Consider the following 56,457-nt stretch of genomic DNA (forward strand, 5'->3'; position numbering starts at 1 on the left):
CGCGGCGACCTTCATCGTCGAGACCACCGAGGAGGCGTATCTCGCCCACGGCCTCGACAAGATGGAGCAGGGCGACTCCATCGCGTTCTGCGAGAACGTGTTCGCGGAAATCCTCGAGGGGCATCATCTGGTCTCCAACGCGCGGCATCTGCGCGGCTCGGCCTGGCTGTCGTTCCCGCGGCTGATCTGCGGCAAGTGGACCGCGTTCAATGGGAACAGCCACGTCGTGCTGATGGGCGATGCCGCCCACACCGCGCATTTCGCGATCGGCTCGGGAACCAAGCTCGCGCTGGAAGACGCGATCGAGCTCACCAATCAGTTCAAGAACCACGGCGCTGTCAGGGACAGGATTCCGGCGGTGCTGCATGCGTATGAAGAGCTGCGCCGGGTCGACGTGGCGCGGATCCAGAACGCCGCGCGCAACGCGATGGAATGGTTCGAGGTGGTCGGCTCGCGCTATGCCGATACGCTGGAGCCGGAGCAGTTCATGTATTCGCTGCTGACCCGCTCGCAGCGCATCAGCCACGAGAACTTAAGGCTGCGCGACAAAGCGTGGCTAGAAGGCTATGAGCGCTGGTTCGCGGAGCGGAGCGGCGTGCCTGCCACCAACGAGCGCGTCACGCCGCCGATGCTGACGCCGTTCCAGATTCGCGGGCTTTCGCTTACCAACCGGATCATCGTCTCGCCGATGGCGATGTATTCGGCCGAGGAGGGCGTCCCGAACGATTTTCATCTGGTGCATTTCGGCTCCCGCGCGCTCGGCGGCGCCGGCCTGCTGTTCACCGAGATGACCTGCGTCTCGCCCGAGGCGCGGATCACGCCCGGCTGCTGCGGCCTGTGGAATGACGAACAGGCAGCGGCCTACAAGCGTATCGTCGATTTCGTGCATCGCAATTCGGGGGCCAAGATCGGCATCCAGCTCGGCCATGCCGGCCGCAAGGGCTCGACCCGGGTTGCCTGGGAGGGCATGGACGAGCCGCTGCCTGACCACAATTGGCCGCTGGTGTCGGCCTCGTCGGTACCTTATCTGCCCGACGGGCAGGTGCCGGAGCCGATGAGCCGCGCCGAGATGGACGAGGTGCGCGAGCAGTTCATCGCAGCGGCCAGGCGCGCCGCGAGCGCGGGCTTCGATATTCTGGAGCTGCACTGCGCCCACGGCTATCTGCTGTCGAGCTTCCTCTCGCCGCTGACCAACCGCCGCACCGACGGCTACGGCGGATCGATCGAGAACCGCGCGCGTTATCCGCTGGAGCTGTTCCGCGCCATCCGCGCGGTGTGGCCGGAGGACAAGCCGATGTCGGTCCGCCTGTCCTGTCACGACTGGGCCGAGGGCGGCAACACGCCCGAGGATGCGCTCGAATTCGCAAAACTGTTCAAGGAAGCGGGCGCGGATCTGATCGATTGTTCGTCGGGCCAGGTCTGGGCCGACGACCATCCTATCTATGGCCGGCTCTACCAGACGCCGTTCGCCGACAAGATCCGCAACGAGGTCGGCATCGCCACCATCGCGGTCGGTGCGATCTCGGAAGCGGACCATGCCAATTCGATCATCGCCGCCGGCCGCGCCGATCTCTGCGCCATTGCGCGGCCGCATCTCGCCGATCCGGCCTGGACGCTGCACGAGGCCGCGAAGATCGGCGTCAAGCAGATCGCCTGGCCGAAGCAGTATCAGTCGGGCAAGTCGCAATACGAAGCCAATCTCGAACGCGCAGCCGCAGGAGGGAAGCCATGACACGGTTCTGGCCCAATGCGCATGCGCTAGTCACCGGTGCCGGTTCCGGCATCGGCGCCGCAACAGCGGTCGCGCTCGCAACAGCCGGCGTGCGCGTCAGCATCGCCGGACGCCGGATCGACGCGCTGAAGGCGACGGCGGCGTTGCTCGGCAAGAACACCGGCGCTGTTGTTGCGATCGACGTGACCGATGAAGCGGCGGTGACCAAGGGTGTCGCGCAGATCGAAGCCGCGGCCGGCCCGATCGATATCCTCGTCAACAATGCCGGCAAGGCCGCCAGCGCGCCGTTCGACAAGACCAACGCGGCGCTGTGGGCCGAGATGCTGGCGAGCAATCTCTCCAGCGTGTTCCTGGTGACACAGGCGGTGCTGCCGGGGATGGCGCAGCGCTGCCGCGGGCGGGTGATCAACGTGGCCTCGACCGCAGGTCTTACCGGCTACGCCTATGTCTCGGCCTACGTCGCGGCCAAGCACGGCGTCGTCGGCCTGACGCGCTCGCTGGCGCTGGAATATGCCCGGCGCGGCGTCACCGTGAATGCGGTCTGCCCCGGCTATACCGACACGCCGCTGGTGGCGGATGCCGCCGCCAACATCGTCGCCAAGACCGGCCGCAGCGAGCAGGAGGCGCGCGCTGCGCTGGCCAAAGTCAATCCGATGCAGCGGCTGGTCACGCCGGAGGAGGTCGCCGACACCATCCTCTGGCTGGCATCCGAGGCTGCATCGTCAATCAACGGACAAGCCGTGGCGGTCGCCGGCGGCGAAGTCCTTACCGGGTGAAGGAACACATCATGTCCGAGATGAAAGCAAAGCTCCGGCCGTTCAAGGATTATCCCGCGAAGCACTTCCGCTGGTCCACCGATGCGAGCGGCCGTGTCGCCACCATCACGCTGAACCGGCCGGACAAGAAGAACCCGCTGACCTTCGAGTCCTACGAGGAGCTGCGCGATCTCTTCACCAATCTCAAATATGCCTCCGATGTCCGGACCATCGTGCTGACCGGCGCCGAGGGCAATTTCTGCTCCGGCGGCGACGTGTTCGAGATCATCGAGCCGTTGACGCGGATGGCGATGCCGGATCTGCTCGCCTTCACCCGGATGACCGGCGAGGTGGTGCGGGCGATGCGCAAATGCCCGCAGATCATCGTCGCCGCGATCGACGGCATCTGCGCCGGCGCCGGCGCGATGCTGGCGCTGGCGTCCGACCTGCGGCTGGCGACGCCGCAGGCCAAGACCGCATTCCTGTTCACCCGCGTCGGCCTGGCCGGCGCCGACATGGGCGCCTGCGGGCTGTTGCCGCGGGTGATCGGGCAGGGCCATGCTGCCGATCTGCTCTACACCGGCCGGGCGATGAGCGCCGAGGAGGGGTTTGCGTGGGGCTTTCACAACCGCCTGGTGCCACCGGCCGAACTCGCTGCCGCCGCGCAGGAGCTGGCGCGCTCGCTCGCCGATGGACCGTGGTTCGCGCATGGCGTGACGAAGACGATGTTCAACCAGGAATGGGCGATGGGCGTCGACGAGATGATCGAGTCGGAGGCGCAGGCGCAGGCGATCTGCATGGTGACCGGCGATTTCCGCCGCGCCTTCGAGGCCTTCGCCGCCAAGCAGAAACCCGCCTTCGAGGGCAATTGAGATGATCGAGATCCTGCAACCGGACGGATGGGCGAAGCCGATCGGCTACGCCAACGGCATGGCCGCGCGCGGCAAGCAGATATTCATTGCGGGCCAGATCGGCTGGAACGGGCAATGCGTGTTCGAGACCGACGATCTGGTGGCGCAGATCGCGCAGACCCTGCGCAACATCGTCGCGGTCGCCGCCGCCGGCGGGGCCGGGCCCGAGCACATCGTGTCGATGACCTGGTACCTCGTCGACCGCAAGGAATATTCCGCGCGGCTGAAGGAGATCGGCGTGGTCTATCGCGATGTGATCGGTCGGAGCTTTCCGGCGATGACCGCCGTCCAGGTTGCCGGCCTGATCGAGGATCGCGCCAAAGTGGAGATCCAGGCGATAGCGGTGCTGCCGGATTGAGGGGAATGGGCCTCAGAGTAATCCGTCATCCTGAGGAGCGGCCTCTTGGCCGCGTCTCGAAGGATGCACGGCCCCGCTGGTGGCCGTCGACCCTTCGAGGCTCGCTGTGCTCGCACCTCAGGGTGACGGGAATAGATTGGAGTACGCTGAAGCAATGTTAAGCCTAAGCCCAATCATCGCGGGCCAGCCCGAGTTCGGGGCGGCAAACCTGCTTGCGGCCAGCCAAGCGGCCGTGCGACCCTAGGCGCAAGCGTAAAAACGTCCTGTTGTGAGTGGAGTAAAGGACGATGAAGGCGATTATCGTCGGAGGTGGAATCGGAGGCCTCACCACTGCGTTGATGCTGCGCTCGCGCGGCATCAGTTGCGAGCTGTATGAGCAGTCGGAGACGATCCGCGAGCTCGGCGTCGGCATCAACACGCTGCCGCATGCGATCCGCGAACTGGCGGGGCTTGGCTTGCTCGACAAGCTCGACGACGTCGCGATCCGCACCTTTGAGCTGTTCTATCTGACGCGGCATGGGCAGCAGGTCTGGCATGAGAAGCGCGGGCTCGATGCCGGCCACGACGTGCCGCAATTCTCTGTTCATCGCGGCCGCCTGCAGGGCGTCATCCATCAGGCCGTGATCGACCGTCTTGGCGCGGACGCGATCCGCACCGGCTGCCGGCTCGGCTCGTTCACGCAGGACGAGGGCGGCGTCTCGGCCCATTTCTTCGACCGCGCCGGCAGCCATGTGCACACCGCGCGCGGCGACATTCTGATCGGCGCCGACGGCATCCACTCCAAGGTGCGCGAGATGCTGTTTCCGGATGAAGGCGGGCCGTGCTGGAACGGACTGATGCTGTGGCGCGGCGCCACCGATTGGCCGGCCTTCCTGACCGGACGCTCGATGATCATCGCCGGCGGGCTGAACGCCAAGGCCGTGATCTATCCGATCGCGCCGGGCTCGAGCCCGGCAAGCCGCCTCACCAACTGGGCGGTGCTGGTGCGGATCGGCGACGGCTCCTCGCCGCCGCCGCGCCGCGAGGGCTGGTCCAATCTCGGCCGGCGCGACGAGATGATGCCCTATGTCACTGGTTTCACGATCCCGCAGGTCGACTTCGCCGGCCTGATCAACGCCACGCCGGAGTTCTGGGAGTATCCGTGCTGCGACCGCGATCCGCTACCGTACTGGTCGAGCGGCCGCGTCACGCTGCTCGGCGACGCCGCGCATCCGATGTATCCGGTCGGCTCGAACGGCGCCTCGCAGGCCATTCTCGATGCGCGCTGCCTCGCCGATATGCTGGCGCGGGCCGAACATCCGCGCCAGGCGCTGGCGGCCTACGAGCGGCAGCGGCTGCCGATGACCGCCGACATCGTCGCCTCCAACCGCCGCGGCGGGCCCGAGGGCGTGATCGACGCCGTCGAGCAACTCGCGCCGCAGGGATTTACCGACGTTGACACCATCCTCAATTACGAGGCGCGCGAGGCGATCGTCCGCGGCTATGCGGCGAAGGCCGGCTTCGCCGCGCGCGTGGTGGCGCGGCAGTAGGTCGAGGCGAGACGATTGCTCCTCATGGTGAGGCGGCAACTTCCAATCCGTCACCCCCGCGCAACGGCTTCGCCGTTGTCGCTGGAGGAGGCCGCAACGCGGCCGTCTCGAAGGGTCGACGGCCACCAGCCGGGCCGTGCATCCTTCGAGACGCCGCTTCGCGGCTCCTCAGGATGACGGAGAGAGGCCGGCTTCGCCGCGCGCGTGGTGGCGTGGCAGTAGCCAAGGGAGGCGATGCTACGCCGGAGGCGGCGGCAGGAAGTGGATGTTGTGTTCGGCGGCGAGCCGGACCACGTCATCCGGGTTCTGTTCTTTCATGTTGTGGATCGCCCAGAACAGGTCGTAGAGCCTCCGCGTCGGCGACACCAAGAACAGCGTCTTGGCCGGCTGCTGCGACTTGTTGAAGATGCCGTGCGGCTTGCCCATGGGCAGGCGCACCAGATCACCAGGGGTGGCGGATTCGTCGGCGCCGTCGAGCATGAAGTCGAGCTTGCCCTCGAGGATATAGAGGTACTCGTCCTGGTCGGGATGGATATGCGGAGGCACGAAGGTGCCCGGCGGAAAAGTGGCGTGCCAGGAGAACGAATGCTCGGTGCGGCTCTTCGGCACGTAGGTCTGGCCAAGGATGCTCCAGGAAATGCCCTGGATGCCCTCATTGGCGCGGGTGATGCCGGCGATCTCGTCTTTCATCGTCATGTTTCCCTCGCTTTGTTTGGCGCGTTTTCTTCACGCGAACCGGTGTCCACTTCGCTTAAAAACGCTTTGAGTGATTTACTTGGCGGCGCAGTCCTTGGCGTAGCGATCGCCATAGTTCGAGAACACGTTTTCGACGATCTCGGTCTGGAATTTGCCGTCCGGCCGCTTCGCGACCTTGGTGAGGTAGAAATCCTGGATCGGATAGCCGTTGGTGTTGAACTTGAAGTTACCGCGCAACGAGGTGAAGTCGGCCTTCTTCAGCGCGGCCGCAACCGCGTCCTTGTTGGAGAGATCGCCCTTCACCGCCTTGACCGCGCTGTCGATCAACAGCGCCGCGTCATAGGCCTGCATCGCATAGGTGCCGGGCACGCCGTTGTAGGCCGCCTCATAGGCCGCGACGAACTTCTTGCTCTGAGGATTGTCGAGGTTGGGCGCCCAGTTCGCGCCGCCGAACATGCCGACCGCGGCGTCCTGCTGCGCAGGGAGAGTGGATTCGTCGACGGTGAAGGCCGAGAGCACCGGCACCGTCGCGCCGGCCTGCTTGTACTGCTTCACGAGGTTCACGCCCATGCCGCCCGGCATGAAGGTGAACAGCGCGTCCGGCTTCAGCGAGGCGATCTTGGAGAGCTCGGGCTGGAAATCCAGCGTGTTGAGCGGCGTGTAGGATTCCTCGACGATCTCGCCCTTGTAGTCGAGCTTGAAGCCGGCGACGGAGTCGCGGCCGGCCTGATAGTTCGGCACCAGCAAATAGACCCGCTTGTAGCCGCGGTCCTGCGCCACCTTGCCGAGGATCTCGTGCACCTGATCGTTCTGGTACGACGTCACATAGAAGAACGGGTTGCACTCCTTGCCGGCGTAGCTGGAAGGGCCGGCATTCGGGCTGATCAGGAAGGTCTTGCTGTCGGTGACCGGTCGGTGGATCGCCTGCAGGATATTGGAGAAAATCGGGCCGACCACGAAATCAACCTTGTCGCGCTCGAGCAGGCCGCGCACCTTGACCACGGCGCCGTCGGGCTTGAGCTCGTCGTCGGCGTTGACGATCTCGACATCGCGGCCGGCCATCTTGCCGCCGAGGTCCTTGATCGCGAGCGCAAAGCCGTCGCGGACTTGCTGGCCCAGCGCGGCGGCCGGCCCCGAAGTCGTCACCAGCACGCCGATCTTGATCTTCTCCTGCGCGGCCGCCGGGGTGACTGCGATACCCAGCAGCGCCGCCAATCCCGCGAGCCTCGTCAATTGCTTCATCTCACTCCCCCAACCACTGGCTTGGTGCCGTTGCCTCAGCTCAATTGGCCTCAATTTATCTGGCCTCAGCTTAGTCCGACGCGCGCGACCGCTGCAAGCGATGTGGCATCGCGTCAGGGCGATCGTCGCGCAGCGTGCACGCGCCGCACATGCAAGCGCCGCGCCAATTGCTTGAAGTTTAAAGAAATTGCAAGATCGGCCTGATGTAGCAGGCAAGATTCGCATTTGTCCTTGCGGGGCGAGGCGAATTGCTTGAAGCTCAAAGCAATCGGTCCGACCGGAACCCGCTGTAGAGGCGCGATCGCCGCATGATCCTTGATTCCGAAACCAAAGCCGTCGAACTGCCCGACGATCACGGCACCGAGCTCAGGCTGTGGCTGCGGCTGCTGACCTGCACCACGCTGATCGAAGGCGAGGTGCGCAGCCGGCTGCGCGAGAAGTTCGACGTCACGCTGCCGCGCTTCGACCTGATGGCCCAGCTCGACAAGGTATCCGACGGCATGACGCTGTCGGACCTGTCGAAGCGGATGATGGTGTCGAACGGCAACGTCACCGGACTGGTCGAGCGCCTGGTCGAATCGGGCCATCTCGATCGCCGCACCTCGGAGACGGACCGCCGCGTCCAGTTCATCCGGCTGACCAAGCTCGGCCGCGCCGAATTCCGCAAGATGGCAGCCGAGCACGAGAAATGGATCGCCGACATCTTCGGCGACCTCTCGCCGAAGGACATCCGCGAACTGATGCGGCTGCTCGCCAAGGCCAAGGGCTCGGCGCAGCGCGCCGCCAAGGCAAGGACGGCGTAGCGCCGTGACCGACATCGATTACGAGGTCGAGTACAACAATCGGGCGCGGGTGCCGGAAAATCCGGCGCTGATGGCCGGCTGGGCGAGGGACTCCGCGGCCTATCGCGAGCATCACCCGCCGCGGCGGCTGAGCTATGGTCCGGGCAGCCGCAACGTCATCGACTTGTTCGAAGCCGATCGTGACGGGCCACTCGTCGTCTTCATCCATGGCGGCTACTGGCAGGCGCTCGACGGTTCGTCATCGAGCCACTGCGCGCGCGGCCTCAATGGCCACGGCATCAGCGTCGCGGTGCCGAGCTACGATCTCTGCCCCAACGTCTCGGTCGGCGATATCATCGAGGAGATGCGCGCGGCGTCACGCGAACTGGCGAAGCTCGGCCGGCCGCTGATCGTGTCGGGGCATTCGGCGGGCGGACATCTTGCCGCATGCATGCTCGCGACCGATTGGCCGGCCTACGACGCGACGCTGCCGAAGAACCTGGTCAGGGCTGCTTACGCGATCTCCGGCTTGTTCGAGCTCGAGCCGCTGGTCGGCACCTCCGTCAACAAGGCGCTCGGCCTCGACCGCGCCGCGGCAAGGGCGGCGAGCCCGCTGTTCTGGAAAGCGCCCGCGGGCGCGACGCTCGATGCCGTCGTCGGCGGCAATGAGAGCAGTGAATATCATCGGCAGAGCCGGACCATTGTCGATGCCTGGAGCAAGGCGGACGTGGCAACGCAGTTCGGCGTCGTGCCCGATGCCAATCATTTCACCGCGATCGCACCGCTTGCCGACCCGGGATCGGCGATGGTCGCGCGGCTGAAGCAGCTCACGCAGATCTGAGGTTCGGGAGGTGCGGCCATTTCCACGCAATTTCCACCCTTGCGCCAAATTATTTTAAGTATAAAATGATTGGCGATTGGAACGCTGCCGGGCGTCCTCGATCTTCTCGATATTGGTCTTGGTGGACAAGATCTTGGCCTTTCTGGATGGAAAGCGAGGGGCAATCGAATGTCAGGTGAATTTCCCGGGCTCGGCCCATCCGGGCATATTGACGATTTCGCGCGGCGCAACCTGCCGCCAATCCAGCAATGGCCGCAGCTGCTGCTCGACCGGCCTGAATTCCAGTATCCCGTCTATCTCAACGCCGCGGTCGAACTGACCGACCGCATCGTCGAGCAGGGCATGGGCGATCGCATCGCGCTGATCGGCAACGGACGCCAGCGCACCTACAAGGAATTGACAGATTGGTCGAACCGCCTGGCGCATGCGCTGGTGGAAAATTACGGCGTCAAGCCGGGCAATCGCGTCCTGATCCGCTCGGGCAACAACCCGGCGCTGGTTGCGGCCTGGCTCGCAGCGACCAAGGCGGGCGCGGTCGTCGTCAACACGATGCCGATGTTACGCGCCGGCGAATTGGCCAAGATCGTCGACAAGGCCGAGATCGCGCTGGCGCTGACCGACAGCCGCATCGCGGATGAGCTGGTGGCCTGCGCCAAGACCAGCAAATTCCTCAAGCAGGTCGTCAATTTCGACGGCACCCAGAACCACGATGCCGAACTCGACCGGATCGCGCTGAACAAGCCGGTGAAGTTCGATGCGGTGAAGACCGGCCGCGACGATGTCGCACTGCTCGGCTTCACGTCGGGCACCACGGGTGAACCCAAGGCGACCATGCATTTCCACCGCGATCTCCTGATCGTGGCGGACGGTTATGCCAGGGAAGTGCTCAAGGTGACGCCGGATGATGTGTTTGTCGGATCGCCGCCGCTCGCTTTTACCTTCGGCCTCGGCGGACTCGCGATTTTCCCGCTGCGCTTTGGCGCCACCGCGACACTGCTGGAGAACGCGGCGCCGAGCGAGATGGTCAGGATCATCGAAACCTACAAGGCGACGATCTGCTTCACCGCGCCGACCGCCTATCGGGCGATGATGGCCGCGATGGACAAGGGCGCCGATTTGTCGTCGCTGCGACTCGCGGTCTCGGCCGGCGAAACGCTGCCGGCGCCGGTGTTCGAGAGCTGGACGAGCAAGACCGGCAAGCCGATCCTCGACGGCATCGGCAGCACCGAGCTGCTGCACATCTTCATCACCAACCGTGCAGGCAGCGCGGTCGGCGGCACCACGGGCACGCCCGTTACGGGCTACCAGGCCAGGATTGTCGACGAAGACATGAACGAGCTGCCGCCGGGCCAGGTCGGCAAACTGGCGGTTCGCGGCCCGACCGGTTGCCGCTATCTCGCGGACTCCAGGCAAACCAAATATGTCCGCGACGGCTGGAACATCACCGGCGACGCCTTCGTCAGCGACGAGAACGGCCGGCTGTCGTTCGTGGCGCGTGCCGACGACATGATCATCTCGGCGGGCTACAACATCGCCGGCCCCGAGGTCGAGGCCGCGCTGCTCGGGCATCCCGATGTCGCGGAGTGTGCCGTGGTCGGCGCGCCCGACGAGGAGCGGGGACAGATCGTCTCAGCGTTCGTGGTGCTGAAGCAGGGTGCGCGCAACGACGATGTCGAGGTCAAGCTGTTGCAGGATCACGTCAAGGCGACGATCGCGCCATACAAATATCCCCGCGCGATCGCCTTCGTCGAGGCGCTGCCGAAGACCCAGACCGGAAAGATCCAGCGCTTCAAGCTGCGCGAGGCAAGCTGAGCGAAGGGCGGCGGCCCGCGGCCGCCGCCCTCGAGAGTTCAATGCGCGCCGGCGCCGCCCGCCGCGCTCTTCGGCTTGCCGGTCAGCACGATCGCGATTGCGGCAAGCACCAGCACGACGCCGATCACCGCAAACGCATCGCTGAAGCCGAGCACCAGCGCCTGGCGCTTCACGATATTGCCGATCGCCACGATCGCCTGGCTGTGTGCGGTGGCGGGGTCCGAGATGCCGTGGCTGAGGAAGTAGTTGGTGACCTCGGCGATTCGGGTGCGCACCTCCTCGCGGCCGAGATGGACGGACTGGCCGATGATGTTGGAGTGGAACTGCTCGCGCTTGGTGACGATGGTCGCGAGCAGCGCGGTGCCGATCGCGCCGCCGAGGTTGCGCATCATGTTGGAGATGCCGGAGGCCGCCGGCGCATCCTGCGGCGCGACGCTGCCGAGGCTGATCGCGGACAACGGGGCCAGCGTAATCGCCTGGCCGATCGCGCGGACGATGTTCGGATAGAAGAACTGGTCGCCGGAATAGTCGAGCGACATCTGGATGTTCATGAAGGAGGAGACCGCGAACAGCGCCATGCCGGTGAACGCGATCAGGCGGGGATCGAAGCGCTGCATCAGCTTCGGCACCAGCGGAATCAGGATCAGCTGCGGCAGGCCGGTCCAGGCCAGCACCTGGCCGATCTGCTCGGCATTGTAGCGCTGCACCTGGCCGAGATAGGCGGGCAGCAAATAGACCGAGCCGAACAGCGCGAAGCCGACGAACACTGACGAGATTGTGCCAAAGCCGAAGCTGCGCTGGGTCAGGAGCCGCAGCCGGAGCAGCGGCTTCTCGACCACAAGCTCGATCCAGACGAACAAGGTCAGGCTGACGGCTGCGATCACCGCGAGCTTGACGATGAAGGGCGAGCCGAACCAGTCGTCCTTGTTGCCTTCCTCGAGCACGGCCTGCAGCGACGACAGGCCGATCGCCATCGTGATGATGCCGAGCCAGTCGCCCTCGCGGAGCAGATGCAGCTGCATCGGCTGGCGTTCGAGCGTGAAATAGAGCGTGATGACCATCACCGCGGTCGGGATCACGTTGACGAAGAAGATGGTCTGCCAGCCATAGTTCTCGGTGAGGTAGCCGCCGATGGTCGGGCCGATCGCCGGGGCAAAGGTCACGGCGAGCGCGAACATCGCCAGCCCAATCGGCTGCTGCGGCTTCGGCAGCTTGGTGAACACCAGCGTGAACGCCATCGGGATCAGCACGCCGCCGAAGTAGCCCTGCAGGCCGCGCATCGCGATCATCGACGGCAGGTCGTGGGTGAAGGCACAGGCGACCGAGAAGATCGCGAACAGCGTGGCGTGTACGATCATGATCTTGCGGAACGAGAACACGCGGCTGAGATAGTCGGTCAGTGGGATCACCACGATCTCGCCGATCAGATAGGACGTCGAGATCCAGGAGCCGTTGTCGACGCCGGTGCCGATGCCGCCCTCGATGTTGAGCAGCGAGGCATTGGTGATCTGGATGTTCAGGATTGCCATGAACGCGCCAATCATGGCGGCGACGATGGAGACCCAGACGGCGAGGCTGGCGCGGTTGGGACCGGCTGCGGTGGCCGCGGCACGAGGGGGCGCGGCGGCCGGGGAGGAGAGCGTGAGGTCGGACATGACATCACCTATTTGAACGAGGCGACAGCGAGTTTCGGGGTGGCCTTGGCGTGCGGGGCGTCCTCGGCAGGATGTGAAAGCGTCGCGATGGACGGGATCACGGACATGCCCGGCCGCAGCTCGACGGAAGTTGCGTCAAGCACGATCTTCACCGGGATGCGCTGCACCACCTTGGTGAAGTTGCCGGTGGCGTTGTCAGGCGGCAGCAGCGCGAATTCCTGACCGCTCGCCGGCGCGAGGCTGTCGACATGGCCGCGTACGACCTGACCGGGGAACATGTCGACCTCGATCTCGACCGGCTGTCCCTTGCGAACATTGGTGAGCTGGGTCTCCTTGTAGTTCGCGATCACATAGGCGCCGCTGGCCGGCACCAGCGACATCAACTGCGTGCCGGCCTGGACGTACTGGCCGGTGCGCAGCGTGCGGTTGCCGACGACGCCGTCGATCGGGGCAGTGATGGTGGTGTAGCTGAGATTGAGCTCGGCCTGGCGCTGCAGGGCAGTGGCCCGTCCCAACGCCGCGACCGCCTGGGCGATCTCAGCCTTGAGCAGCTCCACCTGGCGCTGGGCGGAGGCGAGGTTCGCGGTGTCGCGGGCGATCGCAGCCTGCGCGCTGGCGTAGCGCGACTGCGCCTGCTGCGCGTTCTGCACGCTGCCGTAGCCGGTGCCGGCGAGGTCGGTGTAGCGCTTGTTCTCCTGCTCAGCGAAAGTCTGCGTTGCGGTGTCGACATCGAGCGTCGCACGGGCAGCTTCGATCACGGAATGCTGCACGTCGAGCTGCGCGCGCTTGCTTGTGATCGCGGCTTCGGCGGCGGCGACGTCGGCTTTCGATTGATCCAGCGCGACCCTGAAATCGCGGTCGTCGATCCGCGCCAGGACCTGGCCGGCGCGTATATGCTCGTTGTCGCCGACCAGCACCGCGCTGAGATAGCCGGAGACCTTGGGTGCGATGGTCGTGTTGTCGGCCTTCACATAGGCGTCGTCGGTCGAGACCTGAAAGCGGCCGACCGTCCAGTAATCCCAGCCGTACCAGGCGCCACCGGAGAGGAGGGCGAGAGCTGCGCCAGTCAGCAGCAGGCGGCGAAGCTTGCCCTTGGCGGCGGGCGCCCTTGAGGCCTCCGGAGCGGCGATCAATTGCTTGGCGGTCTCGGCCGGAACCTGGCTCTCGGCCTTGAATGATGTCTCATGCTGGCTCATGGCGGCGCTCCTGATCCGTTCTATCCCGTTGTAAAATCTTGCCTATTCCGGTGTCGGCTGGCGGGATTAATTAGGAAACTTGATGTTTTCCAAAATAGAGTCCAAATTGGGACTGTCAATAGAATGACAGGCATCATCCAAAAGCATGGCTCGGATCGACCGATGAACGGAAAGGGCAAAGGTCAGGCAGGACAAAGCGCGCCGGCACCGGAGCGGCGCGGCCGCGGGCGGCCGCAGCTGCGCTCCGACGACGAGACGCGCGCGCTGATCTATGAGGCCGCGCGGCGTGAGTTCTCGGAACGCGGCTTCGCTGCGGCCAACATCGCCGACGTGGCCTGCCGCGCCGGCGTCTCCACCAAGACACTCTACCGGCTGATCCCGACCAAGCTCGCGCTGTTCGAAGGCATGGTGACGGACCGGGTGGACCGGTTCGTGTCCATCGTGAATCTCGGCGCCTGCGACGGCCGCAATATTGCGGCGGCGCTGGAGGCCGCCTTGCTGAGCTGCGCCGAGCTCATCCTCGATGGCGAGGTGATCGCGCTGCAACGGATCATCCTGGCCGAGAGCGACAAATTCCCCGACATTGCCGAGACCTTCTATGAAAAGGCCATGCAGCGCACCATCGCCGCGCTGGCGAATTGGCTCGGCGTGCAGCAGAGGCGGGGGCGGATCGTGCTCGACGATGCGGAGACTGCCGCAGGCATGCTGCTCGGCATGCTCGTGTTCAAGCCGCAACGCGACGTCATGTTCGGGCACAAGCCGCCGCCGGCACGCAGCGAGATCGAGGCACGCGCAAAGGCCTGCGCGGCCCTCTTCCTGTCCGGATGCGCGGTGCCGGCCGGCCAGACCAGCAAGCAGAGTGGAGACGCGTGATGCCTGAGCCGGGGCCGACCTACACCGTCGAGGCGCAGATTTCGCGCGACGACCAAGCCAAATGCCAGGACGTTCTGACGCGCTGGATGGCGGCGCTCAATCGTTATGACGCCGCGGCGATGGATGCGCTGATGCACTTCCCGCATGTGCGGATCGCGGGCGGCGCAGTTACCGTCTATCAGCAGAGCGGCAACAATCCGATGGACCTGTTCGAGCGGCTGCGCAAGCAGGACGGCTGGCACCGCAGCGCCTGGAACGAGACGACGCTCGTGCAGTCATCGCCGGCGAAAGCGCATTACGCCGTTCGCTACACGCGCTATCGCGAGGACGGATCGATCATCGGGATCTACGATTCGCTTTACGTGCTGAGCCTGCTCGACGGCGCCTGGAAGATCCAGAGCCGCTCGAGTTTCGGACCCTAAGCGTGCCCTGCTACTTGGCTGCCACCGCTGATGCCGGCGGTTGGGCCAGCACCTGGCGGATCATCCGTGCCAGATCGGATTTGCGATAGGGCTTCGGCAATAGCGTCACATCGGGGTCGAGACGGCCGTGGTGGATGATCGCGTCCTCGGTATAGCCTGAGGTGAAGAGCACGCGCACCGACGGCAGCTTCGCGATCACCGCATCGGCCACCTGCCGGCCGTTCATGCCGCCGGACATGATGACATCGGTGAACAGCACGTCGCAGACGAACCCGTTTTCGACGGCAGCCAATGCCTCGGGGCCGTTGGCGGTGACCATCGTGTGGTAGCCAAGCTGCTCGAGCTGGGCGCTGACATAGTTGCGGACCAGCGGATCGTCCTCGACGACCAGGATGGACTCATTGCCGCCACGCGTGTCGACCAGAGGAGGCGGCTCGACGTCGACCATGTCGCCGCTGCTGCGCGGCAAATAGAGCTTGATCGAGGTGCCGTGGCCCTCTTCGGAATAGATCTTGAGGTGGCCGTCGGACTGCTTGATGAAGCCGTAGACCATGCTGAGCCCAAGGCCGGTGCCCTTGCCGGTGTCCTTGGTGGTGAAGAACGGTTCGAACACCTTTTCGCGGATCCCCTCCGGAATGCCGGCGCCGGTGTCGCTGACTGCGACCATCACATATTCGCCCGCCCGCGCATCGAGATTGGCGGCGGCATAAACCTCGTCGAGGATGACGTTGCTGGTCTCCAGCATCAGCTTGCCGCCATCGGGCATCGCATCGCGGGCATTGAGGGCGAGATTGAGCAGCGCGGTCGACATGTGGTTGGGGTCGATGAAGGCCGGCCAGGCGTCGGGCTCGAGCGCGGTATCGATTTCGATCTGCTCGCCGAGCGAGGGGCGCAGCAGCCGCGCGGTGTCCTGCACCAGCGTGTTGAGGTCTGCTTCACGCGGTTGCAGCGGCTGTTGCCGCGAGAAGGCCAGCAAATGCTTGGTCACCTCGGCGCCGCGAAATGCCGCGTCGCTGATCATTTTCGTCACTGATGACAGCGCGGCATCGTGCTCCACGGCCTCGGCGAGGATGTCGATCAGGCCAGTGATGACGGTCAGGATGTTGTTGAAGTCGTGCGCGATGCCGCCGGTGAGGTGACCGACAGCCTCCATCTTCTGCACCTGGCGCAGCTTCTGCTCGGCTTCGAGCTGTTCGCGGGCGGCTTCGACCTCGCGGGCGCGCATGAAGATTTCGGCTTCCATCTGCTCGGTGCGCTCGCGCAGCAGGTCCGTCAGCTTGTCCTGCTCGGCGCCGCGCTGCTTCAGTTGGATGAAGCTGGTGACGTCTTCGACCCGATGGATGATGTAGGTGAACTGGCCGCTCGGCCCGAGTACCGGCGAATTGCGCGGGCTCCAGTAACGTTCCTCGAAGCCGCCGCCCTCCGAGTCGGGCTTGCGGATATCGTACTTCTGCACCGACATGGTGTCGGGACGGCGGAACTGGACCACCCGCTCGAGCGAGGCGCGCAGGTTCCGTACCCCGTCGGCGGCCGGATCGTCGGGATTGTCGGGAAAGACTTCGAACAGCCCGCGCCCAAGGATCGCGGCGCGCTCGGTCTTGGTGGCACGCAGATAGGCGTCGCTTACTGCCACGATGCGGAAGTCGGGCTGGGTCAGCACCAGATAGAGGCCGGGCGCCGCCTCGAATACCGCCTTGAAGTCAGGCATCGGCGGGGACTGGTTCTGCAGTTCATCCTCCCTTGGGGGATACGGTCCGCCAGGTGGCCGCACTCAAGATGTGACATGCGTTTCGCGGAACTTCAATGCCTAACATACGGCGCCACTTCGTTTTTCTCGATCGCGCGTGCATCGCGGCAGTGCGCGGCGCTAGCGCGAATTCGGCAGATAGCGCCAGCCCTCCTTGCCGAGGAAGTCCAGCATGGCCTGCGCGGGCGGCAGCAGGATCTTGTCGATGCGCCTGATCGCGTGCCACTGCCGGACGATCGGCAGGCCCTTCACCTTGAGCACCACCAGCCGGCCGTCCTCCAGCTCGTGAAACACCGTGTGTTGGGAGATGAAGGCGATGCCGAGTCCGGCCATCACCGCCTGCTTGATGGTCTCGTTGCTGTCCATCGCCATGCCGAGCTTCGGCTCCAGCCCGACCCGCTCGAAATATTGCTGCATCAGCATCCGCGTGCCTGATCCCTGCTCGCGGGTGATGAAGGTCTCATTGGTGAGCTCCGATGTGGCGACGTGCCGCCGCCGCGCCAGCCGATGATCGGGCGCAGCGATGATGAAGTGCGGATGCCGGCCGAGCGGCTTCATCTCGACCTCGACATCGGCCGGCGGCCGGCCCATCACCGCGATGTCGAGATCGTAGCCGCGCAGCGCGTCGCGGATCTCCTCGCGGTTGCCGATCCTGAGCGTGACCTCGATCTTGGGAAAGCGGCGCGAGAACGCCGCGATCGCGAAAGGCACGAAGTATTTCGCGGTCGAGACCGCGCCCATCGCGACGCGGCCGCCGCTGCGGCCTGCGATCATGTCGAGCGACTGCTCGCAGTCCTTGAGCGCCGCCTCGATCCGCTCGACCAGCGTCAGCACATGCGCGCCGGCATCGGTCAGCGCCATGCCGTCGCCGGTGCGCTGGATCAGCGGCAATCCGGCGAGCGCCTGCAGGTTGCGGAGCTGCAGCGTCACTGCTGGCTGCGTCAGGTTCAGCTGGTTGGCCGCCGACGTGATCGAGCCGGCGTGGTGCACGGTGGACAGCGCACGCAGCTGGCGGATGGTGAGGTCCCGCGAGAAGTTCCCGGCCACGACAAGCTCCATAAGAAATACTTTGCCCGGACCAAAGATAATAAAATTTCCCTAATTCGGCAAATCGCGCGTTGATGTGGCCAAGGCGACTCCCTGCGGTCGCCTCTCGACACCTCGGGACAGAGGGCGATCAAAGGGAGAGGCCGGTGGAGATTCGTCCTGCATTGCATGCCCATCTGGAGTGGCCGACGCAACACAACCCGTTGCGCGCCGCGACCGTTGCGGTGATCGAAGCCCTTGCCGGTGCGGCGATCGTCCTCTCGCGGCTCATCGCCTCCGGCCCGCTCGCCGGGATCGGCGGCGAGAGCGGCGGCGTCAATCCCGACGGCGATCACCAGAAGACCATCGACATCGTCGCCGACCGCCTGATGCGCGACGCGCTGCGCACCGCGCCGGTCGCCGCGGTGCTGTCGGAGGAGGTCGAACTGCCGGAGACGCTCGATCCCGATGCGCCGCTCTGTGTCGCGATCGATCCGCTCGATGGATCCGCCAACCTCGAGAACAATATCTCGATCGGCACGATCTTCTCGATCCGGCCGAAGGGAAACGACATCATCTCGACCTTCTTCGAGCCTGGCACGGCGCAATGTGCCGCCGGCTGCTTCATCTACGGTCCGCAGACCGTGCTGGTGCTGGCGCTCGACCAGTGCGTCGACTGCTTCACGCTGGACCCGCGAACCGGCGAGTTCGTGCTGACCGCGCGTGATCTGCGGGTGCCGCAGGACGGGTCGGAATTCGCCATCAATGCCTCGAACCGGCGGCACTGGAGTGGACCGGTGCGCAGCTATATCGACGAGTGCCTCGCCGGCGTGAACGGCGAGCGCGGGCGGGACTACAACATGCGCTGGATCGGCTCGCTGGTGGCGGAAGCCTACCGCATCCTGATGCGCGGCGGCGTGTTCCTATACCCGGCGGATGCGCGCCAGGGCTACCGCGAAGGCCGGCTGCGCCTGCTGTATGAGGCGCATCCGATCGCGCTGATCATGGAATGGGCGGGTGGCGCCGCGTCGAACGGCCGCTCGCGCATTCTCGAACTCTCGGCACGTACGCCGCATCAACGCGTGCCGCTGATCATGGGATCGGCGCGCGCCGTGCGCGACGTCGATGCGATCCACCTGACCGTCGAGCCGTTGTTCGAGAGCAGCGATGCCCCGCTGTTCGCGCGGCGCGGCCTGTTCCGCTGAGGGGGAGCGCATGTCTCGTCGACATCCCATCATCTCGATCACCGGCTCCTCCGGCGCCGGCACCACCTCGGTGAAGAAGACGTTCGAGAACATCTTCCGCCGCGAGAACGTGGTCGCGGCCTATATCGAGGGCGACGCCTTCCACCGCTACGACCGCGCCGAGATGCGCAGCCAGATGCTGGAGAAGGCCGAGCGCGGCGACAAGCATTTCAGCCATTTCAGCCCCGAGACCAATTTGTTCGAGGAACTGGAGAAGCTGTTCAGCGACTATGCCGAGACCGGCACCGGAACGACGCGGCACTATGTCCACGATGAAGAGGAATCCCGGCTCTACGGCGCCAAGCCCGGCACCTTCACCAAGTGGGAGCCGCTGCCGGAGAATTCCGACCTGCTGTTCTACGAGGGCCTGCATGGCGCCGTGGTCACCGACAAGGTGAACGTCGCGCAGCACGCTGACCTCAAGATCGGCGTCGTGCCGGTCATCAACCTCGAATGGATCCAGAAGCTGCATCGCGATCGCAGCCATCGCGGCTACTCCACTGAGGCCGTGACCGACACCATCCTGCGCCGCATGCCTGACTATGTGAACTACATCTGCCCGCAGTTCAGCGAAACCGACATCAACTTCCAGCGTGTGCCGACGGTCGACACGTCGAACCCCTTCATCGCGCGCTGGATCCCGACGCCGGATGAATCGATGGTCGTGATCCGGCTGAAGAACCCGCGCGGCATCGATTTTCCCTATCTGCTCTCGATGATCCCGAACAGCTTCATGTCGCGCGCCAACTCGATCGTGATCCACGGCGCCAAGCTCGACCTCGCGATGCAGCTCATCCTCACCCCGCTGATCCTGCAACTGATCGAACGAAAGAGGCGAACGATATGACCGCACTTGCGTCCGTTGCCAGCCGGCCCGACGTCAGCCATGACGAGATGGCCAACGCCATCCGCTTCTTGGCCATCGACGCGGTCGAGCAGGCGAAATCCGGCCATCCCGGCATGCCGATGGGTATGGCCGATGTCGCGACCGTGCTGTTCACCGACTTCCTGAAGTTCGACCCGGCCGATCCGGCCTGGCCCGACCGCGACCGCTTCGTGCTGTCGGCAGGTCACGGCTCGATGCTGCTCTACGCGCTGCTCTATTTGACGGGCTACGAGAGCATGACGCTCGATCAGCTCAAGGCCTTCAGGCAGTGGGGATCGAAAACCCCGGGCCATCCCGAATACGGGCACACGCCGGGGGTCGAGACCACGACCGGGCCGCTCGGGCAGGGGATTGCGACCGCGGTCGGCATGGCGCTCGCCGAGCGCTTGATGAACGCCCGCTTCGGCGACGAGCTGGTCGACCATTACACCTATGTGATCGCCGGCGATGGCTGCCTGATGGAGGGCCTCAGCCATGAGGCGATCTCGCTCGCCGGCCATTTGCGGCTGAACCGGCTGATCGTGCTGTTCGACGACAACCACATCTCGATCGACGGCGCCACCTCGCTGTCCTGCTCGGACGACCAGACGTCGCGGTTTGGGGCCAGCGGCTGGAACGTCTGCCGCATCGACGGCCACGATCCGCAGGCCATCTCTGCAGCGATCAGGCAGGCGCGGTCGAGCGATCGTCCGTCGCTGATCGCCTGCCGCACCGTGATCGGGTTCGGTGCGCCGAACCGGCAGGGCAGCGAGAAAGTGCATGGCGCGCCGCTCGGCACCGATGAGGTGGCGAAGACCCGGAGCGCGCTGTGCTGGCCGTATCCGGCGTTCGAGATTCCCGACGCGGTGCTGGCCGAGTGGCGTGAGCTCGGCGGCCGCGGCCGCGACGCGCGGCGGGCCTGGATCGAGCGTTCGCGCAGCGCCTGCAAGGCCGACAAGGGCGAGCGGTCTGCGTTCCACGACGCGCTGAACCGGAGACTGCCCTGCGCCTATGCCGAAGCGATGGCCAAGCTCGTGGCGCGGTTTGCGACCGAGCGGCCGAAACTCGCCACGCGGCAGGCCTCGCAGCAGGTCATCGACGTGATCGCCGAGGCGTTGCCGAACCTGCTGGGCGGCTCGGCCGACCTCACGCATTCCAATCTGACGCTGGCGAAGTCGCAGGTTTCGGTGCGGCCGGAGACGCTCGACGGCAGCTATATCCATTATGGCATCCGCGAGCACGGCATGGCCGCGGCGATGAACGGCATCGCCCTGCACGGCGGGTTCATTCCCTATGGCGGCACCTTCCTCAGCTTCGCCGATTACAGCCGGCCGGCCATCCGTCTCGCCGCGCTGATGGGGATCCGCGTCATCCATGTGATGACCCACGATTCGATCGGGCTTGGCGAGGACGGGCCGACGCATCAGCCCGTCGAGCACCTGGCGGCGCTGCGGGCGATCCCGAACCTGCTGGTGTTCCGCCCGGCCGATGCAGTGGAGACGGCTGAAGCCTGGGACTGCGCGCTGAAGGCGGAGACCTCGCCGTCGATCCTCTGCCTGTCGCGGCAGGCACTGCCGACGGTCCGCGACGATATCAAGGATAACCAGGTCGCGCTCGGCGCCTACGTTCTCGTCGAGCCGGCCTTCGGGCGTGACGTCACCCTGATTGCAACGGGTTCGGAGGTGGCGATCGCGCTCGAAGCCGCAAAGCTGCTGGCGGAAGGAGGGGTGCAGGCCGCGGTCGTCTCGGCCCCGTGCCTCGACCTGTTCCGCCAGCAGCCGCGCGACTACCGCGCAAAGGTGCTGGGCAGCGCCCCGCGCGTCGGCGTGGAAGCTGCAGTCGAGGGCGACTGGGCGCGCTGGCTCGGCGACGACGGCGCGTTCGTCGGCATGACCGGCTTCGGCGCCTCCGCGCCGGCCGACGTGCTGTACCGCGAATTCGGCATCACGCCTGCGGCGGTCGCAGCCGCAGCAAAACAGCTCATGCAACGAGCGAATTGAAAGGAGGACGCGATTATGGCGCGGATCACACTGAGGCAATTGCTGGACCACGCCGCCGAACGCGGCTATGGCGTGCCGGCCTTCAACATCAACAACATGGAGCAGGGCCTCGCCATCATGGAGGCGGCTGCGGCCTGCGATGCGCCTGTCATCATCCAGGCCTCGCGCGGCGCGCGGTCCTATGCCAACGACATCATGCTGGCGAAGATGATCGACGCGCTGGAGGAGATGTATCCGCAGATCCCGCTCTGCCTGCATCTCGATCACGGCAACGAGGAGGCGACCTGCGCCACCGCGATCCGCTACGGCTTCACCTCGGTCATGATGGACGGCTCACTCAAGGCCGACGCCAAGACCGCGGCCGACTACGACTACAATGTCGATATCACCCGCCGGGTCGTCGAGATGGCGCACTGGGTCGGTGCGTCGGTGGAGGGCGAGCTCGGCGTGCTCGGCTCGCTCGAACATGGCGGCGGCGAGCAGGAGGACGGTCACGGCGTCGAAGGCAAGCTGAGCCATGATCAGCTGCTCACCGATCCCGACCAGGCCGTCGATTTCGTCCGCGCCACCAAGGTCGATGCGCTCGCGATCGCGATGGGCACCTCGCACGGCGCCTACAAGTTCACGCGCCGCCCCGACGGCGAGATCCTGGCGATGCGCGTGGTCGAGGAGATCCACACGCGGCTGCCGAACACGCATCTGGTCATGCATGGCTCGTCCTCGGTGCCGCAGCCGCTGCAGGACATGTTCAACCAGTTCGGCGGCGAGATGCCGCAGACCTGGGGCGTGCCGGTCGAGGAGATCGTCCGCGGCATCAAGCACGGCGTGCGCAAGGTCAATATCGACACCGATTGCCGGCTGGCGATGGCTGCGGCCTTCCGCAAGGTCGCGTTGCAGTCGAAGAGCGAGTTCGATCCGCGCAAATTCCTGAAGCCCGCGATGGATGCGCTGCGCGAACTCTGCCGTGACCGCTTCGAGCAATTCGGCACGGCCGGCAATGCCGCCAGGATCAAGGTGGTTGCACTGCCGGAGATGGCCCGGCGCTACCGCGCCGGCGCGCTCGATCCGCAGATTGGAAAGATAACCCAGGCCGCCTGAGCAAATGGCGGCGAACGACAGGAGATTTTGATGAATATTCAGCAGTCGATCACGGTGCGCGGCAAGGATCGCTACAAGTCCGGCGTGATGGAATACAAGCGGATGGGCTATTGGGAGCCGAACTACGAGCCCAAGGACACCGACGTCATCGCGCTGTTCCGCGTCACGCCGCAGGACGGCGTCGATCCGACCGAAGCCTGCGCGGCGGTGGCGGGCGAATCCTCGACCGCGACCTGGACCGTGGTGTGGACCGACCGGCTGACGGCCGCGGAGAAATATCGGGCGAAGTGCTATCGCGTCGATCCGGTGCCGAATTCGCCCGGCAGCTACTTCGCCTATATCGCCTACGACCTCGATTTGTTCGAGCCGGGTTCGATCTCGAACCTGACGGCGTCGATCATCGGCAACGTGTTCGGCTTCAAGCCGCTGAAGGCGTTGCGGCTCGAGGACATGCGGCTGCCGATCGCCTATGTGAAGACGTTCCAGGGCCCGGCAACCGGCATCGTGGTGGAGCGCGAGCGGCTCGACAAGTTCGGCCGTCCGTTGCTCGGCGCCACCGTGAAGCCGAAACTCGGCCTGTCCGGCCGCAACTACGGCCGTGTTGTCTATGAAGCCTTGAAAGGCGGGCTCGACTTCACCAAGGACGACGAGAACATCAACTCGCAGCCCTTCATGCACTGGCGCGAGCGCTTCCTGTACTGCATGGAGGCGGTCAACCGCGCGCAGGCCGCGACCGGCGAGATCAAGGGCACTTATCTCAACGTCACCGCGGCGACCATGGAGGATATGTACGAGCGCGCCGAATATGCCCATGAGCTCGGCTCCAACATCGTCATGATCGATCTGGTGATCGGCTACACCGCGATCCAGTCGATGGCGAAGTGGGCGCGCAGGAACAACATGATCCTGCATCTGCACCGCGCCGGCCATTCCACCTATACCAGGCAGCGCAGCCACGGCGTCTCGTTCCGGGTGATCGCGAAATGGATGCGGCTGGCCGGTGTCGATCACATCCATGCCGGCACAGTGGTCGGCAAGCTCGAAGGCGATCCGAACACCACGCGGGGCTACTACGACATCTGCCGCGAGGACTTCAACCCGATGCAGCTGGAGCACGGCGTGTTCTTCGACCAGAACTGGGCGAGCCTCAACAAGCTGATGCCGGTGGCCTCCGGCGGCATTCATGCCGGCCAGATGCACCAGCTGCTCGATCTGCTCGGGGAGGACGTCGTGCTGCAGTTCGGCGGCGGCACGATCGGGCATCCTCGCGGCATCCAGGCCGGCGCGATCGCCAACCGCGTCGCGCTGGAAGCGATGGTCCTCGCCCGCAACGAGGGGCGCGACTACGTCCATGAAGGACCGGAGATCCTGGCCAAGGCGGCGCAGACCTGCACGCCGCTGCGCGAGGCGCTGGACGTCTGGAAGGACGTCACCTTCAACTACGAGTCGACGGATGCCCCCGATTTCGTTCCCACGCCGAGCATGGCGGTCTGACAGGAGGTTCTCATGCGCGTTACCCAAGGCTGCTTTTCCTTCCTGCCCGATCTCACCGACGAGCAGATCGCCGCACAGGTGCAATACTGCCTCGACAAGGGCTGGGCGGTGAACATCGAGTTCACCGACGATCCGCATCCCCGCAACACCTATTGGGAGATGTGGGGCCTGCCGATGTTCGACCTGCGCGATGCGGCCGGCATCATGAAGGAGCTCGCCGACTGCCGGCGGGTCTATGGCGACCGCTATATCCGGATCTCCGGTTTCGATTCCGGCCACGGCTGGGAGTCCGTTCGCATCTCCTTCATCGTCAACCGGCCGCGCGAGGAGCCGGGCTTCCGGCTCGACCGCCAGGAAGCCGCCGGACGCAACCTCCGTTACGCGACACGTTCCTATGCGGCGACGCGCCCCGAGGGCGAACGCTACACCGACCAGTGACCGCGTCCGGCCAGTAAACCAGGCGGATTGCTCCCTCGACCGTCCTGGTCCGGATGCACTTCTCCGTCGTCGCCGCCGCGGCGACGGAGCCTTTTTCGAAGCGAGAGGATGATGACCCAAGCGCAAGAACAACTCAGCGAACAAATCCGCGAGACGCCGCTCGCAACCATCGACCTCCGGCATGAGTTCGCCGACCTCGGCATCGGCGACGTGCTCGACCAGCTCGATTCCGAACTGATCGGCCTCAAGCCGGTGAAGACCCGCATTCGCGAGATCGCCTCGCTGCTGCTGGTCGAACGTATCAGGCAGAAGATGGCGCTGGCGACGACATTTCCGACCCTGCACATGTCGTTCACCGGCAATCCCGGCACCGGCAAGACCACGGTTGCGCTCAGGATGGCCGGCATCCTGCACAAGCTCGGCTTCGTGCGCCGCGGCCACGTCATCAGCGTCACGCGCGACGACCTGGTCGGGCAATATATCGGCCACACCGCGCCGAAGACCAAAGAAATATTGAAGAAGGCGATGGGCGGCGTGCTGTTCATCGACGAGGCCTATTATCTCTATCGCCCCGAGAACGAGCGCGACTACGGCCAGGAGGCGATCGAGATCCTGCTGCAGATCATGGAACAGCAGCGTGAGGATCTGGTGGTGATCCTGGCCGGCTACGGTGACCGCATGGAGAAGTTCTTCCAGAGCAATCCGGGCTTCCGCTCCCGCATCGCGCATCACATCGACTTTCCGGATTATTCGGACGGCGAGCTGCTCTGGATCGCCGAGTTGATGTTGCAGCAGCAGAATTATCGCCTGTCTCCGGAAGCACGCGAGGCACTCATCCGCTACATCGCCGTGCGCAAGGAACAGCCGCTGTTCTCCAATGCACGCTCGATCCGCAACGCGCTCGACCGCATCCGGCTGCGCCAGGCCAACCGGATCGTCGCGAAGCTCGACCGCACGCTGACGGCCGACGACGTGATGTCGATCGAGGCCGGCGACGTGCTGGCCAGCCGGGTGTTCAGCAAAGGCGCCGGTGCAGCGGGCGAGGGACGATGAACCAGGCGCTCGCGGTGATCCGAAAGACCGGGATGCGCGACATCATTGCGGGCGCCCGTGCGCTGATCTTCGACGTCGACGGCACGCTGGCCGAAACCGAGGAGGTGCACCGTCGCGCCTTCAACGAGGCGTTTGCCGAGGCAGGCCTCGACTGGTTCTGGGATCGGGTCACCTACGCGCGGCTGCTGCGCGTCGCCGGAGGCAAGGAGCGCATCCACGCGTTCGACCAGCGCAACGCGGTGCCGTCGCTGACATTCGCCGATATCGCGGACCTGCACCGGATCAAGACCGCGCGCTATGCCGCGCTGATTGCGGCGGGCGGCTGCCCGCTGCGGCCGGGCGTGAGAGCATTCCTCGGCAATGCGCGCCGCCGCGGCCAGCGTCTTGCGATTGCGACCACGACCTCGCATGGCAACATCGATGCGCTGCTCTCGGTTGCGCTGGGGCTCGACTGGGCCGATTTGTTCGAGGCGATCGTTGCCGGCGATGACGTTCCGCGCAAGAAGCCCGCGCCCGACGTTTATGTCGAGGTCCTGGCCCGGCTTGGACTGGCGCCGTCGGACTGCATCGCCATCGAGGATTCCGGCAATGGCCTCGTTGCCGCGTCGCACGCAGGCATCCCTGTGGTCATCACCCGAAGCGCGTATTTCGGTGATGACGATTTCGCCGAGGCGCTGCTCGTCGTCGACGACCTCTCGGTGATCGACAAGTAAGGTCGGCGCCCTGTCGTTCGGATCGGTCTGCCCGGTACAGGTCACAAACAATGTGACTAGTCGGCGCATTTCTTCCGTGGAATAGTACCGAAGTACCCCGCAAGAGGGTCGCCCTGCGCTGCCACACCACCTTGAACGCTGGTGGGGGGCGCACACGAATGAGCTTGGGAGACCGCGCCCCATGATGCCCGAATCCACCGTTGCGCCCCCTTCAATCCCTTCCCTCGCAGGCGAGTGAAGCCGGCCGGTGCCGCGTGGACTGGCGATCGACGCGACGCGAGGGATGGTGGTGCCAGTCATGGGCTGCATCGACTTTTCGCAACAAATCACCCTGACAGCGGCGCAGGTTCGGTCGTCGCGAGGTGGTATTACATATGCCATGCTCGTCATGGTTGACACGCCAGCGGCCGCAGCGCGGAAACCAATCCAGGAAGAAGGGGAGTGACGCATGTTCAGATTGAAGGTCTCGTTGATCGCGCTGGCGCTGGCAGGTCTCACCGCGGCCGCGCCGGACGCGGGCGCCCAGAGCAAGCCGACCATCGGCATCGCAATGCCGACCAAATCCTCGGCACGCTGGATCGACGACGGCAACAACATGGTCAAGGTGCTGAAGGAACGCGGCTACGGGACCGACCTGCAATATGCCGACGACGACATCCCGAACCAGCTCTCCCAGGTCGAGAACATGGTGACCAAGGGCGCCAAGGTGCTGGTCATCGCGGCGATCGACGGCACCACGCTGTCCGACGTGCTGAAGCAGGCCAAGGCTCAGGGCATCACGGTGATCGCCTATGACCGCCTGATCCGGGATACGCCGAATGTGGACTACTACGCGACCTTCGACAATTTCCAGGTCGGCGTGCTGCAGGCGCAGTCGATCGAGAATGCGCTCGGGCTGAAGGACGGCAAGGGGCCCTTCAACATCGAGCTGTTCGGCGGCTCGCCCGACGACAACAACGCCTATTTCTTCTACGACGGCGCGATGTCGGTGCTGAAGCCCTATATCGACAGCGGCAAGCTTGTGGTTGCGAGCGGCCAGACGGGCATGGGCAAGGTCGCGACCTTGCGCTGGGACGGCGCCACCGCGCAGGCCCGCATGGACAATCTGCTCAGCGCCTTCTACGGCAAGAAGCGCGTCGATGCGGTGCTGTCGCCCTATGACGGCCTGTCGATCGGCATCATCTCCTCGCTGAAGGGCGTCGGCTACGGCAGCAAGGACCAGCCGATGCCGTTCGTCAGCGGCCAGGATGCCGAGGTGCCCTCGATCAAGGCGATGCTGCGCGGCGAGCAATACTCGACCATCTTCAAGGACACCCGCGATCTTGCCAAGGTCACGGCCGACATGGTCGATGCCGTGCTGAGCAAGAAGGAGGTCAGCGTCAACGACACCAAGACCTACAACAACGGGGTCAAGGTGGTTCCGTCCTATCTGCTCAAGCCGGTCGTGGTGGATAAGACCAATTGGGAGAAAGTCCTGATTGACAGCGGCTACTACAAGCGCTCGCAATTCGACTAAGCTTGAGAGGCGGGTGAGCGGTGGCTGATAGCGCCGAGGCCGGTCGACGCTGCGGGACATGATCTGATGACGGCGATGCTTGAGATGCGTGACGTCAGCAAGAGCTTTGCCGGCGTGCAGGCATTGCGCGACGTCAACTTCACCGTGGAGGCCGGACAGATCCATGCCCTGGTCGGCGAGAACGGGGCCGGCAAGTCGACCCTGATGAAGGTGCTGAGCGGGGTCTATCCCGCCGGCAGCTATGAAGGGTCGATCCTGTTCGACGGCGAGGAGCGCCGGTTCCGCGACATCAACGACTCCGAGGCACTGGGGATCATCATCATCCACCAGGAGCTGGCGCTGATCCCGCTGATGTCGATCGCCGAGAACATCTTCCTGTCGCGGGCGCCGTCGCGGTTCGGGGTGATCGACCGCGATGCGGTGTACCGGAGGACCGCGGAGCTGCTGACCCAGGTCGGCCTGCGGGAATCGCCTGATACCCTGGTCACCGATCTCGGCGTCGGCAAGCAGCAGCTTGTGGAGATCGCCAAGGCGCTGTCGAAGCAGGTGCGCCTCCTGATCCTGGACGAGCCGACCGCGAGCCTCAACGAGGCCGACAGCGCCGCGCTGCTCGACCGGTTGCTGGCGTTCCGCGCGCAAGGCATCGCCTCGATCCTGATCTCGCACAAGCTGAACGAGGTCGCCCGCGTCGCCGACCGGATCACGGTGCTGCGCGACGGCCGCACCGTCGACAGCCTCGATTGCCGGATAGAGCAGGTCGACGAGGACCGGATCATCCGCAGCATGGTCAACCGCGATCTCGCGCACCGCTTCCCCGAGCGGAAGGTTGCGATCGGCGATCCCGTGCTGACGGTGGAGAACTGGTCGGTGTATCACCCGCTGCATACCGGGAGGCAGGTGATCAAGAACGTCGATTTCAAGGTGCGCCGCGGCGAGGTGGTCGGCATCGCCGGCCTGATGGGCGCCGGCCGCACCGAGTTCGCCATGAGCCTGTTCGGCCGGGCCTGGGGCTACAACATCTCCGGCCGGATCAGCCTTGACGGACGAGAGGCGAACCTTGCCAGCGTGCCGGCGGCGATCCATGCCGGCCTCGCCTATGTCACCGAGGACCGCAAGCAGCTCGGGTTGCTCCTCGCCGACGACGTCCGCAAGAACGTGACGCTGGCGAGCCTTCGCCAGGTGTCGGATCGTGGCGTGATCGACGATGTGGTCGAGCTGAAGGCCGCCAGCGACTACCGCAACCGGATGCGGATCCGCTGCTCCGACGTCTATCAGGAGGCCGGACAGCTCTCGGGCGGCAACCAGCAGAAGGTGGTGCTGTCGAAATGGCTGATGACCGATCCGCAGGTGCTGCTGCTGGACGAGCCGACCCGCGGCATCGACGTCGGGGCAAAGTACGAGATCTATTGTATCATCAACGAGCTCGCGGAGGCCGGCAAGGGGGTCGTGGTGATCTCGTCGGAGATGCCGGAATTGCTCGGCATCTGCGACCGGATCTGTGTGATGAATGACGGCGCCTTCGTCGGGGAGTTCGCGAAGGACGACGCGACGCAGGAGAAGATCATGCGCGCCATCATGCGCAATGTCAGGATGTCCGGGAACAGCGCTCCTGCCAGTGAGGTGCGGGCGGGAGGCGGAGCACAATGACCGACAAGACGGTGTCACTTCCCGAGACCCCCAAGCATTCCGGCTTCATCAAGAACAATCTGCGCAACTACGGCATGCTGCTGTCGCTGCTCGCGATCATGCTGTTCTTCGAGATCGTGACCGACGGCACGCTGTTGCAGCCGGTCAATCTCACCAATCTCGTGCTGCAGAACAGCTACATCGTGATCATGGCGCTCGGCATGCTGCTCGTGATCGTCACCGGGCATATCGACCTGTCGGTCGGCTCGGTCGCGGGGTTCGTCGGCGCGGTCGCGGCGGTGCTGATGGTGAGCTACCATGTCGACTACCCGACCGCCTTCATCGCATGTTTGCTGGTCGGTGCCGCGATCGGCGCGGCGCAGGGCTACTGGGTGGCCTATTTCAAGATTCCGTCCTTCATCGTGACGCTGGCGGGCATGCTGGTGTTCAAGGGCCTTGCGCTCGCGGTGCTGCAGGGCCGGTCGGTCGGGCCGTTCCCGCCCACCTTCCAGAAGCTGTCGTCCGGCTTCATCCCCGAGCTGTTTCCGAGCGCCGGCACGCTCTATCCGACCTCGCTGCTGATCGGTGTCGTGCTGGCGTTCGCGCTGGTGCTGGCGAGCGCCAAGAGCCGTGCGCGCGAGCAGTCGCACGGCATCGAGGTCGAGCCCTACGCGTTCTTCATCGCCAAGAGCATCGCGCTGGCCGGCGCGGTGCTCTATTTCACCTATCTGATCGCCTCGTATCGCGGCCTGCCGAACGTGCTCGTCATCATCACGGTCCTGATCGCGCTCTACGGTTTTGTGGCGCGGCGGACGGTGATCGGCCGGCAGATCTATGCCGTCGGCGGCAACGCAAAGGCCGCGAAGCTCTCGGGCGTCAAGACCGAGCGGCTCACTTTCTTCACCTTCGTCAACATGGGCGTGCTGGCGGCGCTGGCCGGGCTGGTGTTCGCAGCCCGACTCAACACCGCGACGCCGAAGGCCGGGCTCGGCTTCGAGCTCGACGTGATCGCCGCCTGCTTCATCGGCGGCGCCTCGGCCTATGGCGGCGTCGGCCGGGTCGGCGGCGCGGTGGTCGGTGCCATGATCATGGGGGTGATGAACAACGGCATGTCGATCCTCGGTATCGGCATCGATTATCAGCAAGTGATCAAAGGCCTCGTCCTGCTCGGCGCCGTCTGCATCGATGTCTACAACCAGCGCCGGTGACGGCCACGCAGTCACAATTTCACGATACGATGCTGGCGCAACACAGGAGGACGCCGCGTGAAACTGTCTCATGCCGATGCGCTGAACATCGGAAACATCCTCTCCGAGGTCGGCCGCAGCGAGATCATGCCGCGGTTCCGCCGCGTGCGGGAGATCGAGGTCCGTACCAAGACATCGGCATTCGACGTGGTCACCGAAGCCGATGAACTTGCCGAGCAGGCGATATCGGCGGCGCTGCTCCGGGCTTTCCCGAATGCGGTCGTGATCGGCGAGGAAGCGACGTCGCGCGATCCGGCCGCGCTCGATCAGGTTGGAACCGCGGAGCTCGCCTTCATCATCGATCCGATCGACGGCACGCGGAACTTCACCTCGAGCCTGCCACTGTTCTGCACCATGGTGGCCGCCACCATGCGCGGCGAGATCGTGTTCGGCGCGATCCATGATCCCGTGAGCAACGACACGGCATTCGCGCTGCGCGGCGAGGGCGCGTGGCTCGAGATGCCGGATGGCAGGCGGCATGATCTGAAAGTGGCGCCGGCCGTGCCGGTCAAGCAGATGGACGCGGTGGTCGGTGTCAACTTCCTGCCTGAGCCGCTGCGCACGATTGTCGCCGGCAATCTTTCCAGGCTTGGCGCCAGTGCCTGGCTCCGATGCGCCGCGCACGAGTATCGCATGGCGGCCTCCGGCCATTGTCACCTGCTGTTCTACAACAAGCTGATGCCGTGGGATCATGCCGCCGGCTGGCTGTTGCATCGCGAGGCCGGCGGCTACAGCGCGCATTTCGACGGATCTCCGTACAAGCCGGTCAACCTGACGGGCGGCCTGCTCTGTGCGCCCGACGAGGCGAGCTGGCATGCTGCACGGCAGGCGATCCTGACGCCAGCCGGGTAGAGGCGGGACGTGCGTTCGTGTTGACGATATTGGTCTGATTCAACTGTCAAACAGCTTGTTCGGTGTCATCACCCGCGCATGCGGGTGATCCAGTATTCCAGAGACGCCTGTGCGTGAGCCGAGAGGCCGCGGCGTACTGGATCGCCCGGTCGAGCCGGGCGATGACAGGTGTAGGTTGAGGACGCAGCTTCGCATTCTCGCGACATGATTTGTCCGAGCTTTGCGTCTCATTTCGCCGCTCTGAGATCAGAGGGCGCAGGGAAAGCCGGGTGCCGATTGCACCCATGGGTCCGGTGCAACAAAAAGCACCGGAGGTAGGACCACAGGTGTAACCGGGAACATCCCGGCTTTCCCTGCGCGATGGTTTTACGGCTTACTTCGTGCTCTCCCCGGCGAGACTTGGCTTGTTTGTCACCGCCTTCGCAAGACGCAATTGCGCTTACAAGGGGACACCGGCCACTAGGGCGTCAGGACCACACGACTTCACCGTCCGCATCAGTCACGTTCGTCAGTTGTGACGTCAGCGTCCACCGCATCTCACCGCAACACCCGTGACGATGCGCAAGCGCCCCTCGATCGGGTGAGACGGGGAATTCATACACTGAGTTGGGTATTTTGATAAACCGAAATATTTTTGCTGAGAGGGCTTGCGCCGTCGGGCAACTCAGTGATTGGCAATTTCGGCCGAGGCGTCAAAAATTGCCTGTTGCCTGATGCGTCGCACGACAAGTGCCATGAGCGCGGCGGCGGCGATCGGCGCCAGTTGCTGGCCGTTGGCGCCCGCAGGCACCATGGCGAAAGGCGTCATGTAAAGCGCGGCGAGCGCGATGCGTTCATACGGCAGCCAGCCGTGCGCGAGCGCCTGCGCAATCAGCCACGCGCCCGGGATCGCCAGGATCACCACCTCGTAGCTGCCCAGGGATGGCACGCACAGGGCGGTCGCCGCGACCATCAGCGCGATCTCGGCGGCGCCGCCGGGCCGCTTCCGCAGCACCAGGATCAGAACTGATATCGCGACCGCGGTCGCGGCCACCTGGACGAGCCAGGCGGTGTTGCTCGATCCGCCGGCCAGCCTGATCGCGGCGTAGGGGCTCGCGAACTTCTCGAAGCCGGGCTCACCGCCGAGGCTCCAGGCGCTTGCCTCCGGCAGCACGGCAATGAATTTGATCCACGGCTCAATCCCGAAGCAGGCGGTGGCCGCAACGACAAGCACGAGCGTTGTTGCAGCAGCCGCTGCGAGCGCGCGCCAGCGCCGCGTCAGGATCAGCACGAGCGGCGCAAGCAGGGCGACCTGCGGCTTGTAGCTGAAGCACCCGAGCAGCATGCCCGCGATCACCGGATAGCGGTCCAGCGTCACGGCCGATCCGCCGAGAAGGGCTGCCGAGAACAGCGAGTTCTGTCCGAACAATGCGCACACCCACACGCCGGGAAAGGCGAGAATGGGAACGACCGACTCGCCCTTGAGCAAGGCTCTCACCGCGGCTGCATAGGCGGCGCCGGTCGCGACGATCCAGATGACGGCGGCGGTCGCAAAGGACACCAGCGCGAAGGGCAGCCAGAACAGCAGTGACGTCGGCGGATAGAAAAACGGTGCGTAGGTCTTCTGACCGAACAGGGCCGCGACCGCGGCGCGGCCCGCGTCGCCATAGGCGTCACCGGCGCGGCCCTCGAGCGCGAGCTTTGCCGCGGTCCAGAATGCCGCGAAGTCAGGGCCGACATCCATTGTCGGCGCAGCCCACGGGATGATCGCGATGCAGCCGATGAACAGCAGGAGAAAGACGCGGGTGAACGCCGTGACGCGATCGGCCGTGAGCCATTCGGCCTCGCGCAGCGCGGAGACCAGCGTGCCTGGACCGGACGTCTGGCTGTTGGTCGCGCGCAGCGTGACGGCGCCCGAACCTGCGGCATCCGACGGCGTCGCGAGGTGACGCGTAGCATCGTCAGCGAAGGCCAGCCCGTGTCCCTCGAGGTCCGACTTTTGCGACATCGGCCGCTTCATCCCAATCGCGTCATGCACGCGCAAGGTTTGGATCAAATCGTCTAAGGTTGCGTAAACCCGGTCGCTGCAATTGGCCGCGGCAGGATCGGAACCCGTCGCGCGACATTGACCTTGTCCGCGGCCTGTCACGCCGGGCATGGTAAAGGAACCGGCAACGCCGGCGGCAGCCTGCCGACGGTGCGCGGCGCTCGACGGTCATGGTTCATCGGAAATGGCGGTATTGCAGGACTTCGGCCCCGACATCTGGATCGCCGGAGGACCCAACGTCGCGGTCGCCGGGTTTCACTATCCGACCCGGATGGCCGTCATCAGGCTGTCGGACGGCGGTCTCTTCATCTGGTCACCGGTCCGGTTGACGGCGGAACTGCGGACCGAAGTGGACGCGATCGGCCCGATCAGGCACATCGTGGCCCCCAACTCGCTGCACCACCTGTTCCTCGGCGAGTGGAAGCAGGCCTATCCGGCCGCCGTGCTCCATGCCCCGCCGGGCCTGCGCAAGCGGCGGCGCGATCTCGCCTTCGATGCCGATCTCGCAGATGGACCGAGCGCCGGTTGGGCAGGGCAGATCGACCAGGTGGTGATGCGCGGCAATTTGATCACGTCAGAGGTGGTATTTTTTCATCTCGCGAGCGGGACCGTGCTGTTCACCGACCTGGTGCAACAGATCCCTGCCGACCTGGTCTCCGGCTGGCGTGCGGCGATTGCAAGGCTCGACCTGATGGTCGGGCCGGAGCCGTCGGTGCCGCGCAAGTTCCGCACAGCCTTCACCAACCGCCGCGCGGCGCGCGAGGCGCTGCAACGGATTCTGGCGTGGCCCGTCGAAAAGGTGCTGATGGCTCACGGAACTCCGGTCGAGCAGGATGCGCCGGGATTCCTGCGCCGCGCGTTCGCCTGGCTGACGGGGTGACGGATTTCACCGCCGCGATGCGCTCAGAAACAGCGGCCGGAAGATATCGAGAAATCCGGTCGCGGCCGGAGTCAGCGGGCGGTTCTTCAGCCGCAGGATGCCGATCTTGCGGACCAGCGGCGGCGAGACCAGGCGCTTGACCACGACACCGCGCGGGGCACGCGGCGGCAATGCCGATGCCGGAACGATCGAGATGCCGACATTGGCGCCGACAAAATCATAGAGCGTGCCGAACTGCTCGACGATTGTGCTGTGATTAAGCACGATGCCGTTCGCGGTCGCGACGCTGTCGATCTGCTTGCGCAGGCCTGAGCCGGTCGGCAGCGAGACGAAGGCTTCATTGCGCAACTCGCGCAGGCTCAGCGTGCTCTTGTGTCGCAGCGGATGGCGCGAAGGCAGGATCGCGAAGCAGGACTCTTCCACTGCGTCATCGCTGACCACCTCCTGGCCGAGCGCGGTGACGTTGCCGACGCCGAAATCGGCAAGGCCGCTGCGGACATCCTCATAGACCTCGCTGCCGAGGCCCTCGCGCAGGTGGATTTCGACGCCCGGATGCGCCTTCCTGTATTTCAGCACGGCCTCCGGCACCACGTGGTGGGTCAACGACAGCAGGCACGAGATGATCAGGCGTCCCTTGATCTGATCGCCGAGCGCACGGGCATTGTCGACCTGGGCGCCGAGATCGGCGAGTAGGCGCTGCGTCGATGCGGTGAATTCGCGGCCCGGTGCGGTCAGGATGACGTTGCGCGTCGAGCGCAGGAACAGCGAAACGCCGAGTTGCCGCTCGAGCTGAAGCACCAGACGGCTGACCGCCGATTGCGTCATGCCGAGGTCGGCGGCAGCCGCGGTGAAGCTGCCATACACCGCAACCGAGTTGGCGGCGCGCAGATGTTTGAGGCTGACCTCGAACTGGCGTGGGCGACGCTGGCGCATCATTCATTCCATTTTAGCATCAATAATCCGGATCGGAAAATATTTGACCTATATCGCCGCGGCGTCAACGATGAAGACAACGGCAGGGCGGTGAGCGGGAAGGGAATTCCGGATGACGGCGAGCCTGAATATGACGGCAAACGGCGCGCTCAGGGGTGTCCGCGTTCTCGATCTGACGCGGTTCTATTCAGGTCCGTTCGCCACCTTGATGCTGGCGGGCTTCGGTGCGGAAGTCATCCGCATCGACACCCCGGAGCAGGGCGACCCGACCATGACGGGGCCGCCGTTCCTAGGCAAGGACGGCGTCGCGCTCGACCGCAAGCACGACAGCGATCTCGGCCTCGCCTATCTGAAGCGCTGCCGCGACAAGAAGTCGATCACGCTGAACATGCGCTCGGCGGAGGGCATGGAGTTGTTCCACGCGCTGCTGCGCAAGTCGGACATCCTGGTCGAGAATTTGCGTCCCGGCGCGGCCGAGCGGCTCGGGATCGACTATGAGGCGAACCGACAGGTCAACCCCGCGATCGTGCACTGTGCGCTGACCGGCTACGGCTCCACCGGCGCCGATCGGCGTCTCAAGGCCTACGATTTGATGATCCAGGCGGCGTCCGGGTTGATGTCGATCACCGGTGCGCCGGACAGCGGCCCCAGCAAGGCAGGCACCGCGCTCGCGGATGGCATCACCGGCGCCTTCGCCGTCTCCGGCATCCTCGCGGCGCTGACCGAGCAGCGCATTTCGGGGCAAGGCCAGTTCGTCGACGTCGCGATGGCCGACTGCCTGCTGTCGCTGGTGCTCGACGAGCCCCTGGATTGCTACGAGCAGATGGGGATGGCGCCGCGGCAGGGCAATCGCATCATGAGGTTCTCGCCGTTCAACACCTATGCCACGCGCGATGGTGCGATCGCGCTCGGCGCCGCTACCAACGAGGACTGGCTCGCGCTGCTGCGCGTGATGGACCGGCTCGACCTCGCGCAAGACGAAAAATTCATGAACACCGGCTGGCGCGTCAGCAACAATGCGCTCGTCGACGCGATCGTCAGCGAATGGACGCTGGGCCGCACCACGGCAGAGGCGATCGAGGCACTCAATCGCGGTGACGTCGCGGCAAGCCCGATCCGCGATATCGACGACATCCTGGCCTGGGAACATCTCGATGCGCGCGACATGCTGCAGGCGGTTGAACATCCGACCGAGATGCTGGAGCAGCGTGTCATCGGCGCCGGTTTCCCGATCAAGATGGGGCGGACCCACAAGGGATACACCGCGCCGGCGCCGACGCTCGGGCAGAACAATCAGGAGATCTATGGCGGTCTGCTCGGTCTTTCCGGGGAGAGGATCGACGATCTGACGTCAAGGCGGATCATCTGAAGCAGAGAGGCCGGCACATGCATGCCGTCCCAAGCGGGGAGCGTCGAGGACAGTGATGGCGAAGACACGATGGATCACAGGTGCGGCGATCGCGTTGCTGGTCGGCAGCGCGATGCTGGCGCCGGTTCGGGCTGAGGATGTGCAGCCGGTCAGGATCGGTGTGCTCACCGACATGTCGGGGATGTATCGCGACATCATGGGGCCGGGCTCGGTGCTCGCCGCCAAAATGGCGGTCGAGGAGTTCGGCGGCAGAGTGCTGGGTCGTCCGATCGAAGTGATCTCAGGCGATCACCAGGCCAAGGCCGATGTGGGCGCGGCGATCGCCCGCAACTGGTTCGACAATGGCGGTGCCGACGTCATCGTCGATGTGGCGCAGTCGGCGGTGGCGCTCGCCGTGCAGGAACTGGCGCGGGCGCGCAACAAGATCGTCATCCATGGCGTGACCGGAAGTCCGGCGATCACCCAGCAGGCTTGCGCGCCGACCGCCTTCTCGTGGTCGCTCAATGCCTACGCGATTTCGGCGCCGCTGCCGAAGCCGCTGATCGAGCGCGGGCTCGACAGCTTCTTCTTCCTGTCCGCCGACTACTCATTCGGCAAGGCAATGGAGGACGCCGCTACCAACGCGATCAAGGCGGCCGGGGGCAAGGTGCTGGGCTCGGTGCGCTTCCCGCAGAACAATCCCGACTTCAGCTCGTTCCTGCTGCAGGCGGTGTCGTCAAAGGCCAAGGTGATCTGGCTGATCTCCGCGGCCGAGGACACCACCAATGCCCTGAAGCAGGCCAAGGAGTTCGGCATCGCCGAGGGCGGTCAGCACATCGTGGTGCCGCTGACCTACATCACCAATGTGCACGCGCTCGGAATTGCAAATGTGCAGGGGCTGACCTTCGCGACACCGTTCTACTGGGACCGCACCGACAAGACCCGCGCCTGGTCCGAGCGCTTCTTCAGGCAGCATCACGCGATGCCGACGATGGATCAGGCCGCGGTTTACTCGGGAACGCTGCACTATCTGCAGGCCGTCGCCGCGGCCAGGACGCTCGATGGTCCGAAGGTCGCCGATGAGATCAGGAAGCTGCCGGTCAACGACATGTATGTCGAGAACGGCTTTGTGCGCGCCGACGGCTGGCTGATGCATCCGTTCTACATGGCGAGCATCAAGGCCCCCGGTGAGGTCAAGAAGCCCTGGGACTATTACAACATCGAGAAGGTCATTCCGGCAGCCGAGGCGGCGCAGCCGCTGTCGGAAAGCCAGTGCCCGCTCGTCGCTCAATCACAATGACATCGACACAAAGGAGAGACCATGTCGCGCGAAATCCTCAAGATGTATTCGGACTACAAGAGCCCCTATGCCTGGCTGGCGTTCGATCCGGTGTTCGAGCTGGAGAAGAGATACGACATCAAGGTGCAATGGCGGCCGTTCCAGCTGCGGATCAAGGGCTCCGGCCAGCGCAGCGTCTATTCGGAATACAAGGTCAAGTATTCCTACATGGATGCACGGCGGTCCGCCAACGAGCGCGGCGACAAGAAGATCATCCGCGGCCCGCTGAAGATCTTTGACACCGCGCCGGCGCTGATCGGCGGGCTGTTCGCGGAGAAGCAGGGACGTCTGATCGAGTACAGCCGCCTGGTCTACGAGCTGTTCTTTCGTCGCGAGCTCGCCGTCGACGAGGTCGATGCGGTGGAGCGCTTCATCGTCTCGCTCGGCATGTCCGGTGCCGACTATCGCGCCTATCTCGAGGGCGACGGCCGTCGGGAATATGAGGAGGCGCAACAGGAGAGCCAGGGCGACCATATTTTCGGCGTGCCGATCTGCGTGTTCCGCGGCGAGCAGTTCTGGGGCAACGACCGGGTGCCGATGCTGGAGCGCCGGCTGCAGGAGGTTGGCCTTTTGCTCGCCCGCGAAAAGCAGCCGGCTTGAACGGCAGGATGGAGGCTCCGATGATCGATCTTCATTTCGCGCCGACACCGAATGGCTGGAAGATCTCGATCATGCTTGAGGAATGCGAGCTGCCGTACACCGTGGTGCCCGTCAACATCACGCGCGGCGACCAGTCCCGGCCGGAGTTTCGCGCACTCAATCCGAATGGCCGGATCCCTGTCATCGTCGACAGGGATCCGCCCGGCGGAGGAGAGCCGGTGACCATCTTCGAGTCCGGCGCGATCCTGCTCTATCTCGCGGAGAAGACTGGCTCCTTTTTTCCGCGTGACATGCGTGGCCGCACCCGCGTGCAGCAATGGCTGATGTGGCAGATGAGCGCGCTCGGACCGATGCTGGGCCAGAACGGGCACTTCTCGCTCTACGCGCCGGCCAAAATTCCCTACGCGGTCGAGCGCTACGGCAACGAGGCACGCCGCCTCTACGGCGTGCTCAACGATCGGCTCGGCGAGAGCACTTATGTTGCGGGTAACGACTATTCGGTCGCCGACATCGCCTGCTTTCCCTGGGTGATGACCCACAAGGCGCAAGGCGTCACCCTCGACGATTTCCCGCACGTCAGGCGCTGGTACGCCGAGTTGCGCGCGCGGCCGAAGCTCCAGAAGGGGCTCGCGGTCGGCCGGCGTGGCATTCGCAAGACGCTCGACGCGCAGGCGCGGAGCAATCTGTTTGGCACAAGGCCGGCGGGTGGAGATGCGCCCGGCGGAGCGCTTCAATCACAACAATTGGACCATTGAGATGACCTTGCCTTCGAAAATGCTGACCGGCTATCGCGTGCTCGATATCACCCAGTTCGTCGCGGGCCCGACCTGCACGCGTCTGCTGGCCGAGGCCGGCGCCGACGTGATCAAGATCGAGCTCGCGCCGTTTGGCGACCGATCGCGCTTCCAGGGCCTCAAGCCGCGCGATCCCGCCTACAAGAACACCTCGCAGAGCACCTACTTCTTCCAGCAGAACCATTCGAAGCGCAGCCTCGCGCTCGACTTCAAGCACGAGAAGAGCCGCGAGATCCTGACCCGGCTCGCGGCCAAGGCCGACGTTCTGGTGGAGAACTTTACGCCCGGCGTGATGGAGCGCGCCGGACTTGGCTACGAGACGCTCAAAAAGATCAATCCGCGGCTGATCATGTGCTCGATCTCCTTTGCCGGACAGAGCGGTCCGCTCAGCGACAAGCCCGGCTTCGACTATATCGCGCAGGCCTTCGCCGGCATCACCGGGGTGATCGGCGACCCCGACGGGAAACCGGCGCAGGTGCCCGTTGCGATTGGAGACGCCTCGACCGGCGTTGCCGCGGCGATGGCCGTGGGGTTTGCGCTGCTGCATCGCGAGCGTACCGGCGAAGGGCAGTTCATCGAGTCGACGCTGCTCGATACCTATTTCCATATGCATGAGGCCAATGTGCCGAAGGTCTCGCTGCGCGGCGACAGCTTTGTGCCGCAGCGGGAAGGCTCGCTACACCCGAACGGCGGCCCGGTCGGCGTGTTCGATTGCGGCCGGGACGAGTTTATTGTGATCTGCGCGCTGGCGCATCAATGGCCGCAAATGGTTAGGGCGCTGGGGCGGCCGGAGTTCGAAAAGGACCCGCGGTTCGAGTCGGCGCGCGCCCGCGCCGACAACAGGGTGCTGGTGGGGGAGATCGTGGAAGCCTGGCTCAAGACGTTTCCGTCGCGCGATGCGGCGATTGCTGCGCTGGAGAAAGAGCGGATTCCCTGCGCGCCGGTGCTGACCCTGAATGATGCCATGGCGCAGCCGCATCTGATCGAGCGCGGCACGGTCCGCCATGTCAGCGATCCGCAGATTGGCAAGTTTGCGATCCCGGGTGCGCCGATGCGTTTCTCGGAATGGCCGCAGCAAGCCGACCTGAGGGCCGACCTGCTCGGCGAGCACAATGAGGCGATCCTGGGTGAGCTCGGGCTGTCGGAGCAGGAGATCGACCAGCTCTATGCCGAGAAGGTGCTGGTGCAGGACAGGGAGTTGCGGGCCGGGAAGCGGCTCAGGAAGGCGAGCTGAGCCGCGACGTCATCAAGCCGTTAGGCCGAAGTGGGGCGATCGAAATACGCGAATGCGGCGCTCGTCAGGCTGCCGAGCAGGGACCAGAACACCAGGCTGGTCAGCGTGACCGCGACCACGAACTGATGCGACAATGACGACGGCACATTGGTCTCGACATGCTCGAGCTCGGGCGCGCCGATCAAATGCGGCAGCATGATCAGGACCACACCGGCGATCGCGGCTGGCGCCGAACGCCGGAAAACGATCAGCCCGAGGCCGGCCGAAGTCGCCAGCACCGCCGTCACCCACCAGATCTGACGCGACATCAGTGGTGCGGCGGGGACACCCGGCAGTTCAGGCGGCAGCCCAAGACCCGGCGCGATCGTGAAGACGGCAAAACCTGCGAGACCCCACATCAAGCCTTCATGCCACGAGACCGGTTCGCCGGGCGCGCCGCTGCGAACCGAAAAGAAGCCGCAGAGCAAAAGCGCAAAGCCGATCCCGGTCAGGATGTTGGCCCCCGCCGTATAGAGGGTGCGCTCCAACCCGTCCCGTGGCTCCCAGGCTTCCGCACCATGATCATGCGCTGCTTGATCGTGCACGAGGATGGCGCGCGGCTGCGCGGAGGCTTCGTGCTTGTGCTCGGCCGCCTTCTCGTAGACCTCGGCCTTGAGGATCAGGGGGACGGTGCCGAACTGCTGGACCGCCGTGACGATCAGGCCAACGATGAAACCGGCAATGACCGACGAGAAGACGATCGAGCGAAACGTGCTCATGTCAAGGCGGTCAGTGGCAGGGGAACGCGTTGGAGTGGCGCACGTCGTGCGCCGCGTTGTGGATCACGTCGATGTGCGAGAAGCCGACGACGCCGACGATGAACAGACCGAGCGTCATCGCCATCAGGGACTGGGCAAGCCGTCCGACCTGTCCGGTGGCAACCGGCAGATGCGTGACTTGAGCTTGCGTGACCTGGGGTTGGCTCATGGTCGTTCTCCACGTTCGATTTGGTCGGCTTCTAGCAGCTTTCGCGCGATGTCGCGACTGGTAAGATGCAAATTTGTTGCAACAGGGATGCGCTTGCGCAGGATTTTCGCGTGCGCCGCTGCTCTAAACGCTTCTTCAAACTGGCAGAAATAGCCGAGACAGGCGTCCGGCGTCGGGTCCGTGCCGAGCAACGTCCGGAATGCGCCCTGATGCACCGCGCAGATCGCGCTGTGCTCCGGGAGGCCAAAGACCAGGGAGGCGATGTCGGCGCGCCAGTGAGCGTGGCCGCTTGGGGCGCCGCTGCCGGCCGGAGCTCCGTCAGCGTCGGATGGTGAATTCATCCGGACCTCGCCGCGCTTCCCATTTGGCCTGCTCGAGCTCCGGACGGTCGCATTCCGCCTGGGGGGTGCCGATGCAGAGGTAGCCGATGAATTTCCAGGCGTCCGGAATTTCCAGGATCTCCTGAATGCGGGCTGGGTTGAGGATCGACACCCAGCCGAGCCCGATGCCTTCGGCGCGCGCGGCAAGCCACATCGAGCAGATCGCGGCCACCACGGAATATTCTGTTGTCTCCGGCATCGTCGCCCGCCCGAGGCCGGAGCCGATGTGGTCGGTCTTGTCGGCGAATACGGCGAGATGGCCGGGCGCCTCCTCGAGGCCCGATAACTTCAAAGCGGCATATTTTGCTGCACGCTCGCCCGAGTAAGACCGCAGCGCATCGGCGTTGCAAGTCTTGAAGTCTTCGATCACCGCGCGGCGGCGTGCCGCATCGTCGACAATCACGAACCGCCAGGGCTGGCTCAGGCCAACCGAAGGCGAAAGGCAGGCGACCTCGATCAGCTGCTCGATCGTGCCATCCGGCAGCGGATCGGTTCGGAAGCGCCGCACGTCGCGCCGCCACACGAACAGCTCCTGCAGTTGCCGGCGAAACCCATCGTCGAATGAGACCATCGCGGGGCCTTTGGCTGAATCCATCGCGGACGTCACTTAAGCTTCATCGGCAGGCCCGCAACGACGAACTCGACCTCGTCTGCCACGCCGGCGATGGTCTGGTTCATCAGACCGGCGGCATCGCGGAAGCTGCGCGCCAGTGCGTTGTCGGGCACGATGCCGAGGCCAACCTCGTTGGTGACCAGGACAACCGGGCTGTGCTGACGCGGCAGCGCGTCCGCCAGGCGCGTCACTTCCTCGGACCAATCGCGCTCCGCATGCAGCAGGTTGGACAGCCAGAGCGTCAGGCAATCGATCAGCCTTGCGCCGCCGCCGTCGGTCTCGGACAGCGCCGCGACGAGGTCGAGCGGCACCTCGCGTTCGATCCAGTCGCTGCCGCGCCGCGCGCGATGTTTGGCGATCCGCTCGTCCATTTCCGCATCGAGCGCCTCGGCGGTCGCGATATAGGCCGGCCGCTCCGGAAAGCTGCGTGCGCGCAATTCGGCGCGCCGGCTTTTCCCGGACCGGGCTCCGCCCGTGATCAGAATGACGGCCATGGGATCTCCTGTTTACGTCGCTCTAACCACCAATCGCGGTGAAACACAAAGCCGAAATCCGCCACGGAGGGCTTGCACTCGGCCAATGTCTTGCGCATCAGGGGGATCGCGGCGAGGAGAGGGTTAAGTGGGCTTTGCGGGAGCGATGGCGGTGGCGATGGCGGTGGATGCCCTGATTGGCTGGCCGTCGCCGCTGTTTGCGCGCATCGGCCATCCCGTGACCTGGCTCGGCCGGCTGATCCAGCTTGTCGACAGCGCCTGGAACCGGGACACTGACCCGCCGGCGTTTCGCCGCGTCGCCGGTGTCGCGGCTGCTATCCTGGTGATCGCGCTGGCGATGGCTCTCGGTTGGGCGGTTCAGTCCGTGCTCGGATCCGGATGGATGCGTGTCGTCCTTGTGGGCATCCTGGCGTGGCCGCTGGTGGCCTTGCGCTCGCTGCATGACCATGTCGCGGCGGTGGCCAATCCGCTGGCGTCCGGCGACATCGCGGCCGCGGGCTCCGCGGTCGCGCAAATCGTCGGACGCGATCCCTTGACGCTCGACGATGCCGGCGTCGCGCGCGCGACCATCGAGAGCCTCGCCGAGAATGCATCCGACGGCATCGTCGCGCCGGTGTTCTGGGGCGCGCTGTTCGGCCTGCCGGGAATCCTCGGCTACAAGGCGATCAACACGCTGGACTCCATGATCGGGCATCGCACCGAGCGGCACGAGGCCTTTGGCTGGGCGGCCGCCCGGATCGACGATCTCGCCAATCTCGTTCCGGCGCGGCTGACCGGGCTTTTGTTCGTGGTGCTCGCCGCGCGGCCTTCGCAGGCGTGGTCATGCATGTTGCGTGACGCGCGCCGCCATCGCTCGCCGAATGCCGGCTGGCCGGAAGCGGCGATGGCCGGTGCGCTCGGCGTGCGGCTCAGCGGTCCCCGCATCTATCACGGCAGCATCGCCGATGAGCCCTGGCTGAATGAAGGCGCGCGCGATCCGGCTGCCGCCGACATCCACGCCGGGCTGAAACTCTATCGCTACGCCATGATGCTGCTGGCTGCGGCGTTCGTCGCTCTGGCGCTGGCGTGAAGGAGCGGCGCATGCGTGAGCACGGCGGAAATCTCGATGTCGCCCAGCAACGCTTCGGCGGCGCCGCGGACGACTGGATCGACCTGTCGACGGGGATCAATCGGGTGCCTTATCCCCTGGTCGATGTGGAGCCGCGGCAGTGGAGCGCCTTGCCGTCGCGATCCGAGATCGAATCCCTCCACGCCGCCGCGCGGCAGGCTTATGCGACCGACGCGCCGATCGTGGCGATGGGCGGTGTGCAGGCCGCCATTCAGCTGCTGCCGCAGCTGGCGTCCCGAGGGCGGGCGCGGATTCTTGCGCCGACCTACAATGAGTATGCCGCGGTGTTGTCGGCCGCCGGTTGGGACGTCGCCGAGGTGTCCGATCTCGCAGCGCTTGCGGGCGCCGATCTTGCCGTCGTCGTCAATCCGAACAATCCCGATGGGCGGCACCACGACCGGCGCGAGCTGCTCGCGCTTTTGCCACGCGTCGACCGGCTCGTCATAGACGAGAGTTTTGCGGATGCCGTGCCGGACCTGTCGCTCACACCGGAAGCCGGACGAGCGGGGCTCGTGATCCTGCGCTCATTCGGCAAATTCTACGGGCTTGCCGGCTTGCGGCTCGGCTTCGCGATCGGCAGTGAGCCGGACATCGGCGCGCTTGCGGCGATGGCGGGCCCATGGCCGGTTTCGGGGGCCGCGATTGCGATCGGGCGGCGTGCATTGCTCGATTACGACTGGGCAAAGGCGACGGCCGCACGGCTGGCGGCCGACTGCGTCAGGCTCGATGCAGCGGTGCGATCGCAGGGCTGGACCCTGGTCGGTGGCACGCCGCTGTTCCGTCTCTACGAAACCGGCGATGCGTTGGTCGCCCAGGACGAGCTTGCCCATGGGCTGATCTGGTCGCGCGTGTTTCAGCAGCGGCCGGGATGGTTGCGCCTCGGTCTGCCCGGCAGCGAAGCCGAATGGGCTCGGCTGTCTGCCGTGCTGTCGCGCTGATCGTCTAACGCGCGATACGATTGGGTGGAATCAGCTCGCCGCGATTTCGGTCCACCTCTCCCCATCGGGGAGAGGTCGGATTGCGAAGCAATCCGGGTGAGGGCTCTCGCTCTCTCGATAGTCCGTAGCCCCTCACCCGATTTGCTGCGCAAATCGACCTCTCCCAAGGGAGAGGTGAACCTTCGACGCCGTTCCAACTCAAACTCATCTCATCACGCGCTAGCGCGCCAGCGCGAGCAGGCCTTCGACATCGAGATGGGTCTCGATGTGTTCGGCGAGCGCGTCGAGCGCGCTCTCGACCCGGGCGCCGTACGGCTGGTCGGCCGCGGGAATATCGAGCCTTGCAAGGAAGGCCTTGCGAAACTCGTCAGACGTGAACAGGCCGTGCAGATAGCTGCCGTGAACGCGACCATCGGCGGAAACGGCACCTTCAGCGGCGCCGTCGAGCGACGCAAATGGCCTGATACGATCCGGACCGTCGGTGCGCCCGATATGGATTTCATAGGCGCTGATCGGCTGACTGGTAGCGGCATGCACCGCGCTGACGCGTGTCAGCGTCTTCTGCTCGGTCATGACAGTTGTGATATCAAGAAGTCCGAGGCCGCGCGTTTCGCCGGCGGGACCTTCGATCCCGTCGGGATCGGCGACGCTCTCGCCGAGCATCTGATATCCGCCGCAGAGGCCAAGGACATGACCGCCGCGGCGATGATGCGCCACGAGATCGATGTCCCAGCCCTGCGCGCGCAGGAAGGCGAGGTCGCCGCGGGTCGATTTCGAGCCGGGCAGGATGACGAGCTTCGCATCACCCGGGATGGCTTCGCCCGGCCGTACCATCACGAGATCGACGCCGGGCTCGAGCTTCAGCGGATCGAGATCGTCGAAATTGGCGATCCGCGACAGCGCAAGGAAGGCGATCTTGCACTGGCCGGGCTTGCGCGCCTCGCCGAGCCCGAGCGCGTCTTCGGCCGGAAGCTCGCCGGCGCGGACGAACCAGGGCAGCACGCCAAAGCCGCGCCATGCGGTGCGGGATTCGATCAGGCGGTAGCCGTCGTCGAACAGCGTCGGATCGCCTCGGAACTTGTTGATGACAAAGCCCTGGATCATCGCGGCATCCTCGGGATCGATCACCGCCTGGATACCGACGAGCTGTGCGATGACGCCGCCGCGGTCGATGTCGCCGACCAGCACCACGGGGACGTCAGCTTTGCGTGCAAAGCCCATATTGGCGATATCGGACTTACGCAGATTGACCTCGGCGGGGCTGCCGGCGCCTTCGACCAGCACCAGATCGGCGCGATCCTTCAACCGCCCAAAACTCTCCAGCACCGCGCCCATCAGCGACGGTTTCATAGCGGAATATTCGCGCGCGCGTGCGGTCGCGATCCGTTTGCCGTGCACGATGATCTGGGCGCCGACATCGCTCTCCGGCTTCAGCAGCACCGGGTTCATGTCGGTGTGCGGCTCGACACCGGCGGCGAGCGCCTGCAGGGCCTGCGCACGTCCGATCTCGCCGCCGTCGATGGTCACAGCCGCGTTGTTGGACATGTTCTGCGGTTTGAAAGGCAGCACGCGCAGGCCGCGCCGACTGGCAGCGCGCGCCAGGCCCGCGACGATGAGCGACTTGCCCACGTCCGAACCGGCTCCCTGGATCATCAATGCACGCGCCATGGCGATAACAGTCAGAACTCGACGCCCGGCTGGGCCTTGATGCCGGAGCGGAACGGATGTTTCACCAGCGTCATCTCGGTGACGAGATCGGCGATCTCGATCAGCTCCTCCTTGGCGTTGCGCCCGGTGAGCACGACATGCGTCATCGGCGGCTTTGACGTGGTCAGGAACTCGACGACATCGGCGATGGCGAGATAGTCATAGCGCAGCGCGATGTTGATCTCGTCGAGCACAACCATGCGCAAGCTCGGGTCTGCGATCAGCTGCTTGGCCTTTTCCCAGCCGGCCTGGGCCGCCGCGATGTCGCGCGCGCGATCCTGCGTCTCCCAGGTAAAGCCTTCGCCCATCGCGTGGAATTGGCAGAGTTCGCCGAAATGCCCGGTGAGCAGGCGGCGCTCGCCGGTATCCCAGGCGCCCTTGATGAACTGCACCACCGCGCAGGGAAAGCCATGCGCCACACAGCGCACGATCATGCCGAAGGCCGAAGAGGATTTTCCCTTGCCGGCGCCGGTATGAACGATGATCAGACCCCTTTCACCGCTCTTGGTCGCCATGATCTTGTCGCGCGCGACCTTTTTCTTCGCCATCTTGGTCGCGTGGCGCGCATCCAGCGAAACCTCGCTGCTGCCGACCTCGTCTTCGGCGCCGTTTTCTTCAGAAATCATGACATTCCTTCGGCTTGACAAGTTCGAGCCACGGACGAATGGTGGGCCCGCGTTGGTTCCTGTCCTACGACAGGCGAAGAGGGAATGCGATAGGGCTCAAGGTGGGCCTGAAAAGCAGCCGCCCCCGCGACCGTGACCGGAGAGATGCCCAAAAGCCACTGATTCCTTGTCGAGAATCGGGAAGGTGGGCATCGAGGGAGAAATCCTGCTCCGCAAGCCGGGAGACCTGCCAACGCAACGTGTAGTGAGACCGGCGGACGGGGTGTTCCGCGACGGGGAACGAACCCATTCACATCGGTTCGTGTGCCTCTTCGCCTCCCGCTGTCAATCCAGGATGGGCGATGAGCGTTACACTTCATGTCTGCATCACCTGCCGCGCCGGCCAGACGCTGGCGGAAGGTGAGATCGCGCCCGGTGCGCGCCTGCATGCCGCGCTTGTTGAGGCCGGCGTGCCCGATGACGTCAATCTTGTTCCCGTCGAATGCCTCTCGGCTTGCAGCCAGGGCTGCTCGGTCGCGCTCAGCGCGCCGGGGCGGTGGTCCTATGTCTACGGCCGCCTGTCCGCTGATAATGCCAGGGATGTGATCGCCGGTGCCTCCGCCTATGCGGCCGCGCCTGACGGCATCGTGCCGTGGCGCAGCCGTCCGGAAATCTTCCGCAAGCAATCGCTCGCCCGCATTCCACCCCTTGCCGTCGTCCCGGAGGCCGCAGAATGAACACGCTCGCCAAAATTCCGGTCACGGTCGTGACCGGATTTCTCGGGTCCGGCAAGACGACGCTGATCCAGCATCTGATCCGCAATGCCAATGGCAAGAAGCTCGCGGTGCTGGTCAACGAATTCGGCAGCGAAGGCGTCGACGGCGAGATTCTGAAGTCGTGCGCCGACGCCAATTGCCCGACCGAGAACATCGTCGAACTCGCCAATGGCTGCATCTGCTGCACCGTCGCCGACGATTTCATCCCGGCGATGGAGCAACTGCTGGCGCGACGCGTGAGGCCCGATCACATCGTGATCGAGACGTCAGGTTTGGCGCTGCCGAAGCCGCTGCTGAAGGCGTTCGACTGGCCGGAAATCCGCTCGCGGATCACGGTCGATGGCGTGATCGCGCTGGCCGATGCGGAAGCGGTCGCGGCCGGCCGCTTTGCGCCGGATCCCGCAGCAGTCGATGCACAGCGTGCGGCCGACGACAATCTCGACCACGAGACGCCGCTGTCCGAAGTGTTCGAGGACCAGATCGCCTGTGCCGATATCGTGCTGCTGACCAAGGCCGATCTCGCCGGAGCGGAAGGGATCAAGGCGGCCAAAGCGGTGATTGCCGCTGAAATGCCGCGCGAGGTTCCGATGTTGCCGATCGTCGACGGCGCCGTCGATGCGCGCGTGATCCTGGGGCTCGAGGCCGCGGCAGAGGATGATCTCGCGTCGCGGCCGTCGCACCACGATGGCGAGGACGAGCACGAGCACAATGATTTCAACTCCGTGGTGATCGATCTTCCCGAGGTTTCGGATGTCGAGGCACTCGTGGCTTCGATCAAGGGGCTGGCCCGCGAGCAGAACGTGCTGCGCGCCAAGGGCTATATCGCAGTCGAAGGCAAGCCAATGCGGCTGCTCGTGCAGTCCGTCGGCGAACGCGTGCGGCATCAGTTCGACATGCCCTGGGGCACACGGCCGCGGCAGTCGAAGCTGGTCGTGATCGGCGAGCACGGCGACATCAGTGAAGCTGCGATCAGGGCGCGACTAGGTGTCTGATGCACGTCGTCTTCCGCGAGAGCCGCGGCCTTGAGGAGACCGCGACACCAAGGGACCTCGGCCAGGATCCGGCCGATCTCGTGGTGTTGTCGTTTTCCGACAGCGATCTCGCTGCCTTCGCGGCCGGCTGGCGGCGGGGCCGCGCCGCGCTGCCGTCGCTGCGGCTCGCCAATCTCGCGGAGCTGCGCCACCCGCTGTCGGTCGATACCTATATCGAGCGGACGCTGTCGCACGCGCGCGGCATCCTGGTGCGGCTGATCGGCGGTGAGCCCTATTGGTCCTACGGGCTGGCCGCGGTGCATCGCCTGGCAAAGGAGCGCGATATCGCCCTGGTGGTGTTGCCGGCGGATGGCCGCGACGATCTGCGGCTGGACGAATTTTCCACGCTGCCGGTCTCGACGCTGCGGCGACTTAAGGTGCTGTGCGACAAGGGGGGGCCTGTCGCCGCCCAGGCCGTGATCGCGCAAGTGGCGCTGGCGTCAGGGCTCTATGCCGGGCCTGTCGTCGGCGAGATCGATCTGCCGGAGATCGGCGTCTACGATCCGCGGCGCGGTGTTGTCGCAGCGTTGCCGGCATCGGGTGGCCGGCCGCGGGCACTCGTGACCTTCTATCGCTCCTATCTCGCGGCCGGCGACACCGCGCCGGTCGATGCCTTGGTCGAGGCGCTACGCGAGAAAGGTTTTGACGCCTACGGCGTGTTCGTCGCCTCGTTGAAGGCCGCAGGCGTGGCCGATTGGCTGCGCGCTCAGTTCGCGCAATGCCCTCCAGCCGCCATCGTCAATGCGACCGCATTCTCCGCGGCCGGCGATGACGGCACCACGCCGTTCGATGCCGCTTCATGTCCGGTGTTCCAGGTCGCCTTGTCGACGGCGCGGCGCGAGGATTGGGCCGAGTCGCTCCGCGGTCTGTCGCCCGGCGATCTCGCGATGCATGTGGTGTTGCCGGAGGTTGACGGCCGCCTGTTTGCGGGCGTGGTGAGCTTCAAGTCGGCGAGCGAGCGCGATCCCGATCTGCAATTCGCGCATCTTGCGCATCGGCCGGATGCCGGGCGCGTCGCAGCAATTGCCGCCCGCGTGGCAGCCTGGCATCGGCTTGCCGACAAGCCCGCGCAGGAGAAGCAACTCGCGCTCGTGCTGTCGAACTATCCGGGCCGTCCGCACCAGATCGCGCATGCCGTCGGCCTCGATGCGCTTGCCTCGGTCGAGGCGTTGCGGGCCGATCTCGCGGCCGCGGGCTTTGATCTCGAGCCGGTGGCGTTGCTGGGCGATGCGCTCTTGCACCGGAAACTGACATGGGACGTGGCCGGGTATCGCGCGGCCATCTCCGGCCTTCCGTCACAGCTCCAGGACGACCTCGCGCGTGCATGGGGCGCGCCGGAGGACGATCCCGATTGTCGTGACGGCGAATTTCAATTCGCGGCAATCCAGTGCGGCAAGTCGATCATCGCCGTTCAGCCGGAGCGCGGTGATATCGGCCATCGCGATGCCGACTATCACGATCTGTCGCGCACGCCGCGTCATGCCTATGTCGCGTTCTATCTGTGGCTCAGGCAGCAGGGCATCGATGCCGTCGTGCACATGGGCGCGCACGGCACACTGGAATGGTTGCCCGGCAAGTCGGTCGCGCTGTCGTCCGCGTGCTGGCCCGAGGCGCTGATCGGTGATCTGCCCGTCATCTATCCCTTCATCGTCAACGATCCCGGCGAGGCGGCGCAGGCCAAGCGGCGGATCGGCGCCTTGACGATCGGTCATCTGCCGCCGCCGCTCGCGCTGGCGGCGGTGCCGGAAGGCTTGCGCAGGCTCGAGCGCTTACTCGATGAATATTCGACTGCGGACGGTCTCGATCCGGCACGGCGGCAGCGCCTGATTGCCGATATCCGCGAGGAAGCGCGGCTGGCCGGGCTGGAGGACGATCTTGGTCTCGCTGCGTCGGTCTCCGCGGCCGAGGCGATTCCGCAGATCGACCGCTTCGTCTGCGATCTCAAGGAGAGCCAGTTCGGTGACGGCCTGCACATATTCGGGCAGGGCGCTTGCGGTGCGAAGGAGAAGGCTGCGTTACGCGATGCGCTCTCTGGCCGGCGCGTCGCGCCGGGACCTTCGGGGTCACCCTATCGCGGGCGCCGCGACGTGCTGCCGACCGGACGCAATCTGTTTGCCGTTGATCCCCGCGGGGTTCCGACGCCGTCGGCGCATGCGCAGGGCGTGAAGCTCGCCGAAGAGCTGCTGCGCCGTCACCTGCAGGATCACGGCGACTGGCCGAAAGGGCTCGTCGTCGACCTCTGGGGTTCCTCGACGATGCGCACGGCCGGCGAGGATTTTGCGATGGCCCTGCATCTCGCCGGCATTGCGCCGCGCTGGGATCACGGATCGGGCCGCGTGGTTGGCTACGACATCATCGCGCCGGCAGAGCTCGGTCGTCCCCGCATCGACGTCACGCTGCGCGTGTCGGGGTTGTTCCGCGACGTCTTTTCGGGGCTTGCCCAGTTGTTCGAGGCGGCCACGGAAGCATTGTCCGAACGCAGCGATGAGGGGGAGGAGAATCCCTACAGCGAACGCATGTCGCGCGTGTTCGGGCCTCGTCCGGGACACTATGGCGCCGGCATCGCGTCGGTTCCGGACGTCTTCACCCAGGAAGCGCGCGATGCGGCCGGCGAAGCCTGGCTGTCGGCGTCGTCCTGGGCGTTTGCATCCGACGGCGAGATGCGGCCCGATCGCGCCGGCATCGAGGGGCGGCTCGCGGCGGCCGACAGTTTTGTCCATACCCAGGACTTGCCCGAGACCGACCTGCTGCTGGCGGCGGACTATGCCGCGCATGAAGCCGGCATCGCGGCGGCAGCCCGGCGCATTGGCGCAGAGGTCCCGGCGCTCTATCATCTCGACGCGACGCGGCCGGATCAGCCGCATGCGCGCTCGTTGACCGAGGAAATCTCGCGCGTGGTGCGTGCGCGCGCCGCCAATCCCGCATGGATCGCCGGCATGATGCGCCATGGCTTCCGAGGTGCCGCCGAGATCACGGCGACGCTGGAGCACATGGCGGCGTTCGCCCATCTGGCCGACGCGGTGCCGCCGCATCTGTTCGACCTCTACTACGACGCGACGCTCGGCAATGACGACGTTCGCGGCTTCATGGCGCGCGAGAACCCGGCTGCCCTGGCTGCGATGGAAACCTGCTTTACCCGGTTGCACGAGGCGTCGCTCTGGCAGACGCGGCGCAATTCGATTGCGGCGGCATTGCAGGAGGCCTCATGAGCGCTGTTGCGATCAAGGGCTGGTGTCCCGGCGCGCTGCGGCCGATGCTATCAGGCGACGGCCTCGTGGTGCGGATTCGCCCGCGTGGCGGACGGCTCGAGGCAACGCAAGCAACGGGAATCGCCGATCTGGCCGCACGACACGGCAACGGCCTGATCGATCTGACCAGCCGCGCCAATCTGCAGATCCGCGGCGTCAGCGATGAAGGTTATCCGCGCTTGATCGAAGGAATTGGCGAGCTCGGGTTGCTGGATACGGATGCCGACATCGAGGCGCAGCGCAACATTCTGGTGACGCCATTCTGGGCCACCGGCGACGATACGCGCGCGCTCGCCGCCGAGCTTGAGCGGGTGCTCGCCGGTTCTTTGCTCGATCTTCCGACCAAGTTCGGTTTCGCAATCGATGATGGCAGCGAGCGGGTGCTGGCTGGCGCGTCTGCGGATATCAGGATCGAGCGCGATCGCAATGGCGGCCTGCTGGTGCGCGCCGATGGCGCCGAGCTCGGGCTTTCCGTCACGCGGAGCGAGGCCGTGCAGGTCGCGTTGGCGCTGGCCGAGTGGTTCATCGCTTCCGGCGGAGCGAAAGGTGAGAGGCGACGGATGGCGGCCTATCTCGCCGGCGGCGCGAGCCTGCCCGAATCCTTGCGCGGCGATGTCGAGCCGGCGCCGCGATCGATAGACGCCGTTCCCGGACTCTATTCGTCCGGTGCGATGGTCGGCGTTGCGTTCGGGCTCATGCCGCAGCAGACGCTGCGCCATCTCGCCGGCTGCGCGCAGGCTCTCCGCGTGACGCCGTGGCGGATGCTGCTGGCGGAGGGGATGCGCGAGATGCCCGGTGGGGCCGACATCGTCACCGAGGTCGACGATCCGGCGCTCCGCGCGATCGCCTGTAGCGGTGCGCCGCGCTGCGGCGAGGCGCATGCCGACACGCGCGCGCTGGCGTCGGCGCTGGTGCGGCATATTCCGGCCGATGCCCGGCTTCACGTGTCCGGTTGCGCCAAGGGATGTGCGCATTCCGGCTCTGCGGATGTCACCCTCGTGGCTACGAACCAAGGCTTCGATCTGATCCGTCGTGGCTCGACCCGGGATGAGCCCGTCATGCGTGGGCTGACCGGCGCCGGCATCGTCGCAAATCCCTCCGTGCTGCTGGGAGGCCGCTGATGCCGCACATCTATGAGACCGACGGTGCTGCGATCTATCGGCAGTCCTTTGCCACCATCCGGTCCGAGGCCGACCTTGGCCGCTTTACGCCGGACGAAGAACCGGTGGTCGTGCGCATGATCCATGCCGCCGGCATGGTGGGGCTGGAAGCGCATGTCCGCTTCACGCCCGGCATGGCCGCGAGCGCGCGTGCCGCCTTGCAGAACGGGGCGCCGATCCTTTGCGACGCGCGCATGGTGTCTGAAGGAATTACGCGCGCGCGGCTGCCGGCCGGCAATGCTGTCATCTGCACGCTTGGTGATCCCGAGGTTCCCGCACTCGCGCAATCGATGCGCAATACGCGCTCCGCTGCTGCGCTCGAGCTGTGGCGGCCGCATCTGGTCGGCGCAATCGTCGCGATCGGCAATGCGCCGACTGCGCTGTTCCATCTCCTCAACATGCTGGAGGACCCCGATTGCCCAAGGCCGGCGGCGATCATCGGCTGTCCGGTCGGCTTTGTCGGCGCGGCTGAGTCCAAGACGGCATTGATGGCCGCACCGCACGCGCCGGCGCTGACGGTCGAGGGACGTCTCGGTGGTTCGGCGATCACGGTCGCCGCCGTCAACGCACTGGCGAGCCGGAGCGAGTAGATGGGACGCATCATCTGCTGCGGCCTCGGCCCAGGCGATCCGGACCTGATGAGCGTACGCGCTGATCGCACTGTGCGTGCCGCAAAGCACGTCGCCTATTTCCGCAAGAAGGGCCAGCTGGGTCAGGCCCGCCGCATCGTGGAGGGGTTGCTCGTCGCCGACGTTAGCGAATATCCGATGGAATATCCCGTCACCACTGAGATCGCTTTCGACAGTCCGGACTATGCGCGGCTGCTCGCGGGATTCTATGACGAATGGGCCGAGCGCCTGGCGCGGCTTGCGCGCGCGATCGATGTCGTCGTGCTTTGCGAGGGCGATCCCTACTTCTACGGCTCGTTCATGCACCTGCATTCGCGCCTGCAGGCGCGTGTCGAGATCGAGGTGATCGCCGGCATTCCCGGCATGGCGGGTTGCTGGAATTCGGTCGGCCAGCCGATCGCGCTTGCCGACGACGTGACCACCGTGCTGATGGGCACGCTGCCGGAGGCGGAGCTCGAACTGAGGATGCGGAGTTCCGACGCGCTCGTCGTCATGAAGACCGGCCGCAATCTCAGGAAGATCCGACGCGCGCTCGCCTCGGCGGGGCGTCTCGACGATGCGTGGCTGGTCGAACGCGGCACCATGCCGGATCAGCGTGTCGCCCGGCTCGCCGAGATCGGCGAGGCCGACTGTCCGTATTTTGCGATCGTGCTGGTGCACGGGCAGGGACGGCGCAGGGAGGCGGCCGAATGACGGGAACGCTGACCATCGCGGGATTGGGACCGGGCGACGAGGCGCTGATCACGCCGGAAGTCACATCCGCGCTTGCGGCTGCGACCGACATCGTAGGCTATGCGCCCTATGTGACGCGCGTGCCGCCGCGCGCCGGGCTCACGCTGCATTCCTCGGATAATCGCGTCGAGCTGCAGCGCGCCGCCGACGCGTTGCGGCTTGCATCCGAAGGGCGCCACGTCGTAGTGGTGTCTTCGGGCGATCCCGGCGTCTTTGCGATGGCGTCCGCCGTGTTCGAGGCGCTCGAGGACGCGCCGCAATGGCGCGACCTCTCGATTCGCGTGCTGCCCGGCGTGACCGCGATGCTGGCGGCGGCCGCGAGCGCCGGTGCGCCACTCGGTCATGATTTCTGCGCGATCAACCTCTCCGACAATCTCAAGCCGTGGCCGCTGATCGAGAAGCGCCTGCGGCTTGCGGCCGAAGCCGATTTTGCCATCGCGATGTACAATCCGCGCTCGGCGAGCCGGCCGGAAGGTTTTGGTCGCGCGCTCGAAATCCTGCGCGAGGCGGGTTGCGACGAGCGGATCGTGGTGTTCGCGCGTGCCGTCAGCACGCCCGATCAGCGGATCGAGACGGTCGAGCTGCGCGACGCGAAGCCGGAAATGGCGGACATGCGGACACTGGTGATCGTCGGCAATTCGGCGACGCGGCGGGTCGGGCGCTGGGTCTACGCGCCGAGGCAGGTCCGATGACCGAGCCATTGCATCACATCGCCGACGCTTTCCAGCCGTGGTCGGTCGGGCAGAGGTGGCCGGGTGATCATGATGACGGGAAGGCCAAGCGCACGGGCGGCGTCGATCTTGGCGCGCGCGCCGGTTCCGCCGGAGTTGCGGGCAACGATCCAATCGATGCGACGCTCGCGCATCATCTCGAGCTCGCCGTCGAGCGTGAACGGTCCGCGCGACACGATGACGTCGGCATCGGGCAATGGCAGCGCTTGCTCGGGCGGGTCGACAAATCGCAACGTATAGGCGTGTTGCGGCCGGCTGCCGAACGGCGCGATGTGCTGGCGGCCGATCGCGAGGAATACGTTGGCGCGGCTGTCCGGCAGCGCGGCGACGGCGGAGGTGACGTCCGCGACCTCGATCCAGCGGTCGCCGGATGTTTTGTCCCACGGCGCGCGCTCGAGCGCGACCAGCGGCGTTTCGGTTTGCGCGCAGGCGGCGATCGCGTTGCGGCTCATCTCGACCGCG

The 56,457-nt window shown here is 65.5% G+C and carries 53 protein-coding genes and 1 riboswitch (2 of these 54 cut by a window edge); of the genes, 37 read left to right on the forward strand and 16 right to left on the reverse strand.

The features are described from left to right. The 5 genes from V5279_RS15825 to V5279_RS15845 form a co-directional block, all read left to right on the forward strand. A protein-coding gene (locus V5279_RS15825; RefSeq protein ID WP_338698826.1) for a bifunctional salicylyl-CoA 5-hydroxylase/oxidoreductase crosses the window boundary here: on the forward strand, positions 1-1,732 show its 3' portion. The gene continues 584 nt to the left of window position 1, outside the view; 1,732 of the gene's 2,316 nt are visible here — the last part of the coding sequence; its start codon lies beyond the left edge, outside the window; its stop codon occupies positions 1,730-1,732. After that, complete coding sequence (locus tag V5279_RS15830; RefSeq protein ID WP_338698828.1) at positions 1,729-2,508, forward strand: SDR family NAD(P)-dependent oxidoreductase; 780 nt, start codon at positions 1,729-1,731, stop codon at positions 2,506-2,508. Before V5279_RS15825 ends, V5279_RS15830 begins: the two co-directional genes overlap by 4 nt. 11 nt (positions 2,509-2,519) lie before the next feature. Beyond that, positions 2,520-3,359, forward strand: coding sequence for an enoyl-CoA hydratase family protein (locus V5279_RS15835; protein ID WP_338698830.1), 840 nt, complete (start codon positions 2,520-2,522; stop codon positions 3,357-3,359). A gap of 1 nt (position 3,360) precedes the next feature. After that, entirely contained in the window at positions 3,361-3,756 is a 396-nt protein-coding gene (locus V5279_RS15840) for a RidA family protein (protein WP_338698832.1), read from the forward strand. Positions 3,757-4,043: 287 nt separating this feature from the next. Next, positions 4,044-5,285, forward strand: a complete 1,242-nt coding sequence (locus tag V5279_RS15845; RefSeq protein WP_338698834.1) for a flavin-dependent oxidoreductase — start codon at positions 4,044-4,046, stop codon at positions 5,283-5,285. A 237-nt stretch (positions 5,286-5,522) separates the two neighbouring features. On the opposite strand, the gene V5279_RS15850 is transcribed toward V5279_RS15845, so the two are convergent. Together V5279_RS15850 and V5279_RS15855 are read right to left on the reverse strand one after the other, a co-directional pair. Further along, positions 5,523-5,975 carry a cupin domain-containing protein gene (locus V5279_RS15850; RefSeq protein WP_338701215.1) on the reverse strand — a complete coding sequence of 151 codons (453 nt, stop codon included), beginning with the start codon at positions 5,973-5,975 and terminating at the stop codon, positions 5,523-5,525. 81 nt (positions 5,976-6,056) lie between these two features. Further along, positions 6,057-7,223: an ABC transporter substrate-binding protein gene (locus V5279_RS15855; RefSeq protein ID WP_338698836.1), complete on the reverse strand. Its 1,167-nt coding sequence runs from the start codon at positions 7,221-7,223 to the stop codon at positions 6,057-6,059. A 308-nt stretch (positions 7,224-7,531) separates the two neighbouring features. On the opposite strand from V5279_RS15855, the gene V5279_RS15860 reads away from it, so the two are divergent. The 3 genes from V5279_RS15860 to V5279_RS15870 all read left to right on the forward strand — a co-directional run bounded on the left by V5279_RS15860 (position 7,532) and on the right by V5279_RS15870 (position 10,658). After that, positions 7,532-8,026, forward strand: a complete 495-nt coding sequence (locus V5279_RS15860; protein WP_338698838.1) for a MarR family transcriptional regulator — start codon at positions 7,532-7,534, stop codon at positions 8,024-8,026. A gap of 4 nt (positions 8,027-8,030) precedes the next feature. After that, the gene (locus tag V5279_RS15865; RefSeq protein ID WP_338698840.1) at positions 8,031-8,846 is read left to right on the forward strand and encodes an alpha/beta hydrolase; all 816 of its coding nucleotides are present in this window, start codon (positions 8,031-8,033) and stop codon (positions 8,844-8,846) included. Between the two features lie 168 nt (positions 8,847-9,014). Beyond that, the gene (locus tag V5279_RS15870) at positions 9,015-10,658 is read left to right on the forward strand and encodes a benzoate-CoA ligase family protein (RefSeq protein ID WP_338698842.1); all 1,644 of its coding nucleotides are present in this window, start codon (positions 9,015-9,017) and stop codon (positions 10,656-10,658) included. 38 nt (positions 10,659-10,696) lie between these two features. On the opposite strand, the gene V5279_RS15875 is transcribed toward V5279_RS15870, so the two are convergent. Together V5279_RS15875 and V5279_RS15880 are read right to left on the reverse strand one after the other, a co-directional pair. Continuing rightward, positions 10,697-12,313, reverse strand: a complete 1,617-nt coding sequence (locus tag V5279_RS15875; protein ID WP_414645932.1) for a DHA2 family efflux MFS transporter permease subunit — start codon at positions 12,311-12,313, stop codon at positions 10,697-10,699. 8 nt (positions 12,314-12,321) lie between these two features. Beyond that, positions 12,322-13,509, reverse strand: a complete 1,188-nt coding sequence (locus V5279_RS15880; RefSeq protein ID WP_338698844.1) for an HlyD family secretion protein — start codon at positions 13,507-13,509, stop codon at positions 12,322-12,324. 162 nt (positions 13,510-13,671) lie between these two features. Here V5279_RS15880 and V5279_RS15885 point away from each other — a divergent pair, with 162 nt between their 5' ends. Together V5279_RS15885 and V5279_RS15890 are read left to right on the forward strand one after the other, a co-directional pair. Continuing rightward, complete coding sequence (locus V5279_RS15885) at positions 13,672-14,382, forward strand: TetR/AcrR family transcriptional regulator (protein WP_338698846.1); 711 nt, start codon at positions 13,672-13,674, stop codon at positions 14,380-14,382. Then, on the forward strand, positions 14,382-14,804 hold the full coding sequence (locus tag V5279_RS15890; protein WP_338698849.1) for a hypothetical protein: 423 nt from the start codon (positions 14,382-14,384) through the stop codon (positions 14,802-14,804). Before V5279_RS15885 ends, V5279_RS15890 begins: the two co-directional genes overlap by 1 nt. Positions 14,805-14,814: 10 nt before the next feature. On the opposite strand, the gene V5279_RS15895 is transcribed toward V5279_RS15890, so the two are convergent. Then, positions 14,815-16,512, reverse strand: coding sequence for an ATP-binding protein (locus V5279_RS15895; protein WP_338698851.1), 1,698 nt, complete (start codon positions 16,510-16,512; stop codon positions 14,815-14,817). A gap of 159 nt (positions 16,513-16,671) precedes the next feature. Beyond that, positions 16,672-17,598: a LysR family transcriptional regulator gene (locus V5279_RS15900; RefSeq protein WP_338698853.1), complete on the reverse strand. Its 927-nt coding sequence runs from the start codon at positions 17,596-17,598 to the stop codon at positions 16,672-16,674. A 164-nt stretch (positions 17,599-17,762) separates the two neighbouring features. Between V5279_RS15900 and V5279_RS15905 the strand changes: the two genes are divergently transcribed. The 12 genes from V5279_RS15905 to V5279_RS15960 all read left to right on the forward strand — a co-directional run bounded on the left by V5279_RS15905 (position 17,763) and on the right by V5279_RS15960 (position 31,723). Further along, positions 17,763-18,782: a class 1 fructose-bisphosphatase gene (locus V5279_RS15905; protein WP_338701219.1), complete on the forward strand. Its 1,020-nt coding sequence runs from the start codon at positions 17,763-17,765 to the stop codon at positions 18,780-18,782. 10 nt (positions 18,783-18,792) lie between these two features. Next, entirely contained in the window at positions 18,793-19,668 is an 876-nt protein-coding gene (locus tag V5279_RS15910) for a phosphoribulokinase (protein WP_029080712.1), read from the forward strand. Continuing rightward, a complete protein-coding gene (gene tkt / locus V5279_RS15915) occupies positions 19,665-21,686 on the forward strand; it encodes a transketolase (RefSeq protein WP_338698856.1) in 2,022 nt (673 codons plus the stop codon). Before V5279_RS15910 ends, tkt begins: the two co-directional genes overlap by 4 nt. A 15-nt stretch (positions 21,687-21,701) precedes the next feature. Continuing rightward, the gene (gene fba, locus V5279_RS15920) at positions 21,702-22,784 is read left to right on the forward strand and encodes a class II fructose-bisphosphate aldolase (RefSeq protein ID WP_338698858.1); all 1,083 of its coding nucleotides are present in this window, start codon (positions 21,702-21,704) and stop codon (positions 22,782-22,784) included. A 30-nt stretch (positions 22,785-22,814) separates the two neighbouring features. Then, entirely contained in the window at positions 22,815-24,278 is a 1,464-nt protein-coding gene (locus tag V5279_RS15925) for a form I ribulose bisphosphate carboxylase large subunit (RefSeq protein WP_166293960.1), read from the forward strand. Positions 24,279-24,290: 12 nt separating this feature from the next. Beyond that, positions 24,291-24,716: a ribulose bisphosphate carboxylase small subunit gene (locus V5279_RS15930; protein WP_029080708.1), complete on the forward strand. Its 426-nt coding sequence runs from the start codon at positions 24,291-24,293 to the stop codon at positions 24,714-24,716. A 111-nt stretch (positions 24,717-24,827) separates the two neighbouring features. After that, a complete protein-coding gene (gene cbbX / locus V5279_RS15935; protein WP_338698861.1) occupies positions 24,828-25,769 on the forward strand; it encodes a CbbX protein in 942 nt (313 codons plus the stop codon). Continuing rightward, entirely contained in the window at positions 25,766-26,482 is a 717-nt protein-coding gene (locus tag V5279_RS15940; RefSeq protein ID WP_166293964.1) for an HAD family hydrolase, read from the forward strand. Before cbbX ends, V5279_RS15940 begins: the two co-directional genes overlap by 4 nt. 448 nt (positions 26,483-26,930) lie before the next feature. Then, the gene (gene chvE / locus V5279_RS15945; protein WP_338698864.1) at positions 26,931-27,998 is read left to right on the forward strand and encodes a multiple monosaccharide ABC transporter substrate-binding protein; all 1,068 of its coding nucleotides are present in this window, start codon (positions 26,931-26,933) and stop codon (positions 27,996-27,998) included. Positions 27,999-28,064: 66 nt separating this feature from the next. Further along, the gene (mmsA, locus tag V5279_RS15950) at positions 28,065-29,645 is read left to right on the forward strand and encodes a multiple monosaccharide ABC transporter ATP-binding protein (protein ID WP_338698866.1); all 1,581 of its coding nucleotides are present in this window, start codon (positions 28,065-28,067) and stop codon (positions 29,643-29,645) included. Next, entirely contained in the window at positions 29,642-30,832 is a 1,191-nt protein-coding gene (gene mmsB / locus V5279_RS15955) for a multiple monosaccharide ABC transporter permease (RefSeq protein ID WP_338698869.1), read from the forward strand. The genes mmsA and mmsB overlap by 4 nt, the downstream gene beginning before the upstream one ends. Before the next feature lie 57 nt (positions 30,833-30,889). Beyond that, a complete protein-coding gene (locus tag V5279_RS15960) occupies positions 30,890-31,723 on the forward strand; it encodes an inositol monophosphatase (RefSeq protein ID WP_338698871.1) in 834 nt (277 codons plus the stop codon). Between the two features lie 664 nt (positions 31,724-32,387). Here the strand turns inward: V5279_RS15960 and V5279_RS15965 are convergent. Continuing rightward, entirely contained in the window at positions 32,388-33,710 is a 1,323-nt protein-coding gene (locus V5279_RS15965; protein ID WP_338698873.1) for a glycosyltransferase family 87 protein, read from the reverse strand. Positions 33,711-33,933: 223 nt separating this feature from the next. Between V5279_RS15965 and V5279_RS15970 the strand changes: the two genes are divergently transcribed. Next, on the forward strand, positions 33,934-34,629 hold the full coding sequence (locus V5279_RS15970; protein WP_338698875.1) for a DUF4336 domain-containing protein: 696 nt from the start codon (positions 33,934-33,936) through the stop codon (positions 34,627-34,629). 6 nt (positions 34,630-34,635) lie between these two features. Here the strand turns inward: V5279_RS15970 and V5279_RS15975 are convergent, their stop codons facing one another. Beyond that, complete coding sequence (locus tag V5279_RS15975; RefSeq protein ID WP_166293978.1) at positions 34,636-35,562, reverse strand: LysR family transcriptional regulator; 927 nt, start codon at positions 35,560-35,562, stop codon at positions 34,636-34,638. Between the two features lie 112 nt (positions 35,563-35,674). On the opposite strand from V5279_RS15975, the gene V5279_RS15980 reads away from it, so the two are divergent. From V5279_RS15980 to V5279_RS16000, 5 genes are read left to right on the forward strand one after another with little or no spacing between them, the layout of a single operon-like run. Then, positions 35,675-36,931, forward strand: coding sequence for a CoA transferase (locus V5279_RS15980; RefSeq protein WP_338698878.1), 1,257 nt, complete (start codon positions 35,675-35,677; stop codon positions 36,929-36,931). A gap of 55 nt (positions 36,932-36,986) precedes the next feature. Then, positions 36,987-38,210: an ABC transporter substrate-binding protein gene (locus tag V5279_RS15985; RefSeq protein WP_338698880.1), complete on the forward strand. Its 1,224-nt coding sequence runs from the start codon at positions 36,987-36,989 to the stop codon at positions 38,208-38,210. Positions 38,211-38,231: 21 nt separating this feature from the next. Then, positions 38,232-38,849 (forward strand): DsbA family protein, encoded by a 618-nt coding sequence (locus V5279_RS15990; protein WP_338698882.1) that lies wholly within the window; start codon positions 38,232-38,234, stop codon positions 38,847-38,849. A gap of 20 nt (positions 38,850-38,869) precedes the next feature. After that, entirely contained in the window at positions 38,870-39,604 is a 735-nt protein-coding gene (locus V5279_RS15995) for a glutathione S-transferase N-terminal domain-containing protein (protein ID WP_338698884.1), read from the forward strand. Position 39,605: 1 nt separating this feature from the next. After that, positions 39,606-40,877: a CoA transferase gene (locus tag V5279_RS16000; RefSeq protein ID WP_338698886.1), complete on the forward strand. Its 1,272-nt coding sequence runs from the start codon at positions 39,606-39,608 to the stop codon at positions 40,875-40,877. Between the two features lie 20 nt (positions 40,878-40,897). On the opposite strand, the gene V5279_RS16005 is transcribed toward V5279_RS16000, so the two are convergent. From V5279_RS16005 to cobU, 5 genes are read right to left on the reverse strand one after another with little or no spacing between them, the layout of a single operon-like run. Further along, positions 40,898-41,635: a CbtA family protein gene (locus V5279_RS16005; RefSeq protein ID WP_338698888.1), complete on the reverse strand. Its 738-nt coding sequence runs from the start codon at positions 41,633-41,635 to the stop codon at positions 40,898-40,900. A 10-nt stretch (positions 41,636-41,645) separates the two neighbouring features. Then, the gene (locus V5279_RS16010; protein ID WP_338698889.1) at positions 41,646-41,843 is read right to left on the reverse strand and encodes a CbtB domain-containing protein; all 198 of its coding nucleotides are present in this window, start codon (positions 41,841-41,843) and stop codon (positions 41,646-41,648) included. Continuing rightward, positions 41,840-42,184, reverse strand: a complete 345-nt coding sequence (locus V5279_RS16015; RefSeq protein WP_338698890.1) for a hypothetical protein — start codon at positions 42,182-42,184, stop codon at positions 41,840-41,842. Before V5279_RS16015 ends, V5279_RS16010 begins: the two co-directional genes overlap by 4 nt. Continuing rightward, the gene (gene bluB / locus V5279_RS16020; protein ID WP_338701221.1) at positions 42,162-42,794 is read right to left on the reverse strand and encodes a 5,6-dimethylbenzimidazole synthase; all 633 of its coding nucleotides are present in this window, start codon (positions 42,792-42,794) and stop codon (positions 42,162-42,164) included. The genes V5279_RS16015 and bluB overlap by 23 nt, the downstream gene beginning before the upstream one ends. Positions 42,795-42,826: 32 nt before the next feature. Further along, entirely contained in the window at positions 42,827-43,330 is a 504-nt protein-coding gene (gene cobU / locus V5279_RS16025; RefSeq protein WP_338698891.1) for a bifunctional adenosylcobinamide kinase/adenosylcobinamide-phosphate guanylyltransferase, read from the reverse strand. Positions 43,331-43,457: 127 nt separating this feature from the next. Between cobU and cbiB the strand changes: the two genes are divergently transcribed. Continuing rightward, a complete protein-coding gene (cbiB, locus tag V5279_RS16030; protein ID WP_338698892.1) occupies positions 43,458-44,399 on the forward strand; it encodes an adenosylcobinamide-phosphate synthase CbiB in 942 nt (313 codons plus the stop codon). 11 nt (positions 44,400-44,410) lie between these two features. After that, positions 44,411-45,376 (forward strand): threonine-phosphate decarboxylase CobD, encoded by a 966-nt coding sequence (gene cobD, locus V5279_RS16035; RefSeq protein WP_338698894.1) that lies wholly within the window; start codon positions 44,411-44,413, stop codon positions 45,374-45,376. Between the two features lie 219 nt (positions 45,377-45,595). Here cobD and V5279_RS16040 read toward each other — a convergent pair whose 3' ends face one another. Beyond that, on the reverse strand, positions 45,596-47,044 hold the full coding sequence (locus V5279_RS16040; RefSeq protein WP_338698896.1) for a cobyric acid synthase: 1,449 nt from the start codon (positions 47,042-47,044) through the stop codon (positions 45,596-45,598). A gap of 11 nt (positions 47,045-47,055) precedes the next feature. Continuing rightward, complete coding sequence (gene cobO / locus V5279_RS16045; RefSeq protein WP_338698898.1) at positions 47,056-47,709, reverse strand: cob(I)yrinic acid a,c-diamide adenosyltransferase; 654 nt, start codon at positions 47,707-47,709, stop codon at positions 47,056-47,058. A 36-nt stretch (positions 47,710-47,745) separates the two neighbouring features. Continuing rightward, a riboswitch (cobalamin riboswitch) is annotated at positions 47,746-47,957 on the forward strand. A gap of 93 nt (positions 47,958-48,050) precedes the next feature. On the opposite strand from cobO, the gene V5279_RS16050 reads away from it, so the two are divergent. From V5279_RS16050 to cobJ, 7 genes are read left to right on the forward strand one after another with little or no spacing between them, the layout of a single operon-like run. Continuing rightward, complete coding sequence (locus tag V5279_RS16050) at positions 48,051-48,425, forward strand: DUF1636 domain-containing protein (RefSeq protein ID WP_338698900.1); 375 nt, start codon at positions 48,051-48,053, stop codon at positions 48,423-48,425. Beyond that, positions 48,422-49,456 (forward strand): cobalamin biosynthesis protein CobW, encoded by a 1,035-nt coding sequence (gene cobW, locus V5279_RS16055; RefSeq protein ID WP_338698902.1) that lies wholly within the window; start codon positions 48,422-48,424, stop codon positions 49,454-49,456. The genes V5279_RS16050 and cobW overlap by 4 nt, the downstream gene beginning before the upstream one ends. After that, positions 49,456-52,704 carry a cobaltochelatase subunit CobN gene (cobN, locus tag V5279_RS16060; protein ID WP_338698904.1) on the forward strand — a complete coding sequence of 1,083 codons (3,249 nt, stop codon included), beginning with the start codon at positions 49,456-49,458 and terminating at the stop codon, positions 52,702-52,704. The genes cobW and cobN overlap by 1 nt, the downstream gene beginning before the upstream one ends. Then, positions 52,701-53,864 carry a precorrin-3B synthase gene (gene cobG, locus V5279_RS16065; RefSeq protein ID WP_166294005.1) on the forward strand — a complete coding sequence of 388 codons (1,164 nt, stop codon included), beginning with the start codon at positions 52,701-52,703 and terminating at the stop codon, positions 53,862-53,864. The genes cobN and cobG overlap by 4 nt, the downstream gene beginning before the upstream one ends. Beyond that, positions 53,864-54,493, forward strand: coding sequence for a precorrin-8X methylmutase (locus V5279_RS16070; RefSeq protein WP_166294007.1), 630 nt, complete (start codon positions 53,864-53,866; stop codon positions 54,491-54,493). The genes cobG and V5279_RS16070 overlap by 1 nt, the downstream gene beginning before the upstream one ends. Next, entirely contained in the window at positions 54,494-55,225 is a 732-nt protein-coding gene (locus V5279_RS16075) for a precorrin-2 C(20)-methyltransferase (protein WP_338698909.1), read from the forward strand. Beyond that, positions 55,222-55,956 carry a precorrin-3B C(17)-methyltransferase gene (gene cobJ / locus V5279_RS16080; RefSeq protein ID WP_166294010.1) on the forward strand — a complete coding sequence of 245 codons (735 nt, stop codon included), beginning with the start codon at positions 55,222-55,224 and terminating at the stop codon, positions 55,954-55,956. Before V5279_RS16075 ends, cobJ begins: the two co-directional genes overlap by 4 nt. Here the strand turns inward: cobJ and V5279_RS16085 are convergent. Continuing rightward, positions 55,932-56,457: the 3' portion of a cobalt-precorrin-6A reductase gene (locus V5279_RS16085; protein ID WP_338698912.1), read on the reverse strand. The gene runs 224 nt beyond the window's last position; 526 of the gene's 750 nt are visible here — the last part of the coding sequence; the start codon falls outside the window, past its right edge — the gene reads right to left on this strand; its stop codon occupies positions 55,932-55,934. The two genes, cobJ and V5279_RS16085, sit on opposite strands and share 25 nt — an antisense overlap.

Source organism: Bradyrhizobium sp. 26S5, from assembly GCF_036923295.1.
GTDB classification, from domain to species: domain Bacteria; phylum Pseudomonadota; class Alphaproteobacteria; order Rhizobiales; family Xanthobacteraceae; genus Bradyrhizobium; species Bradyrhizobium septentrionale.

Bases quoted from the DNA above. Each gene is read 5' to 3' on its own strand.
- V5279_RS15830 (WP_338698828.1), top strand. From the start codon at position 1,729: ATGACACGGTTCTGGCCCAATGCGCATGCGCTAGTCACCGGTGCCGGT.
- V5279_RS15835 (WP_338698830.1), top strand. From the start codon at position 2,520: ATGTCCGAGATGAAAGCAAAGCTCCGGCCGTTCAAGGATTATCCCGCG.
- V5279_RS15840 (WP_338698832.1), top strand. From the start codon at position 3,361: ATGATCGAGATCCTGCAACCGGACGGATGGGCGAAGCCGATCGGCTAC.
- V5279_RS15845 (WP_338698834.1), top strand. From the start codon at position 4,044: ATGAAGGCGATTATCGTCGGAGGTGGAATCGGAGGCCTCACCACTGCG.
- V5279_RS15850 (WP_338701215.1), bottom strand. From the start codon at position 5,975: ATGAAAGACGAGATCGCCGGCATCACCCGCGCCAATGAGGGCATCCAG.
- V5279_RS15855 (WP_338698836.1), bottom strand. From the start codon at position 7,223: ATGAAGCAATTGACGAGGCTCGCGGGATTGGCGGCGCTGCTGGGTATC.
- V5279_RS15860 (WP_338698838.1), top strand. From the start codon at position 7,532: ATGATCCTTGATTCCGAAACCAAAGCCGTCGAACTGCCCGACGATCAC.
- V5279_RS15870 (WP_338698842.1), top strand. From the start codon at position 9,015: ATGTCAGGTGAATTTCCCGGGCTCGGCCCATCCGGGCATATTGACGAT.
- V5279_RS15875 (WP_414645932.1), bottom strand. From the start codon at position 12,313: ATGTCCGACCTCACGCTCTCCTCCCCGGCCGCCGCGCCCCCTCGTGCC.
- V5279_RS15880 (WP_338698844.1), bottom strand. From the start codon at position 13,509: ATGAGCCAGCATGAGACATCATTCAAGGCCGAGAGCCAGGTTCCGGCC.
- V5279_RS15885 (WP_338698846.1), top strand. From the start codon at position 13,672: ATGAACGGAAAGGGCAAAGGTCAGGCAGGACAAAGCGCGCCGGCACCG.
- V5279_RS15890 (WP_338698849.1), top strand. From the start codon at position 14,382: ATGCCTGAGCCGGGGCCGACCTACACCGTCGAGGCGCAGATTTCGCGC.
- V5279_RS15895 (WP_338698851.1), bottom strand. From the start codon at position 16,512: ATGCCTGACTTCAAGGCGGTATTCGAGGCGGCGCCCGGCCTCTATCTG.
- V5279_RS15910 (WP_029080712.1), top strand. From the start codon at position 18,793: ATGTCTCGTCGACATCCCATCATCTCGATCACCGGCTCCTCCGGCGCC.
- tkt (WP_338698856.1), top strand. From the start codon at position 19,665: ATGACCGCACTTGCGTCCGTTGCCAGCCGGCCCGACGTCAGCCATGAC.
- fba (WP_338698858.1), top strand. From the start codon at position 21,702: ATGGCGCGGATCACACTGAGGCAATTGCTGGACCACGCCGCCGAACGC.
- V5279_RS15925 (WP_166293960.1), top strand. From the start codon at position 22,815: ATGAATATTCAGCAGTCGATCACGGTGCGCGGCAAGGATCGCTACAAG.
- V5279_RS15930 (WP_029080708.1), top strand. From the start codon at position 24,291: ATGCGCGTTACCCAAGGCTGCTTTTCCTTCCTGCCCGATCTCACCGAC.
- cbbX (WP_338698861.1), top strand. From the start codon at position 24,828: ATGACCCAAGCGCAAGAACAACTCAGCGAACAAATCCGCGAGACGCCG.
- V5279_RS15940 (WP_166293964.1), top strand. From the start codon at position 25,766: ATGAACCAGGCGCTCGCGGTGATCCGAAAGACCGGGATGCGCGACATC.
- chvE (WP_338698864.1), top strand. From the start codon at position 26,931: ATGTTCAGATTGAAGGTCTCGTTGATCGCGCTGGCGCTGGCAGGTCTC.
- mmsA (WP_338698866.1), top strand. From the start codon at position 28,065: ATGACGGCGATGCTTGAGATGCGTGACGTCAGCAAGAGCTTTGCCGGC.
- mmsB (WP_338698869.1), top strand. From the start codon at position 29,642: ATGACCGACAAGACGGTGTCACTTCCCGAGACCCCCAAGCATTCCGGC.
- V5279_RS15965 (WP_338698873.1), bottom strand. From the start codon at position 33,710: ATGTCGCAAAAGTCGGACCTCGAGGGACACGGGCTGGCCTTCGCTGAC.
- V5279_RS15970 (WP_338698875.1), top strand. From the start codon at position 33,934: ATGGCGGTATTGCAGGACTTCGGCCCCGACATCTGGATCGCCGGAGGA.
- V5279_RS15975 (WP_166293978.1), bottom strand. From the start codon at position 35,562: ATGCGCCAGCGTCGCCCACGCCAGTTCGAGGTCAGCCTCAAACATCTG.
- V5279_RS15980 (WP_338698878.1), top strand. From the start codon at position 35,675: ATGACGGCGAGCCTGAATATGACGGCAAACGGCGCGCTCAGGGGTGTC.
- V5279_RS15985 (WP_338698880.1), top strand. From the start codon at position 36,987: ATGGCGAAGACACGATGGATCACAGGTGCGGCGATCGCGTTGCTGGTC.
- V5279_RS15990 (WP_338698882.1), top strand. From the start codon at position 38,232: ATGTCGCGCGAAATCCTCAAGATGTATTCGGACTACAAGAGCCCCTAT.
- V5279_RS15995 (WP_338698884.1), top strand. From the start codon at position 38,870: ATGATCGATCTTCATTTCGCGCCGACACCGAATGGCTGGAAGATCTCG.
- V5279_RS16000 (WP_338698886.1), top strand. From the start codon at position 39,606: ATGACCTTGCCTTCGAAAATGCTGACCGGCTATCGCGTGCTCGATATC.
- V5279_RS16005 (WP_338698888.1), bottom strand. From the start codon at position 41,635: ATGAGCACGTTTCGCTCGATCGTCTTCTCGTCGGTCATTGCCGGTTTC.
- V5279_RS16010 (WP_338698889.1), bottom strand. From the start codon at position 41,843: ATGAGCCAACCCCAGGTCACGCAAGCTCAAGTCACGCATCTGCCGGTT.
- V5279_RS16015 (WP_338698890.1), bottom strand. From the start codon at position 42,184: ATGAATTCACCATCCGACGCTGACGGAGCTCCGGCCGGCAGCGGCGCC.
- bluB (WP_338701221.1), bottom strand. From the start codon at position 42,794: ATGGTCTCATTCGACGATGGGTTTCGCCGGCAACTGCAGGAGCTGTTC.
- cobU (WP_338698891.1), bottom strand. From the start codon at position 43,330: ATGGCCGTCATTCTGATCACGGGCGGAGCCCGGTCCGGGAAAAGCCGG.
- cobD (WP_338698894.1), top strand. From the start codon at position 44,411: ATGCGTGAGCACGGCGGAAATCTCGATGTCGCCCAGCAACGCTTCGGC.
- V5279_RS16040 (WP_338698896.1), bottom strand. From the start codon at position 47,044: ATGGCGCGTGCATTGATGATCCAGGGAGCCGGTTCGGACGTGGGCAAG.
- cobO (WP_338698898.1), bottom strand. From the start codon at position 47,709: ATGATTTCTGAAGAAAACGGCGCCGAAGACGAGGTCGGCAGCAGCGAG.
- V5279_RS16050 (WP_338698900.1), top strand. From the start codon at position 48,051: ATGAGCGTTACACTTCATGTCTGCATCACCTGCCGCGCCGGCCAGACG.
- cobW (WP_338698902.1), top strand. From the start codon at position 48,422: ATGAACACGCTCGCCAAAATTCCGGTCACGGTCGTGACCGGATTTCTC.
- cobN (WP_338698904.1), top strand. From the start codon at position 49,456: ATGCACGTCGTCTTCCGCGAGAGCCGCGGCCTTGAGGAGACCGCGACA.
- cobG (WP_166294005.1), top strand. From the start codon at position 52,701: ATGAGCGCTGTTGCGATCAAGGGCTGGTGTCCCGGCGCGCTGCGGCCG.
- V5279_RS16070 (WP_166294007.1), top strand. From the start codon at position 53,864: ATGCCGCACATCTATGAGACCGACGGTGCTGCGATCTATCGGCAGTCC.
- V5279_RS16075 (WP_338698909.1), top strand. From the start codon at position 54,494: ATGGGACGCATCATCTGCTGCGGCCTCGGCCCAGGCGATCCGGACCTG.
- cobJ (WP_166294010.1), top strand. From the start codon at position 55,222: ATGACGGGAACGCTGACCATCGCGGGATTGGGACCGGGCGACGAGGCG.